The sequence below is a fragment of the Helicobacter aurati genome, assembly GCF_003364265.1.
Classification (GTDB): Bacteria; Campylobacterota; Campylobacteria; order Campylobacterales; family Helicobacteraceae; genus Helicobacter_A; species Helicobacter_A aurati.
In genome coordinates this window covers 173014-230684 of sequence record NZ_NXLW01000001.1, presented here as the reverse complement: position 1 = coordinate 230684, position 57671 = coordinate 173014, and the positions used below count along the sequence as shown (strand labels likewise).

General features: G+C 35.0%; 51 protein-coding genes (2 of these 51 only partly in view). 27 read left to right on the top strand and 24 right to left on the bottom strand.

Annotated elements, in window-relative coordinates:
• Positions 1-901: the 3' portion of a 2-isopropylmalate synthase gene (locus CQA66_RS00965; protein ID WP_104762621.1), read on the top strand. The gene continues 680 nt to the left of window position 1, outside the view; the window shows 901 of its 1581 coding nt (coding positions 681-1581); its start codon lies beyond the left edge, outside the window; it ends in the stop codon at positions 899-901.
• A 309-nt stretch (positions 902-1210) separates the two neighbouring features.
• Positions 1211-2602 (top strand): class II fumarate hydratase, encoded by a 1392-nt coding sequence (gene fumC / locus CQA66_RS00960; protein WP_104762620.1) that lies wholly within the window; start codon positions 1211-1213, stop codon positions 2600-2602.
• Positions 2603-2709: 107 nt separating this feature from the next.
• On the opposite strand, the gene CQA66_RS00955 is transcribed toward fumC, so the two are convergent.
• The 7 genes from CQA66_RS00955 to CQA66_RS00925 all read right to left on the bottom strand — a co-directional run bounded on the left by CQA66_RS00955 (position 2710) and on the right by CQA66_RS00925 (position 9042).
• Positions 2710-3219: a methylated-DNA--[protein]-cysteine S-methyltransferase gene (locus tag CQA66_RS00955; protein ID WP_104762619.1), complete on the bottom strand. Its 510-nt coding sequence runs from the start codon at positions 3217-3219 to the stop codon at positions 2710-2712.
• 54 nt (positions 3220-3273) lie between these two features.
• Positions 3274-4155 (bottom strand): cysteine ABC transporter substrate-binding protein, encoded by an 882-nt coding sequence (locus tag CQA66_RS00950; RefSeq protein ID WP_104762618.1) that lies wholly within the window; start codon positions 4153-4155, stop codon positions 3274-3276.
• Between the two features lie 103 nt (positions 4156-4258).
• Positions 4259-5050: a purine nucleoside phosphorylase YfiH/LACC1 family protein gene (locus CQA66_RS00945; RefSeq protein WP_104762617.1), complete on the bottom strand. Its 792-nt coding sequence runs from the start codon at positions 5048-5050 to the stop codon at positions 4259-4261.
• Positions 5051-5291: 241 nt separating this feature from the next.
• Positions 5292-6059: an SDR family NAD(P)-dependent oxidoreductase gene (locus CQA66_RS00940; protein ID WP_104762616.1), complete on the bottom strand. Its 768-nt coding sequence runs from the start codon at positions 6057-6059 to the stop codon at positions 5292-5294.
• A gap of 15 nt (positions 6060-6074) precedes the next feature.
• Entirely contained in the window at positions 6075-6500 is a 426-nt protein-coding gene (locus tag CQA66_RS00935; RefSeq protein ID WP_104762615.1) for a universal stress protein, read from the bottom strand.
• A gap of 43 nt (positions 6501-6543) precedes the next feature.
• Entirely contained in the window at positions 6544-7158 is a 615-nt protein-coding gene (locus CQA66_RS00930) for an NYN domain-containing protein (protein ID WP_104762614.1), read from the bottom strand.
• 12 nt (positions 7159-7170) lie between these two features.
• Entirely contained in the window at positions 7171-9042 is a 1872-nt protein-coding gene (locus tag CQA66_RS00925) for an ATP-binding cassette domain-containing protein (RefSeq protein ID WP_104762613.1), read from the bottom strand.
• Between the two features lie 213 nt (positions 9043-9255).
• Between CQA66_RS00925 and ribD the strand changes: the two genes are divergently transcribed.
• The 4 genes from ribD to CQA66_RS00905 all read left to right on the top strand — a co-directional run bounded on the left by ribD (position 9256) and on the right by CQA66_RS00905 (position 13739).
• A complete protein-coding gene (gene ribD, locus CQA66_RS00920; protein ID WP_115582522.1) occupies positions 9256-10485 on the top strand; it encodes a bifunctional diaminohydroxyphosphoribosylaminopyrimidine deaminase/5-amino-6-(5-phosphoribosylamino)uracil reductase RibD in 1230 nt (409 codons plus the stop codon).
• On the top strand, positions 10479-11327 hold the full coding sequence (locus CQA66_RS00915) for a tRNA1(Val) (adenine(37)-N6)-methyltransferase (protein ID WP_104762611.1): 849 nt from the start codon (positions 10479-10481) through the stop codon (positions 11325-11327). Before ribD ends, CQA66_RS00915 begins: the two co-directional genes overlap by 7 nt.
• A gap of 282 nt (positions 11328-11609) precedes the next feature.
• The gene (locus tag CQA66_RS00910) at positions 11610-11948 is read left to right on the top strand and encodes a DUF485 domain-containing protein (protein WP_104762610.1); all 339 of its coding nucleotides are present in this window, start codon (positions 11610-11612) and stop codon (positions 11946-11948) included.
• Positions 11949-12110: 162 nt separating this feature from the next.
• Entirely contained in the window at positions 12111-13739 is a 1629-nt protein-coding gene (locus CQA66_RS00905) for a cation acetate symporter (protein ID WP_411698552.1), read from the top strand.
• A gap of 138 nt (positions 13740-13877) precedes the next feature.
• On the opposite strand, the gene CQA66_RS00900 is transcribed toward CQA66_RS00905, so the two are convergent.
• Both CQA66_RS00900 and pgp3 read right to left on the bottom strand, forming a co-directional pair.
• Positions 13878-15152 carry an NTP/NDP exchange transporter gene (locus CQA66_RS00900; protein ID WP_104762608.1) on the bottom strand — a complete coding sequence of 425 codons (1275 nt, stop codon included), beginning with the start codon at positions 15150-15152 and terminating at the stop codon, positions 13878-13880.
• 163 nt (positions 15153-15315) lie between these two features.
• Positions 15316-16314: a peptidoglycan metallopeptidase Pgp3 gene (gene pgp3 / locus CQA66_RS00895; protein ID WP_104762607.1), complete on the bottom strand. Its 999-nt coding sequence runs from the start codon at positions 16312-16314 to the stop codon at positions 15316-15318.
• Between the two features lie 216 nt (positions 16315-16530).
• Here pgp3 and CQA66_RS00890 point away from each other — a divergent pair, with 216 nt between their 5' ends.
• The 4 genes from CQA66_RS00890 to CQA66_RS00875 all read left to right on the top strand — a co-directional run bounded on the left by CQA66_RS00890 (position 16531) and on the right by CQA66_RS00875 (position 23015).
• Positions 16531-17886: a DUF3373 family protein gene (locus CQA66_RS00890; protein WP_104762606.1), complete on the top strand. Its 1356-nt coding sequence runs from the start codon at positions 16531-16533 to the stop codon at positions 17884-17886.
• Between the two features lie 9 nt (positions 17887-17895).
• Complete coding sequence (locus tag CQA66_RS00885; protein ID WP_104762605.1) at positions 17896-18129, top strand: hypothetical protein; 234 nt, start codon at positions 17896-17898, stop codon at positions 18127-18129.
• A gap of 96 nt (positions 18130-18225) precedes the next feature.
• Positions 18226-20025, top strand: a complete 1800-nt coding sequence (locus CQA66_RS00880; protein ID WP_104762604.1) for a methyl-accepting chemotaxis protein — start codon at positions 18226-18228, stop codon at positions 20023-20025.
• A 524-nt stretch (positions 20026-20549) separates the two neighbouring features.
• The gene (locus CQA66_RS00875; RefSeq protein ID WP_104762603.1) at positions 20550-23015 is read left to right on the top strand and encodes a TonB-dependent receptor domain-containing protein; all 2466 of its coding nucleotides are present in this window, start codon (positions 20550-20552) and stop codon (positions 23013-23015) included.
• A gap of 153 nt (positions 23016-23168) precedes the next feature.
• Here the strand turns inward: CQA66_RS00875 and rlmN are convergent, their stop codons facing one another.
• Positions 23169-24341: a dual-specificity RNA methyltransferase RlmN gene (gene rlmN, locus CQA66_RS00870; protein WP_104762602.1), complete on the bottom strand. Its 1173-nt coding sequence runs from the start codon at positions 24339-24341 to the stop codon at positions 23169-23171.
• A 46-nt stretch (positions 24342-24387) separates the two neighbouring features.
• Positions 24388-25479: an Mrp/NBP35 family ATP-binding protein gene (locus CQA66_RS00865; protein WP_104762601.1), complete on the bottom strand. Its 1092-nt coding sequence runs from the start codon at positions 25477-25479 to the stop codon at positions 24388-24390.
• Positions 25480-25594: 115 nt separating this feature from the next.
• Here CQA66_RS00865 and CQA66_RS00860 point away from each other — a divergent pair, with 115 nt between their 5' ends.
• The 3 genes from CQA66_RS00860 (at position 25595) to CQA66_RS00850 (ending at position 27465) form a co-directional block, all read left to right on the top strand.
• Positions 25595-26359, top strand: a complete 765-nt coding sequence (locus tag CQA66_RS00860) for a uroporphyrinogen-III synthase (RefSeq protein WP_104762600.1) — start codon at positions 25595-25597, stop codon at positions 26357-26359.
• A gap of 26 nt (positions 26360-26385) precedes the next feature.
• The gene (locus CQA66_RS00855) at positions 26386-27024 is read left to right on the top strand and encodes an RDD family protein (protein ID WP_104762599.1); all 639 of its coding nucleotides are present in this window, start codon (positions 26386-26388) and stop codon (positions 27022-27024) included.
• A gap of 114 nt (positions 27025-27138) precedes the next feature.
• Complete coding sequence (locus tag CQA66_RS00850; RefSeq protein WP_104762598.1) at positions 27139-27465, top strand: hypothetical protein; 327 nt, start codon at positions 27139-27141, stop codon at positions 27463-27465.
• 37 nt (positions 27466-27502) lie between these two features.
• On the opposite strand, the gene CQA66_RS00845 is transcribed toward CQA66_RS00850, so the two are convergent.
• Positions 27503-29506, bottom strand: coding sequence for a tRNA uridine-5-carboxymethylaminomethyl modification enzyme MnmG/GidA (locus CQA66_RS00845; RefSeq protein ID WP_104762597.1), 2004 nt, complete (start codon positions 29504-29506; stop codon positions 27503-27505).
• A 67-nt stretch (positions 29507-29573) separates the two neighbouring features.
• Here CQA66_RS00845 and CQA66_RS00840 point away from each other — a divergent pair, with 67 nt between their 5' ends.
• From CQA66_RS00840 to CQA66_RS00820, 5 genes are all read left to right on the top strand, one after another.
• Positions 29574-30518 carry a phosphatidate cytidylyltransferase gene (locus CQA66_RS00840; RefSeq protein ID WP_233707682.1) on the top strand — a complete coding sequence of 315 codons (945 nt, stop codon included), beginning with the start codon at positions 29574-29576 and terminating at the stop codon, positions 30516-30518.
• A 138-nt stretch (positions 30519-30656) separates the two neighbouring features.
• On the top strand, positions 30657-31169 hold the full coding sequence (gene fabZ, locus CQA66_RS00835) for a 3-hydroxyacyl-ACP dehydratase FabZ (protein ID WP_104762596.1): 513 nt from the start codon (positions 30657-30659) through the stop codon (positions 31167-31169).
• 61 nt (positions 31170-31230) lie between these two features.
• Complete coding sequence (gene lpxA, locus CQA66_RS00830; protein ID WP_104762595.1) at positions 31231-32052, top strand: acyl-ACP--UDP-N-acetylglucosamine O-acyltransferase; 822 nt, start codon at positions 31231-31233, stop codon at positions 32050-32052.
• Positions 32045-33328 (top strand): ATP-dependent protease ATP-binding subunit ClpX, encoded by a 1284-nt coding sequence (clpX, locus tag CQA66_RS00825; RefSeq protein WP_104762594.1) that lies wholly within the window; start codon positions 32045-32047, stop codon positions 33326-33328. Before lpxA ends, clpX begins: the two co-directional genes overlap by 8 nt.
• Positions 33329-33348: 20 nt before the next feature.
• Positions 33349-34386 carry a rod shape-determining protein gene (locus CQA66_RS00820; RefSeq protein ID WP_104762593.1) on the top strand — a complete coding sequence of 346 codons (1038 nt, stop codon included), beginning with the start codon at positions 33349-33351 and terminating at the stop codon, positions 34384-34386.
• 575 nt (positions 34387-34961) lie between these two features.
• Here the strand turns inward: CQA66_RS00820 and asnB are convergent.
• From asnB to CQA66_RS00800, 4 genes are all read right to left on the bottom strand, one after another.
• Complete coding sequence (asnB, locus tag CQA66_RS00815; RefSeq protein WP_115582521.1) at positions 34962-37001, bottom strand: asparagine synthase (glutamine-hydrolyzing); 2040 nt, start codon at positions 36999-37001, stop codon at positions 34962-34964.
• 213 nt (positions 37002-37214) lie between these two features.
• Positions 37215-37589, bottom strand: coding sequence for a 50S ribosomal protein L19 (gene rplS / locus CQA66_RS00810; RefSeq protein ID WP_104762590.1), 375 nt, complete (start codon positions 37587-37589; stop codon positions 37215-37217).
• A gap of 92 nt (positions 37590-37681) precedes the next feature.
• Positions 37682-38473 (bottom strand): MBL fold metallo-hydrolase, encoded by a 792-nt coding sequence (locus CQA66_RS00805; RefSeq protein WP_104762589.1) that lies wholly within the window; start codon positions 38471-38473, stop codon positions 37682-37684.
• A complete protein-coding gene (locus tag CQA66_RS00800) occupies positions 38470-38976 on the bottom strand; it encodes an NAD(P)H-dependent oxidoreductase (protein WP_104762588.1) in 507 nt (168 codons plus the stop codon). Before CQA66_RS00800 ends, CQA66_RS00805 begins: the two co-directional genes overlap by 4 nt.
• A gap of 113 nt (positions 38977-39089) precedes the next feature.
• Between CQA66_RS00800 and CQA66_RS00795 the strand changes: the two genes are divergently transcribed.
• Both CQA66_RS00795 and CQA66_RS00790 read left to right on the top strand, forming a co-directional pair.
• On the top strand, positions 39090-40124 hold the full coding sequence (locus CQA66_RS00795; RefSeq protein ID WP_104762587.1) for an aldo/keto reductase: 1035 nt from the start codon (positions 39090-39092) through the stop codon (positions 40122-40124).
• A 360-nt stretch (positions 40125-40484) separates the two neighbouring features.
• Complete coding sequence (locus CQA66_RS00790; protein ID WP_104762586.1) at positions 40485-41366, top strand: FkbM family methyltransferase; 882 nt, start codon at positions 40485-40487, stop codon at positions 41364-41366.
• A gap of 49 nt (positions 41367-41415) precedes the next feature.
• Here CQA66_RS00790 and CQA66_RS00785 read toward each other — a convergent pair whose 3' ends face one another.
• On the bottom strand, positions 41416-42258 hold the full coding sequence (locus CQA66_RS00785; RefSeq protein WP_115582520.1) for a hypothetical protein: 843 nt from the start codon (positions 42256-42258) through the stop codon (positions 41416-41418).
• Between the two features lie 129 nt (positions 42259-42387).
• Here CQA66_RS00785 and rimO point away from each other — a divergent pair, with 129 nt between their 5' ends.
• The 4 genes from rimO (at position 42388) to CQA66_RS00765 (ending at position 46697) form a co-directional block, all read left to right on the top strand.
• The gene (rimO, locus tag CQA66_RS00780; RefSeq protein WP_104762584.1) at positions 42388-43683 is read left to right on the top strand and encodes a 30S ribosomal protein S12 methylthiotransferase RimO; all 1296 of its coding nucleotides are present in this window, start codon (positions 42388-42390) and stop codon (positions 43681-43683) included.
• Positions 43684-43928: 245 nt separating this feature from the next.
• Positions 43929-44348 (top strand): FixH family protein, encoded by a 420-nt coding sequence (locus CQA66_RS00775; RefSeq protein ID WP_104762583.1) that lies wholly within the window; start codon positions 43929-43931, stop codon positions 44346-44348.
• Between the two features lie 19 nt (positions 44349-44367).
• Positions 44368-45591, top strand: a complete 1224-nt coding sequence (locus tag CQA66_RS00770) for a TolC family protein (RefSeq protein WP_104762582.1) — start codon at positions 44368-44370, stop codon at positions 45589-45591.
• Positions 45588-46697: an efflux RND transporter periplasmic adaptor subunit gene (locus CQA66_RS00765; protein ID WP_104762581.1), complete on the top strand. Its 1110-nt coding sequence runs from the start codon at positions 45588-45590 to the stop codon at positions 46695-46697. Before CQA66_RS00770 ends, CQA66_RS00765 begins: the two co-directional genes overlap by 4 nt.
• Before the next feature lie 28 nt (positions 46698-46725).
• Here the strand turns inward: CQA66_RS00765 and CQA66_RS00760 are convergent, their stop codons facing one another.
• From CQA66_RS00760 to CQA66_RS00745, 4 genes are all read right to left on the bottom strand, one after another.
• Entirely contained in the window at positions 46726-47532 is an 807-nt protein-coding gene (locus CQA66_RS00760; protein WP_104762580.1) for an RluA family pseudouridine synthase, read from the bottom strand.
• Positions 47533-47636: 104 nt separating this feature from the next.
• Positions 47637-48206, bottom strand: a complete 570-nt coding sequence (locus CQA66_RS00755; RefSeq protein WP_104762579.1) for a YceI family protein — start codon at positions 48204-48206, stop codon at positions 47637-47639.
• Between the two features lie 127 nt (positions 48207-48333).
• Positions 48334-49785: a M23 family metallopeptidase gene (locus CQA66_RS00750; RefSeq protein ID WP_104762578.1), complete on the bottom strand. Its 1452-nt coding sequence runs from the start codon at positions 49783-49785 to the stop codon at positions 48334-48336.
• Positions 49786-49796: 11 nt separating this feature from the next.
• On the bottom strand, positions 49797-50591 hold the full coding sequence (locus CQA66_RS00745) for a sulfite exporter TauE/SafE family protein (protein WP_104762577.1): 795 nt from the start codon (positions 50589-50591) through the stop codon (positions 49797-49799).
• A gap of 186 nt (positions 50592-50777) precedes the next feature.
• Between CQA66_RS00745 and CQA66_RS00740 the strand changes: the two genes are divergently transcribed.
• Positions 50778-53648: a TonB-dependent receptor gene (locus CQA66_RS00740; protein WP_104762576.1), complete on the top strand. Its 2871-nt coding sequence runs from the start codon at positions 50778-50780 to the stop codon at positions 53646-53648.
• Positions 53649-53757: 109 nt separating this feature from the next.
• Here CQA66_RS00740 and CQA66_RS00735 read toward each other — a convergent pair whose 3' ends face one another.
• Both CQA66_RS00735 and CQA66_RS00730 read right to left on the bottom strand, forming a co-directional pair.
• Positions 53758-54825, bottom strand: a complete 1068-nt coding sequence (locus CQA66_RS00735) for a 7-cyano-7-deazaguanine synthase (protein ID WP_115582519.1) — start codon at positions 54823-54825, stop codon at positions 53758-53760.
• Between the two features lie 55 nt (positions 54826-54880).
• Positions 54881-55789: a hypothetical protein gene (locus tag CQA66_RS00730; protein ID WP_104762574.1), complete on the bottom strand. Its 909-nt coding sequence runs from the start codon at positions 55787-55789 to the stop codon at positions 54881-54883.
• 165 nt (positions 55790-55954) lie between these two features.
• On the opposite strand from CQA66_RS00730, the gene CQA66_RS09205 reads away from it, so the two are divergent.
• Positions 55955-56098: a hypothetical protein gene (locus CQA66_RS09205; protein ID WP_158657000.1), complete on the top strand. Its 144-nt coding sequence runs from the start codon at positions 55955-55957 to the stop codon at positions 56096-56098.
• A 245-nt stretch (positions 56099-56343) separates the two neighbouring features.
• On the top strand, positions 56344-57402 hold the full coding sequence (locus tag CQA66_RS00725; RefSeq protein WP_104762573.1) for a glycosyltransferase family 9 protein: 1059 nt from the start codon (positions 56344-56346) through the stop codon (positions 57400-57402).
• Here the strand turns inward: CQA66_RS00725 and CQA66_RS00720 are convergent.
• A protein-coding gene (locus CQA66_RS00720) for a CapA family protein (protein ID WP_233707681.1) crosses the window boundary here: on the bottom strand, positions 57392-57671 show its end. It continues 965 nt past the right edge of the window; only the last 280 of its 1245 coding nucleotides appear in the window; its start codon lies off the right edge, out of view — the gene reads right to left on this strand; the stop codon is at positions 57392-57394. The genes CQA66_RS00725 and CQA66_RS00720 overlap by 11 nt on opposite strands.

Below are 57671 nucleotides of genomic sequence, written 5' to 3'. Positions count from 1 at the left end.
AGAATGTACAATTAATGGATTGGGTGAGCGGGCAGGAAATTGTGCGCTTGAGGAAGTTGTTATGATTCTTAAAACTCGTAAGGATATTTTTAAACAATATGGGGGATTAGACACAAGAATTAATACAAAAGAAATTTATAAAACAAGTAAGCTGATTGCCGAAATTACAGGAATAAGGCCACAGCCCAATAAGGCAATTGTTGGAAAAAATGCCTTCAGCCATGAAAGTGGTATTCATCAGGATGGAATCTTAAAGCACAGAGAGACTTATGAAATTATGAAGCCTAGTGACATTGGTATTTATGACAATGAAAATTTGGTTTTAGGTAAGCATAGCGGACGAGCTGCATTTAAAGATAAAATTATGCAGCTAGGATTCACTCTTAATGACGAAGAACTTCATGTAGCATTTAATCGATTTAAGAACATTTGCGATCAAAAAAAGATAGTTTATGATGAAGATATTTCTGCAATTGTAAGCGAAGAAATCACCCATATTCCTCAAATTTATGTTTTAGAATCTCTTCAGTGTAGCACAGCTAGTAATGGGGCGCATCTTGCTGCATTGAGTGTACGGAAAAACAATGGAGAAGTTATACGCGATTGTGCTTTAGGTAATGGTGCGGTGGATAGTATATTGCGTGCTATTGAGAGAGTATGTCAAGTGTCTGGCAAGTTACTTGATTATAAAGTAGAATCTATTACAAGTGGGAAAGATGCAATGGCAGATGTTATGATAAAGGTTGTTTTTGAAGGTACAAACAATCCTGTTATTGGGCATGGTAAAGACCTCGATACGCTTTATGCAACAGCAAAAGCCTATATTCAAGCACTCAATAGTTTTGAACGTATGAAAGAATTATTGCAAGATAAGAAAGATTTGCGTTATGGTGGCGTGTGATTTTACTTCTAATAACTTTGTTAGAATCGATTCGGGATTATAAGTTTAATTAATAAAGAATGTTGTATTTTTAGTTATTTTAATGTGGCAGTGTTATCGAGATTGTTTAAATAAATTGAATGATGACCTGTATGAAATGGGAATATTTGCATTGCATCTTTTGTTTGGGAATGGATTCTGCTGCCAAGTAATGGTGAGTTTAATATAAACTTTATCCTATGTTAATGGGGATATTCACCTTAACCAACAAGAGCTATAGTCATTTTATGTTAAAATATCATTATACATATTTTAACATAAAGGATAGTTATGGATTACAGAGTTGAACATGATACGATGGGTGAGATAAAAGTTCCTAATGAAAAGTATTGGGGAGCACAAACGCAAAGAAGTTTTGAAAATTTTAAAATTGGCATTGAGAAAATGCCAAAAGTCTTGATTTACTCTTTTGCAAACCTCAAAAAAGCTTTGGCTATTACAAACCATAAATTGGGCAAACTTGATGATGCAAAAAAGAATGCTATTACACAAGCATGCGATGAGATTATGGCTGGGAAGTTTGATGATAATTTCCCTCTTGCGATTTGGCAAACGGGTTCAGGTACCCAAAGCAATATGAACATGAACGAAGTAATAGCGAACCGTGCTACGGAAATTATGGGTGGAGATTTTAGAAAAGAGAAGTTAGTACATCCAAACGATCACGTGAATATGAGTCAAAGTTCCAACGACACTTTTCCTACGGCGATGAGTATCGTTTCTGTTCTGCAAGTAGAGAAGAAACTTATCCCTGCTTTAGATGAGTTAATTAAGACTTTTGAATCAAAAGTGCAAGCATTTGATTCTATTATCAAGATTGGAAGAACCCATTTGCAAGATGCTACACCGCTTACTTTGGGGCAGGAATTTAGTGGATATCTTTCCATGTTACAACACTCTAAAGACCAAATCTTAGCGAGCTTACCTACTTTAAGAGAATTAGCAATAGGTGGTACTGCGGTAGGGACTGGGCTTAATGCACATCCACAATTAAGTGAAAAGGTAAGCGAAGAGTTAAGCAATCTTACAGGGACAAAGTTTGTCTCAAGCCCTAACAAGTTTCATGCGCTGACAAGTCATGATGCGATTAATTTCACACATGGTGCAATGAAAGGATTGGCGGCAAATTTGATGAAAATAGCAAATGATATCCGCTGGCTTGCAAGTGGCCCTAGATGTGGTTTGGGTGAGATTCTTATTCCAGAGAATGAACCTGGCAGTTCTATCATGCCAGGTAAAGTCAATCCTACACAATGCGAATCGCTTACTATGGTTGCTGTGCAAGTTATGGGCAATGATGCAGCGATTGGCTTTGCGGCTTCACAAGGAAACTTCGAACTCAATGTCTATAAACCTATGATTATCTATAATTTTTTACAAAGTCTTGATTTATTGGCAGACGGTATGCATTCGTTTAATATTCATTGTGCGCAAGGTATTGAAGCAAATAGAGAGAAAATTGACTATAATTTGCACAATTCGCTTATGCTTGTTACAGCACTTAATCCACATATTGGCTACGAAAAGGCTGCCAAAGTTGCAAAAAATGCACACAAAAAAGGTATTTCTCTTAAAGAGTCTTGTCTTGAATTAGGGTTTTTAAGTGCAGAGGATTTTGATAAGTTCGTTGTGCCTGCAAATATGATTAAACCGAAAGCATGATTTCAATACAGTTGATTCAATCAATATGATACATTGTTGATTGAATCTGATTGTGTATCGCATTATAAATTGATTGTTGATAATTTCATTTGCAGCAATCAATTTATTTAAGGATTTTTTAAAATAGAAATATCCAGCCCCTCCAATTCTAAAAGCTTCTTTTTTATAGTGATTCCGCCTGCATATCCTACGAGATTATTATTTGCACCAATTACACGATGACAAGGGATAATAATAGCAATAGGATTTGCCCCTACTGCACCGCCTACTGCTTGTGCAGACATTTTTGCCAAACCTTTTTCTTTGGTGATGATCTTTGCGATTTGTTTATAGGTAGTAGTTTCTCCTTTAGGAATTGTTTGCAATATTTGCCATACATGCAATCTAAAATTTGTAGAATCTAATTGTAATGGAGGCATAAAAGAGGGCGTCTTGCCCGAGAAATATAAATCTAGCCATTGTATTGTTTGTGTGAATATTGGTAATTCTTTTTTGCTATGCTGGCTTTGTAGTTTGTGGAAATCTTGTTGTGTTTGAAAATATAAACCAATAAGATTCTTTGTGTTGCCCAACATAAGTATCATACCCAAAGGAGATTGATAGGTCTGATAAAACATTATTGGCTGAATGTCATTCTGGCTGATTTGTTTTAGCTGCTTTACGTGAGTGTGCTAATCAGTAAAAATTACCATATCAGACGTAATATCACTACCAAAAGCTGGAGCTAGGGTCAGTGTATAGGCTTGCTCAAAGAATCTTTCATGTTGTAACTTTGTTATTTCATTATTGAGCCATTCCAAAAGATCCTTATTTTCTTTTTTGACTGCAGGAGCAATTTGATCCTTATCCCCTAATTCTGTTATGCCTACTTTGTAATCTGGATTTTCTTTTACCCATGCAAACAATAACGTGGAATCATGTGATAATGCATCTGCTTTGCCCTGCAAAAAACTTTGAAATGTTTCAGTGTTTTGATCGAATTTTAGAAGCTCTTCTAAGCCAATAGCGGTATTTTTTGTAAAATACATATCTGCTGTTGTACCTTTATTAACGATAAGTTTTTTTCCTCTGAGTTGCTCTACATCAGTAATAGCACCATTTTTGCTCACAACACCTAAGGACACTTTCATATAGGGTTTGGCAAAAAGTACTTGCCTTTCTCTTTCTTTGGTTTGAGTGAAGTTTGCCATGATAATATCTACTTTGTTTGCTTGCAGGGCAGGTATTCTTGCGGCTGCTTCCACAGGTATAAATTCTATTTTACTTTCATCTCCCAATAAATCTTTCGCTATACGTTTCGCGATAAAAACATCAAATCCATCATATTCTCCTTGTGCATTAATATAGCCAAATGGAGGTTTATCACTAAATACTCCAACTCTTAACACACCTCTTTGCTTTATTGTTTCAATTGCGCTAACTGTTTGTGCGGCGTCTTTGTTATTTTGTGAAGAGTTTTCACAGGCAACAAAGAAACTTACAACGCACAATAAAAAGCTGTATACAAAAAAAGCGTGTAGTTTTTTTGCGAAAATTACAATCAAGGCTTGCATTTGTGCTCCTAATTTTATAATATTAAGAAAAACATTGTATCATAGTTAATAAAACATTATTTTAGAAATTTTATAAAAAATTATGTTCATTATATTAGAATAATTACTGCTTAATGCAGGCAAATAATCCAAAGCGACCAGTTACACCATCTCTGCGATATGAAAAATATCGTTTATCGCAACAAGAACAAGATGAAAGAATCTCTATGTGTTCAGTTAAAATGCCGCAAGCAAGCATTTCATCATAGAGCATCGCAATCATATCTAATCGAATAGAGTTTTTAGAAGACATATCGTAGTGTAAATATTTGTTACCAAAATTCAACCTAATATATTCTGCTATATCCAAGCCTATTTCATAACAGCATGCTCGTATGGAAGCACCGATAAAGATTTTTATATTGCTTGCAATGACGTTGTATTGTTGTTGAAGCTTTGTTACGCCGTTTGTTACGATTCCCATTGTTGTGCCTAGTCTTCCTGCATGCAAGAGCGCAAAAACTCGTTGTGTTGGACAATACATCAAAATAGGGTTACAATCTGCAGTCATAATAAGGCAAACGTAGTCTTGAGAATCACAAATGATTCCGTCTCCGTTACCTAATAAGATTTCATCTAGGGACGTTGTGAGATTTGTATGTTGAATATCAATAATGTCTGCAGAATGGATTTGATTAAGATAGAGCAATGTTTTGTTGGGGTAATATGTTTGCATAATTGCTTGCCTATTGCTCTGTACGTTTTCGCGTGTATCGCCCACATGATAAGCGAGATTAAGGCTGTTGTAGGGTGATTTGCTCGTATTGTATGAATTGGATACTTTGTTTGTCAAGATAAAATGAACAGAATCTTTATTAAATAATGGACTTTGAGTGCTGGAATAAAATGTATTCATGTATTTCCTTGTTGATTGTGTAGAGTTTACGCAAAATCAGAATCTATTTTAATAAAGGAGCAATATATTTCAAATAATTGTATTTTGAAAAAGTTCATGAAGGATTTTCTATTGAAGTTGATTCTGTTTATTAAAAAGATATTTACACAATTTTATACATTTGCCTGATTATATTATGGTTTTAATGGAATCAGAAGATTTTGTTTCAGTAAAGAAGATGTTTGTCTTATTCTCAATAAATTTATTTATTATTGTGGACTGACAAGCCAGCACTTGCTTGTGTGGTTGGCATAATTTCTATATGGTTGATATTAACATGTTGTGGTTGGTTAGTTGCCCAAAATATAGTCTCTGCTATATCTTTAGCATGCAGCGGTGTTGTTTTTGCATAGATTGAATCCGCCTTATTTTTGTCGCCATGAAATCGCGTAAGAGAAAAATCGCTGCCATCACATAGCCCAGGTTCAATATTGGTTACTCGTATGTTTTTATCATAAAGCTCTGCACGCAAATTACGACTAAATTGCCTTACAAAAGCTTTACTTGCACCATAGACGCTAGCACCATAGTAGGGGTAAGTTCCAGCTATTGAGCCTATATTAACAATATGTCCACTGCCTTGCTTTAACATGCTAGGTAAGATGCAATGCGTCAGAAAACTTAATGCTGTGATATTTACTGCAATCATTTCTTCCCAATCTTCAAATGGTATTTTATCTGCGCTCTCTACCCCACGAGCTAGACCCGCATTATTGACAAGAATATCAACATGAAGCGATTTAGTAAATTGATACAAAAATTTTTTATCACATACATTACCTACACCCAAATGCACTTGAATATTCTTTGTATGTTGTGTTGCGTATTGTTTTATGTGATTTTGCAATTCCTCTAATTTTTCTTTTCGTCTTGCAATCAAATATAAGGAAAGATTATCCCATTCACGTGCGTATTTTATTGCCAATTCTTTGCCGAATCCAGAACTAGCACCAGTTATCAAAATGTTCATAAATGTCTCTCAATATTACTTAGCGACTAAGACTGGAATAGGTGAGGAATTAATAAAGCTATTTTGATGTGAATTAAAGATTCTAAGCAGCAAAGAAGATTCGCTTGCTCCAATTACCAATAAGTCAAATTCATTTGCAATTTCAAGTACAACATCAATGGGATTTCCATTGCGAAGGATTTTCTTACATATTATGCCTTCATTATTAAAAATGCTCGCAAATTTATTGAGAATCTCATTTGATTCTTCTTGTTTTAAATGCTCCAATGAAGCATAATCCACAATGCCGCTTTCTGCTAGCACAATTGTTTCGGGTATGACATGCAAAAGTGTTAGTTCGATTTCGCTGCGTCTCGCAAAAAGCTTGATGATTGTAGGAATAGCTTTTCTACATTCTTCCGTGTCGCTTACACCAAATAAGATTTTTATTGCATCTGCCATGTTTCCTCCTTATGTTTGAATACATACAATTTTGTGAAATAGACTAAGACGATTGTTTTTTGCGCGTGCTAGTGGCTGTTTCTTGGTTGGAACGAGGTTTTCTTTTTTTTTCTTTTTGCTGTTTTGTAGCTGTATCATTGGTTAGTCTTTGCTCTAAAAGGTTGGAGTCCAAGCCTTCAATTGCCATTTCAAGGGCTGCAAATATATCTTCAGAATCTTCGACAACCTCAAAGCCCTCTCTCTCTTTATTGGGTTCAAGATTGTAGATTGTATTATATGCACGTTTAAGCACAGGCTCATTGCCCTTAGAGTATTGATAGAAGCAAAGAGATTCTAACCCCATTGATTGAATCTCGCTTGCTAAAATAATAAACTCACGATAGTTTGACGCAATAGCTACGCTATCATATTTGCCCGCGTAGATTGCTTTTGCAACATCTATGGCTAATTTCATGTCGCTATTGGACTGATTACTACCAAGCACTACCCGAAAGCAATGCTTCTCAAGCTGGTTGTACCACGAGTCCAATGTATTTTTTGTGATATAGGCTCTCTTGACACAAACGTTGTATCCATTATTATGAAAGTAATCAAAAATAACAGTCATAAAGGCTACCTCAAGCCTATCGCAATCTATAAATAATGCCACATTTTTCATTGTTTATCTCCTTTAATAAAATTTATTCGAACTTTGATGCATTGCAACCAATTGTTGTGTGTATTCATGTTTAGGATAATGTAAGAGAGTATATACGTCGCAAGATTCAATCACTTTTCCTTGGTGGAGAACTAACACATCATCGCATATATGCGCCAAAACATCTAAATCATGGGTGATAAAAACATAACTCAAAGAAAATATTTTTTGCATATCTTGTAAAAGATTCAGTGTTTTTTTCTGGACAAATTTATCAAGTGCACTTGTTGGTTCGTCTAAAATCAGAATCTTGGGTTTTAAAACCATCGCTCTAGCAATAGCAACTCTCTGCCTTTGCCCGCCGCTCAATTCCTTAGGATAACGTGAAAGTAGATGTTTTTCAAGTTGCAAAAATGTAAAAATTTCTTCAATAGTTTTTGCAATTTGAGGCTTTGGAATGCCGCGTAATGTCAAACCTTCGCTTACTAATTCTTGAACACGAAATCTTGGATTGAGAGAACTTGTAGAATCTTGAAAGACAATTTGCACAATATCGCGAAATTTCTTAAGGTTTTGTTTGTCTAATATGCCGTTAGATGAAAGCTGTTTGCCAAAGTAGCTATCTTGTCCTTGTGTGTGCATTAAGTGAACAATACCTTGTGCAAGTGTGCTCTTCCCGCTGCCACTTTGCCCTATCACTCCGAGCGTTTTCCCTTCTTGCAAACTAAAAGAGATATTTTTTGTTATCGCTTGAAAATATTTATTGAAAAAACGATGCTTATAGATTCCAACACTGAAATCTTCTAGTTGCATAGCTTTTTTTTTGTTTAAAGAATCTGTTATAGCTTCTTTATTTAAGGTAGATTCAAGCAAAAATTTTGGTGTAAGGAAATTTGCTTCAAAAAGATTATTTGTATAATTACACGTGAAGTTATAAGAGTTTTTGGAATACTTTATCATATCGTCTTTGAGGTTGTGAATTGTTTCGATAATTGCTCCATTTTGCATAATCATTATTTTTTTGCAAAAATGAGTAAGCAACCCTAAGTCGTGTGTAACAAATAGCATACCAATGCGATAGGTTCTCGAGATAGATTTGAGTAGTTGTATAGTTTGCAGGGTAAGATTCGCGTCAAGCGCAGTTGTAGGTTCATCACAAATAATAAGCTTGGGCTTGCTAGCAAGTGCCATGCAAATGATAACTCTTTGTCTTTGTCCTCCGCTTAATTCATGAGGGAATCTCTTCAAAATGGAAGATTCTAAACCCAATTCTTGACAAAGATCAAGAATGTATTGCTTGCGTATTTGCTTAGGAGATAATCCTTGTTGCGAAGTTTTGTAATGCAAGGTGTCTTTATGTAAAATGAGTATTTCTTCAATTTGTTTAAATACCGTATGCGTTGGATTGAGTGCGTTTAGAGTGTCTTGTGGGATGTAGGCTATATCCTTTCCCAGCAAAGCCCGCATCTTCTTGCTTGTACCGAAACCTTGTTTTTTATAACGTATTGTAGATGTCTGATTTGTTTTTGTCGGTTGTGTTTTCCATTCTTGCAGTGCAAGTATGTCTATGTTTTCAAAGAATATTTGACCAGTCTGTAAATGAATATGATGTTCTAATCCCATAATCACGCGCATTAAAAGGCTTTTCCCACTGCCACTTTCTCCCACTATGCCTATTCTTTCTCCATGTCCGAGCGTAAAGGAAATATCTTTTAATCCAAATGCGGAGGAATCTTTAGAATCTGTATCATGAAAAAACGACACATTGAGGTTGTTTACTTGAAGTAATGGCAAAGTAGAATAATTTCTTTCATGTTGTAGATAGTGTTGCAAAGACTTTTTACTACGAAAAAAAGAGAGAATTTGCTTGGTATCGTCAAACTTTATACTCGCTACCTTATCCATGATTCTTATAAGTTTCCTTGATTTAAACAGAAATTACTGCTTATTATACAAAAAAACGGATAATTTCCAAAAATTTAATTAGTAAACTCTCATTTGTCAAGTAGATAGTTTTGTATGATTCTTCTAGGCATTGAGAGTATTCTTGATAAAGTCGGGTAATTTGGTTACAATCCTAAGTTCGTTCTATTTGTTTATTTATCGTTAAGGTTGTTTATGGATTCTCATTTTATGCGGCTTGCTATTGATTACGCATGGCAATTTCAGACATTAACGCTTCCCAATCCTGCAGTAGGTGCACTTATTGTTGCCAATAATGAAATTATTGCTCTCCAAGCGCATTATAAAGTCGGAATGCCACATGCAGAAGTATTAGCCTGTCAAGAAGCATTATTGTATTTCTTTGCAAGTGATATAAGAAAACGTGAAATTCTTAGCCAAGCTTTTGTCGCACAAAAAGAGTATTTTACGTGCAGCATACCGCAGAATGTACCCGCAGATTCTTTTGTGCAATCCGTGATTGAATCTTTCCAAACAGAAACATGTTCTGAAAAAATTTATGATTTTCTTATGCGATTTCATTGTGGAATATTTTATGAATGCGATTTGTTTATAACGCTTGAGCCGTGCAATCATCACGGTAAAACGCCACCTTGCGCAAAACTTATAGCGGCAATACAGCCCAATAGAATTTTTGTTGGATGTAGTGAGCCTACATCAAAAGCTAGCGGAGGATTTCAAACGTTGCGTAATATTCCAATTACACAAAACGTTCTTTTCTCGGAAGCTAGCAAGTTACTTTATCCTTTTTTAGTATGGCAAGAGAAATCTCACTTTACTCTTTTTAAAATAGCACAGAGATTAGATGGTACTTATCACAATGGTGTGATTAGTAATATGGATTCTCGAATCTTTACGCATAATATGCGATGTGTCGCAGATTATATTGTTATTTCTGGTGAAACATTGCGACATGATAATCCTTTGCTTGATAATCGCTTTAGCATTGCTCCCTATACAGATTCTAAATTACCTACAATTTTTGTTCTTAGTAAAACATTAGATTCTAAAGATTTACAAAAATTTCGTATCGGCAATAGAAATGTACATATTGCGCGTAATGTGCAAGAATTACCAACTAGCGGTTTCATTGTGATTGAGGGCGGATTTGCTTTTCTTATATCATTGCTTGAAGAATGTGGTGTGCAAGAGCAACGCACTCCTTTTATTGTTGATTCTATTTTGGGATACATTGCTCCAACACTTTCTACATTTTCCAATGCTTTATGCAATGAAGAGATTCCAATAGATGTGTTGCAACGGCATGGCTTTTCATTATCACACACTTATAGTTTATTGGATTTTTGGCAAAAGAAAGCTGGTAGAAAGATTGAGGATTTGCAACGGAATATTGTTTATTGGCTTATCAGGGATAGAGATTGTTGAAAAAATTGCGAATCTATCAAATTACAGAGGGTTATTGCTATAACAGCGATACTCTTTTTCTATGGGATTTTTTGCGACCCTATTTGCGGGCTAATGCGAAAGTCTTAGATATTGGCAGTGGCAGTGGGATTTTAGGGTTACTTTGCGCACGAGATTGCAATATAAAGTTATTTGGAATCGAAAGACAAAGAGAATATGTTTTACTTAGTGTCAAAAATGCTTTGAGCAACGACATTAGTGCTTGTTTTTTGGCTGGATCATGCGAGCTTTTTCTTGATAAAACGAGCATAGAATCTTTTTGTATAGATTACAACACAGAGAGAACAAAATTATATTCTCTAAAGGGCAGCCTAGCTACGCAATCCCTTTGGCAGAGTTTTGATATGGTGGTGTCCAATCCACCGTTTTATGATTCTTCATTGCATTCACAGAATCGATTAAAAGCAGAGGCTAGGCAAAGCAGCTTTCTCCCTTTGGAAAATTTGTTAGAATCTACAAGAAAGATATTAAAGCCAAATGGTAAAATGTTCTTTTGTTACCCATCTTCTAATCTTGCTACATTAATGCTACTATTAATGCAATACGGTTTGAGTGTTGATTCTGTGCGCTTTGTGTATCCTAGATTGGATAAGGAAGCAACATTAGCCTTGATTTATGCAAAGAAAAATAGCAATAGTAAAAAGTGCAATACGCAAATACATGTTTTACCTCCGCTTATTACGCATATTGGACACAATCAGAAAGACAATTCACAAGAAGTTCAAAATATCTACTCACGTGCTTCAACATGCAGTATAAAAGTCAATTGGAGCGATATTATCTGGGAGAAATTATTAGATTGAAGAGCTAGGAATATATAAATTGAAACAATATAATATTAGGATTATTTTTATTTCATAATAATTTCTTCACAAATGTTCTAAGAATCTGCATTTTAATGTTTACTATCTTATCTAGTTGTGAAGTAAATACTCGCATATTCTTTATTATGTTACTTTAATGGAACAAGCCATTAAAAAATGAAATGTCCAATAGAGTATTTTTTGATTTATTTTCTTTTTTTGTTACATTATTAACTAGCTTTTAAATGAATTAAAGTGTCAACGTTAAGATAAGGAATTGTCATGAGTAAACCATTAGCCTCAAAAGAAGAAGTAAAAAAAAGATTTGAAAAATTCGTCTTTTTTAGAAATAAATTTTCTGTGTATTTGTCCCTAGTGATTTTTGTTTGCTATTATGTATTTATTGCAAGTGTTGGATTCTTCCCTGAAGTTTTGGGTTATCGTTTAGGACCTAGCTCAATAAGTTTAGGCATTATAGTCGGCGTATTTATTATTGTCTTATCCATTATAAGTACAGGAGTTTATACGTTGTTTGCCAATAAGTACTTTGATAAAGAGCAAGCAGAAGTGATAGAGGAAATGGAGAGGACGGGATTAATTCAAGAAATGAAAGAACAGTAAGAACAACAATGCCAAACGAATCGCATTTGTCTCTGACTATTCTTTGGAATACGTAAAACCTTTATCCAATGAAAGAATATTTACTATTGCAATCATAGGGTAATAAAATTTATAGATTATTTAAGGATAAATATGAAAAAAGTAAGTGTAATTTTATTGTTTATGTTTGTTGCAACAATACAGGGTTTTGCAGCAAGCATTGATGTAAGCGGCGCAGAAAAAGCACCGATTAATTATATTGCAATTAGCATGTTTGTAGTTTTTGTATTAGCCACTTTGGGTATTACTTATTATTCGAGTAAAAAATCACAGTCTGCTTCTGGATTTTATACCGCAGGAGGAAATATTACAGGAGTTCAAAATGGCATTGCTATTGCTGGAGATTATATGAGTGCAGCAAGTTTCTTAGGGATTGTTGGACTTGTTTTTGTCAATGGATTCGATGGATTGATTTATTCGATTGGATTCTTAGTTGGATGGCCTATCGTATTGTTTCTGATTGCTGAAAAATTTCGGAATCTCGGTAAATATACTTTTGCAGACATTGTTGCCTATCGCTTAGAATCAAAAAAGGTACGTACCATTTCTGCTATTAGCGGTCTTAGCGTAGTAGTGTTTTACTTGATTGCCCAAATGGTTGGGGCTGGTGGGCTTATTCAAGTGCTTTTTGGATTACCATATAGTACTGCTGTAATACTTGTAGGAATCTTAATGATTTGTTATGTTGCTTTTGGCGGAATGCACGCAACGACATGGGTACAAATCATTAAAGCCTGTCTTTTGCTTGGCGGAGCAAGTTTTATGGCGATTATGGTGCTTTATCTTACAGATTTCAATTTGCAATATTATTTTGAAACAGCCATTCGGAATCACGAAAAGGGTGCGGCTATTATGGCTCCGGGTACATTTCTGCCTGATCCTGTATCCGCGCTATCTTTAGGGCTTGCATTGATGTTTGGCACGGCTGGATTACCCCATATTTTAATGCGATTTTTTACAGTAAAAGATGCCAAAGAAGCGAGAAAATCTGTATTTTTTGCAACAGGCTTGATTGGTTATTTTTACATACTAACTTTTATTATTGGTTTTGGGGCGATTGCATTCCTGCTTGGCAACCCTGAATTTATTGATTCAAATGGGAAATTCACTGTAGCTCCAAACATGGAGGCGGTAGTACTCTCAAAAGTATTGGGTGGCAATGTTTTATACGGCTTTATTTCGGCTGTGGCGTTCGCGACTATTTTAGCCGTTGTGGCGGGACTTGCAATTTCTGGGGCAAGTGCGATTAGTCATGATTTATTTGTCAATGTGATTAAAAACGGTAAATGTGATCCCAAGCTTGAAATGCGAGTTACTAAAGCTTCAACGATTATGTTAGGGATCTTAGCTATTTTCTTAGGTATCGCATTTAAGAATCAAAATGTTGCTTTCACGGTGGGATTAGCGTTTGCGATTGCAGCTAGTGTGAATTTCCCTATCATTTTATTGTGTATTTATTGGAAGAATCTTACAACAAATGGCGTCTTGTATGGTGGGTTAATTGGGCTTTTAACTGTGTTATTGTTGGTTATTCTAAGTCCAAGTGTATGGGTGGATGTACTACATTTTGAGCATGCAATTTTTCCTTATAAACACCCCGCGCTTTTTAGTATGCCCATTTCTTTTATAGCAATCTATGTAATTTCTAAAATTGACAATAGCAAACGTGCAAGCATTGATAAATCTGGTTTTAAAGCACAAGATTTTAGGGCGCAGACAGGAATAGGTATTAGCGAGGCTGTGGCGCATTAAGTTGCATGGATTCGATATTGAGTCATTGAATTATTTTGATTGAGATCTCAATATTGAATCGAAATATAGAGTAATTTAAGACTAAGAATACTGTGCAATTAGCGCAAAATATAGTTATTTGTTATTATTGTTTTGTTTTTACTTAAACTGCTTGTGTTGATATTTTTCCCCAAGAATCCAACCACATATTCCCCATGAGCATGCGCATATAGCCCCGCTCAATAAAGCCACTTGAATACTTTGATTCGCTAGTAGCCCTTCAAGCTGTGCGCTTAGGGCATCGCCTGCTCTATAAACTACAGTGTCTAGGAAATTTTTAACTTTATATTTGGAATCCCCGTCTAATGGAACAAAGAGCATTTCACGAGCAGGCTTAATCAGCGCGTACTCTCCGACATTACGCAATGTAAGAATAATAACAAACGGCAAGAAAGCAGGGTGCGTAAAACACAATACAATGAAGCCTATTCCTAGTAAAAATGGAATAACACACAACAAGAATCGTATCCCTAAGCTTTTTGCAATACTTCCAGTCAAAAATAGCTGCCCAATCAGCGAGAGAGTTTGCACAATAAGCGTGATATTAGCGAATGCTGCTGTACGTTCTTCCTTTGTGCTAAAGTGTAATTCTACGAGGCGAGCTTGTTCAAGATAAAGAAATGTTGTTGTAGAAGAGAGTAAGATAATAAATAGCCCGAATAACAGCAAATATTTTGAAGATAAGAGAATCTTAAAACCTATAAAAGGATTTTTAGCATTGAGCGGTTCGTCAAATCGTGCAGAAAAAGTATCGCTATTACGTATTTGATAGAGCAATATATTTTTTATCAATGCAGCTATAAATAGAAGTAAGGCTGAACACAAGATTAGAGAATCTATTCCTGCTTTCTTAACAAGTAAGCTTACGATACTAGAGCCTATTATTCCGCCTAAGCTTACCCCAGCTGCGATGATTCCAAAGAGTCTATGGCTTTGTTCTTTATTAAAAATATCGCTCATAAGACTCCATGCCGTGCTCAAGACAAACATCACAAAAAGAGATGTCCAAACAAAAAATATGCGCGCTAACCATGTAAATTCATTGCTATCATGTGGGAAAAATGAAAAACAAGCATAGAAAATCAGGAGATTGCTGATAAAAAACCCAAAAACGGCATTGATGTAGTTTTTACGTTTGCACATTGAGCTAATCCACATGGCAATCACGGAACCCAACAATGTTACGATGAAAGTCGCACCAAAGAGCCATTTTAAATCTCTAGTCCCCCCAGCAATACCCATGCTATCGCGTAATGGACGAAGTAGCGAATAGGAAGTAAAGAGCAGAAACATAAAAAGAAAGGCGAAAAGCAGCAGCTTTAATTCGTCATCACGAATATGGAATATTCTATACAAAAAGTTTTTCAAAAACATGCGAATCCTTGTTTTATAATAAAATTAATACAGGTTAGTGTAGTAGCTTTTAGTCAAAGCAATGCTTGGAGAGGAGAGTTTGCAGTCAGGAAAGATTGTTGAGTTTAGAACATCGTAACTTTGCAATGTTCTAAATAATATGAATCTTATAGAGTCGCCAAATCTATTCAAACAAAGTATTGATTGTGTCAATAAAGTGTAGAGGATCGATTTGTATGCCATTGATAATAAAACCAAAATGAAGGTGAGGCGCGCTCACTCTGCCCGTGTTCCCGCTCAATGCAATCACTTGCCCCTTTTTAACTTGTTGCCCGACTTTTACTTTAATCTCACTGCAATGATAATATTGACTAAAGATTCCCTCACCGTGACTAATAACGACTGATTTACCAGCTAAAAATCTTTCTTTTGCAATCACGACTATTCCATCATTGCTTGCTTGGATTGGTGTGCCTTGTTTTGCGCGAAAATCTGTTCCACCATGATAACTTTTTACTTCATTATTAAATACTCGAGCAGAACCAAAAGGGCTAGTGATTTTACTTTGCATGGGATAGATAAAAGGGGTATTCCAATAACGTGTTGTCGTGTAAGTTTTATAAATAATGTTTGCCTCTGCAAGTTCTCTTTGTATACGTTCCTTAGCGGATTGATTAGGTGCTACCTTGCTAGAATCTGTAATAGTGATTCTCTCTTGTCTGTAATTACCGCGTTGTATTTTAAGTGTTTGCCCATTGTTGAGCGTAAAGCTGCCTTCTTTTTCATAGTAATGAATAGGAATAATAGCGATATATTTTGTTGAATCTTTGGGATGTTTTATCCATTGTAATGTTTTCTTCCCTATTTTTAGGGGTTGAGGATTTTTGTTGGTAGTTGTAACAATAGCGGTTTTGCCATTTTCGACAATGACAATAGATTGTTCCGTAGCCGCATGTTTAACGTTTGTTGGTTGAGAATCTTTGTGCGCTTGAGCTATTGTAAGTTGATTCTTATGATGTTTTGTTATAGATTCTGATTCTGTAATGCCATAAGGAGCAGATTCTTCTTTATGCTTTGAATCTCCTTGTGCATGCACTTGAGAATCCGGGAAAGAATAAGTTAGAATAGAGTCTGCGAGCGCGCATGAGCAAAGGAGTATTAATGCCAATAAAGCTTTATACATTAATTATAACCGTTCCATTTATTGCGTTGTAACATAGAATTTTGCTATGAGATTCTAGAATAGAGGAACTTAGAATCCACTTAATCATTGGCTGTCTTGATTTTGCATAAAAAGTTAGAATATAGTATTTTTCATTGATATTTATTAGCAATTTGTAATTTTTTGGGTAGAATTTCGGCTTTTATTTTAAATTATTGTGTGGATTAAGGAGAATATATGAATATCAAATTGTCATTTGTTTCTGCATTGGGTGCTCTATGGGGAGGAATGTTACTCTCCAATATCGTTGGAAATGCTAAAACTTTAGAAGAGCGCGTCATGCAGTTAGAAAAAGATATGCAGGAAGTTAATGAAAGAGTTGATGATAATGAAGTTGCCGCTTCTCTTTCTAAAGTACGTTTCTCTTTAGAATTTAATACGACAATGTCCAATTTTTTTATTAATAATCATGGTTTAGGTACAAATACTCAAGCAAACAAATGGATGATGGGATTGTATCTAAATATGCTTGCTAACATTAACCGCTATACGAAATTCACTGGCAGACTTTCCATGACGAAAGGATTTGGTGATATTGTTTTTGGTTCTAACTCTATTGGTCTTCCTGCGCTTGATGCTGGAAGGGCTGTAGGCGGTGGTCCTATACTTTATGTAGAAAGAGCTTATGTGGATATTTATGGTGGCAAATATTTTGCTTTCACGCTTGGTAGATTGCCAGGGACTGATGGACCGGGCTCTAACTTGCGTAACAATTCAGCGCGAATGTCTACCTATCCTGCATTGGTTGTCAATGCTCTAGGAGACGGTGTGGTAGCAACTTATAAACCTTATACAAATGCAGCATTGAGACTTGGCTATTCTAAGATTTATCAGCCATTATCAAGAGAAGAGGCAGGTAGTAATATCTTTTTTGGTTCAAGTAAAAGCAATACAGCAGATGCAGATTTAATATTCACTGCTTTTGAGACCACTTGGTTGCCCAAGAATGCCGGCGAGAATCTTTTTATGATTACTTTGATTGATTTATTGAACTATGCCGTGCCTTATGAGATTCCAGCTGGCACTCCTGATATTTCAGCAAATACTTCTAATTCAAAAACATTTGGAGACTTGGCTTATTTGAATCTTCACTTAGAGAGTACAAGAATGTTTGGTTCAGGATTTAGCTTTTTTGCTTCGGCTTCTCTATATAAGGGATTCAATAAGAAGAATCTTTTTTTTAATGATGGATTTGCTTTTGCTGCACATGTAGGTATGCGTTATGATATTACCGATTCATTGAAAATAGGTGCAGAATATTTTTATGGTTCAAAAAATTGGTATGCGTTCTCACGTGTAAGCATTAACGATCCGCTTAATTTCAGGGCGACAAAAGGACATGTTTTTGACTTTTATACTCTGTATCAAATTGATATTTATCAGTTTATCCGCTTTGCTTATACATTGCAAAAACACAATTATGTGCCGCTTTTAGCTGCTCCAGTCAATGTGATACAAACGGGCATTACTCCAGCGAATGCAAGGGCAAATCTCGTACAAAATGTCTCTCTTTCATATATTTTAAGATTCTAAGGAAAAACTATGAAAAAATTATTTGTACTCTTTATTTTTAACGTATTGTCAGCATTTGTATTAGCGGATTGCACATCTTTAATGAATAAGTACCAAGCTCCAGACCCTGCTTCTAAGACAATGATGCAAATTACTCGGTGGTTAAAGAAAGTTGAAGATTCTAATGATGCAAAAATATTAGAAAAATGTATGATAGCTAAGGCAGCGGATAACCCCAATAAATCCCAAGTTGCAGGAAAATGATTAAGTCGGAAGTAATCAATGTGAAAAGCGGGAATGATTAATTAATTATTGCTGTGCACAAGTCTCATATTCTCTCATCACATAAAGGAGTAATCAATGAGCAATATTTATAAAAATAATGGAGTTAGTAGGCATGGAATCTTAGGATATTTCACTGATTCTACTCTTTCAAAGAAACTTAACTTTAGTCTTAGTATTCTTTCTGGGCTTATTATTATTGTTGCGTTGTTGTTTTTTCTCTTTAAATATTCTTTTTGGAATTTTATTGCAATCGAAGAAGCTACTTTCCATAAGATACATAATAGCTTTACTGATTTAGAGAATCTAGCGGCAAATGCAAGCTCTCAAATTAACTTAATGCGCGAATACGTTAAAGAGACAAAAGCTTCCATGAATGATACCGAGTCGCTTATTGAACAATTTGAATTTATTGGGGCAATCAATGCGAGATTAATTCAACTCGTGCTGAATCCAGCAGATATGCAGAATCGCAATCTCATTTTACAAATGACAAGAAGTTGGAATGATAGCTTTATTAAAAACAATCCTGATTTGCATGAGTTTTATCCAAAGATAGCAGAAGTACTTACATCTGGTGATACACGCGTTATTTCTTTGAAGTTACAGGGCTATTTTCAGGATATTTATAATATCCTTATTGAACATATTTCTGATGCTTCTGATAAAACCAATAAGAATCTTGCTACTTCCGCTGAGAATCTTGAAAAGATTAGCGCAGCCATAGAGGCAAACTCTCATTCTCTTGCTAATGTACTCAAAGATTTGTCGGCTATACAGACTATTCGAGATACAGCAGTATGGCAGTCAAATGTTGTTATGGCTATTCTTATTGTTATTTTGATTACTACTGTGTTAGCAGTAAGTATTGTCTTTAAAGTATTAGCAAATTTCACTCGGGATTCTGAAAAAGTTGTTGATTATTTGCAAGATGTCTCTAAGGGCGGTGAAAAGCTGATTGTGGGAGGGACACTGCAGCTTAACCGCAGTAAAAATGATGAATTGTACATTATTAGCCTCTTTATCAATTCTTTTATTGATAAGATGAAACAAACTATTGAAATTGCCGGTGAAACAAGTAAAGAGATTGTGAATCTGCATTCTTCTATTGCCAATTTAAAAGATAATGTTTGGACTGTGAGCGGTAAAACACAAGAGAGTGTGAGCCAAAGTGGGGATATTGTACATGGTTTGGATAGAAACATAGAATCTTCACAGCAATCACAAAATAAAATTAATGCAAGTAAACAAATCTTGGATAGCACAAGCAGTAGTGTAAATAGATTGTTAGAGCAGCTACAAAAGAGTCTCTCTTCACAAGTACAGCTTAATGGACGATTAGACGAATTAGCAGGAAGTGTTTTGCAAATTCGCTCTGTATTATCGCTTATTTATGACGTATCTAAACAAACCAATCTCTTAGCATTAAATGCAGCCATAGAAGCAGCAAGAGCTGGAGAGCATGGTAGGGGTTTTGCAGTTGTGGCAGATGAAGTGCGAAAACTTGCTGAAGGAACGCAGAAGAATTTAGGTGATATTGAAACCACTATATCCCTTGTCAATGATAATTTAGACAATATTTCTCATGCAGTCAAAAATAGTGTAGATATTTTTAATGAATTATCAGAAGAAAGCGAGAGATCTAAGCAAAGTATTTTAGAGATTCAAGATTGCATGAATGAAGTTGTAACGGATATTGTTGCGCAGAGTTCTGGGAGCATATCTCTTGCAAACCAAACAAAACAGATAATTGGTAGTATGAATATGATTAATAATTTGTTAAGTGAATCTTCTAAAGTCATAGAGAATGTTTTACAGAGATCATTGCAATTAAAAGAGAATGATGAAGTATTAAGTAAAGTAATAAAAGGCTTTTAATTTTATAAAAGGAATTTTTCTCTATTTCTCTATTTCTATTCTACCTCCCATTTTCTTTCTTAGAATGCAGCATTTTATTATAGGATTGCTATGTTACACGCAAGGGAATGTAACAAATATTTATTGTATTAAGAGCTATTTTTATTTAATTCAACTAATTGATAATAGTCAGATTAATGAATAAATTATCTGTATTAGATACTAGATTGTTCCCGTATGATAGAGATATGACGCATTTATTGGTTGGATGGGAGATAAAAATATTTAAAAAGTATTGTGATTATTCTATGCGAAATTAACGTTATATCTTTGTTAAAAGCGATTCAATATTGAGAAGCGATAATTTGCAATTATTCTATGCTTAATTTCTTGATTTAATAACTATAAAAATGTTTTTTAGTTTTATGTACTATTTATTACATAATAACAAATAGTAAAGTATTGTAATAATAAATTTTAAGTTATTATTAATTAATAAATGAATATAATTACTATTTTATTATTTATATTACTTAGGAGGTTTTATGTTACAGTTATTTGTTAATCTAATCCATAAAGCTATATATCAATTAGCGCAAATAATGCGTTATTCTGATAAAAATGTCAAATATATTTTTATTGTTTTGTGTGCCTTGTTGTCTGTTTCTGCTCCTCTATTTGCAAATACACACAATCCCCCTAATTCGCCAGATTCTTATCAAGATTCAGAATCACTCTCCCAAAAGCTGCATAATCCTTCTAATACTACAAATAGCTACAAACTTGATTCTGTTGTTACGACAGCCGGTGGTTTTGCGCAAAGTCTTCTCTTAGCACCTGCAAGCATTAGTGTTGTAAAACCAGAGGAAATTCTTACTCGCCCAGTGCGAGATATTGCGGAGGCGATTTCTTTAGTTCCGGGTGTGGATATTGACAATGGCGTAGGAAAAACAGGCGGCTATGGAATCTCCATTCGTGGTATGGGGCAGGCTTATACGCTTATCCTTATTGATGGCAAAAGAGTCGATGGAAGTGCACAGGGCGCAATTTTCCCTAATGGATTTGGAGAATCACTTACAAGCTTTATGCCTCCTATTGCTGCTATCGAGCGGATTGAAGTGATACGTGGTCCTGCCTCTACTCTGTATGGGAGTGATGCTATTGGTGGAGTAGTAAATATTATTACTAAAAAGAACTTCAATAAATGGGGAGCTACCGTTACCTATGATTATACGTTGCAAGAATTAAAGCAATTCGGTAATTCACAATCAGCCTCTTTTTATGTCGCAGGTCCTCTTACACAATCTAAGAATTGGGGAATCATTCTAAGAGGTAGGCAATACACTAGGGATTATGTTCCTACGATTAATTTAGAGCTTTTTAGGACGGCTTCAGGCACAGCACAAAATGCAGTCCGAAACACAATTGTAGGATTGGCTTATGGGAAAATTTATAATATCGGTACTAGATTGCTTTGGAGCGATGGCAAAGATTCTAAAGAAGCTACGTGGGATAATTCCAAGCATAGTGCCTATATAGACTTGGATTTTGGACAACAAATTTATGATAATTCGCAAGGATTACTTGGTACTTATAATAAAAATGGTAGCATTCAGCCGCCAGAAGCACAATCAGGCTATACTGATGTTTATAATGTATATCGTGGGAATATAATCGCTAATCATGATGGAATCTTTTTGGAGAAAGAAGATGGTGTTTTACGAAAATTGAGTGTGAATAATTCTATTCAATATAATATTACAGCAAATCCCAATCGCTATATCACGAATGATTCTATTCCCGCAGCTAATCGAGTAACGGGAATTAATGGATTTAAGCCTGGGGATAGCAGAGAGATTACTAATCATGATTTTATTGCCGATCATAAAACAAATATCTTTTTTGGTTTTGGTGAAAGATTCGGAGCAAAAACTTCTTTTGGTGCAAGGTATTGGTTGAATATTTTTAAGGATAATATCATTCAAGCAAGTGGCGGGGAAGCACAACTTTACCAACATATTGGCGCGCTTTTTGGAGAATCTGAATTTGCATTATGGGATAGTCTTTTTATCACTGTAGGTGCGAGAGGCAATTTTAATTCTATTTTTGGTGCTAATATTTCGCCTCGTCTTTATTTGTCATATAATGCAATTGATGAGTGGCTTACTCTTAAAGGCGGTGTTTCAACAGGTTATAAAACGCCAGCTTTGAGCAATCTTGTAAGCGGAATTACCGGACTTACAAGACAAGGGCAAGTGCCTATTTATGGCAATCCTAATCTCAAACCAGAATCAAGTATTAATTATGAATTTTCAATACTTAGTGATAATGATTATATTAATACTTCCATTACAGGATTCTTCACAGATTTTAATGACAAGATAATAAGCACAGGTAATATTAGTAAAGGTCAGGTTATCCCAGAGATAAATATTGTATGCGCTGATAGTTTTATGTTTGGTTGTCAATCCAATATTAACGCGCAAAGAGCTATTAGTTATGGTGTCGAGGTTTATGGAGCATTAAAGCCCATAAATGTCGGATATGGAGACATTACTTTTAATGTTTCTTATACCCTCAATCAAACAAAAATTATAGAGGGGAGGACAGGTCGAGGTCAACAATTAACCGACGTGCCTTTGCATAATTTGAATGCAGCATTCTTTTATAACACGAAATATTTTGGTGTATTTTTGCGAGGAGAGTTTAAAGCTGGACATCATAGAGGCTTGTATAGAACAGCAAGTGGCACTGCGGACGTGGATAAACAAATCGCAACGTTAGGCGAATTTTTTAAGCCTTATTATTTAGTGCATTTGGGCTTTAATGCCAATATTATTAAAGGTTTGCGCGCAAACTTTGGAATCTACAATCTATTGAACTTTAATTTTATAGATTATGTTGCTGTTTCTGGGCTTGGCAATAATAATGCAACAACTACTTTTTATAATAATTACAATTATATAAGGGAAGGGAGACGATACTACCTCTCATTAAGTTATGAGTTTTAGAATTTTTTACTATAAGTATTCTTATTAGATTAAACATTATCGCATCTAAATTATCTAAGTGAAGATATAAATAACGTTTTTTGTCTTTAAGAATAGAGCATGAATAGCGCAATATTTTTAAGAGATAGCTCGAACGTGCTAAAGCTTTAGTTGTTATTTTATTGTTATCGCGGAATGTGAAGTTGCTTTATGAAGAGTTTTATTGATAAACGCTTCTTTGTTGAGGACTTTTTGCCTTAATTGTCCGCAAGCTGCACTTATATCTAAGCCTTTGGATTCTCTAATAGTTGCCACAATGCCTCTTGCATGGAGATAATCAGCAAAAAGCTGTAGCCGCTCTTTATCTGGACGTTCAAATTCACTTTCGTTATGTGGATTAAAAGCTATAAGATTCACTTTAGCACGGAATCCGTGCAAGAGCTTGACGAGTTTTTTTGCATGTTCAAGACTATCATTAACGTGGCGAAGCACTAGATATTCAAAGAGGATTCTCTTTCGTGTCTGGAGAGGGAATTTCCTTAATGATTCTAAAACCCGCGAAATATTGAATGTTTTATTGATAGGGATAAGTTTATTGCGTAATTCATCATCGACAGCATGTAATGAGAGTGCGATTTGTACACCTAAGTTCATTTCGCCTAGTTTGGTGATTTGTGGCGCAATGCCGCTTGTTGAAATCGTTTGCCTTCTTGTTGCGATGTTGAGCCCATCTTTGTGGCTAATAATTTTGATTGCTTTTGCTACATTGTTTAAGTTATCTAACGGCTCTCCCATGCCCATAAAGACAATATTTACGCTTTTATTAGAATCTAAATGATTATCGCGTTTTAAAAATACGACTTGTTCGACAATTTCTCCTGTACTTAAATTGCGCACAAAACCACCTTTGGCAGTGGAACAAAAGGCACAACCAATTTTGCATCCTATTTGACTAGAAAGGCAAAAAGTGTATTTTTCACTTTTTATGATTTTCCCATTTGCATCGAGAGTTTTCCCTTTCATGATAATAAAAACAGATTCAAAGAGAAAATTATCATTGGTTTGGAAGAGGTATTTTTTTGTGCCGTCCTTGCTCGTTTCAATACATTGAGCGTGCAAATGAGAGATCGCAAAGAGAGAATCTAATTTTTCTCTTTGTGTTTTAGCAATATTGCTCATAGAGAAAAAATCGCATACATATTTACTATAAAGCCAACTATATATTTGTTTCACACGAAATGATTGCTGTTTATGAGAATCTTGAAATGCTTCTGTATGCAGCAATTCTTCTGGAAGGAATGAATAGATGTTGTGTTTTGTGGATTCTGTATGGACGTTATTTTTCATCAAACTAGGTCTGCTTTCTTGCGAATCGTTATGATTTATTGGGTGTTTAATGTATGGGCTGGATATTTTTATTGTCTGCTTTTGTTATTTCTAAAAAATCAATGAGTCTTGCCGCGCATTGCATATAGGCTTGACTAGCAAGGCTATCTGGTGCATAGAAGCTAATAGGCTTGCCTGTATCGCTAGATTCTACAATTTGAGGTTCAAGAGGGATTTTAGCCACTACATCTGTACCAAATTGGCTTGCAAGATTGTCTGCATTCCCGTTACCAAAAATATTATACGTTTTATTGCAATCTGGACAAATGAATCCACTCATGTTTTCAATGATTCCAAAGATTGGGATTTGACATTTTGTAAACATATCAAGAGCGCGAATCCCATCATCTATCGCTACCATTTGTGGCGTTGTTACATTAATTCCAGCTCCCACAGGCACACTTTGCGCTATTGTAAGTTGCGCATCACCAGTTCCTGGCGGCATATCAATTATCATAATATCAAGAGTTCCCCAATCTACATCTTGAAGAAGTTGCGTGATTGCTCTCATGACAAGCGGACCACGCCAAATTAAGCTTTCCCCCTTTTCATAGAGTACGCCCATACTTATCATTTTGATTCCGAATTTTTCTAATGGGATAAGTTTTTTGCCGTTACTGCTTACTTCTGGTCGACTCTCGTCTAACCCTAGCATACGAGGGATATTTGGACCATAGATGTCAGCATCAAGCAAACCTACATTCCTTCCGCTTTTAGCCAAAGAAATAGCGAGATTTACGCTTGAAGTGGATTTCCCTACCCCACCTTTACCGCTACTTACCATGACAAAATGTTTAATATTAGGGGCAATATTTTTTGTTTCTTGTGTTTGTTTTGCTGTCTTTTTTTGCGTGTTAGGGGTATAGGTTTCTATATCGAGGTTTGCAAATCCTAATGATTTTGTTTCTTCTAATACTCTTTTTTTTACTTCAGCGATAACTTCTTCATTCCCAGATGGAATCATAATCTTTATATAACATACGTTGTTATTGATTTGAATCTCACTTACAAAGCCAAAATGCACAATGTCTTTTTCAAAATTGGGATAAATAACTTTTCTTAATGCCTCTAAGACTTGTTCTTTCGTAGCAGTCTGCATTATTTTTCCTTTACACATGATAGATAATTTAGAAATGTTTTCTAATTTTACCGTAAATTTGGAACTCATTATGCTTTTGATATGCTATAAAAGTTTATTGTGAGGTTTATACTCTATGATTTACATTCTCAAATCTGATAAAGACCCTATTACTAATCAAGATGATTTATTGCATAATGTGCGTTTACTTTCGTTGTTGCAGATTCAATTTCATGATTTTACTTTGGATTTGAATGATATTGAACAAGTAGATTATCTTCTTTTTACTTCTAAAAATGCCCTTAAAGCTGTCATCAATCATAGGTGTTTTGATTTATTGAAAGCAAAACAAGCTTTATTTCTTGGAGAGAAAAGCAAGAATATCTGGCTGCAAAAAGGCGGTAAATATGCTATATCTCCTAAGGATTTGCAAACAATAGAATATGCGAGTGGAGAGCAGTTTGCGAGGCTTATTGCGCCGCTTGTAGCAGACAAGCATGTACTTTATTTATGTGGCAAAGATAAGGCAACTGATTTTAAAAGTCTCCTTCATCATTCCTTTGTAAAAGAGATTATTGTTTATTCGAGCTTAGAATCCGCCCATTCTCATTCGCCTTTTGTGTGTTCTAATGATTCTGTATTTTCCTATAAAAATCCTTTTGAAGACGAGAGTATTTTTATATTTGGTTCTCCTAAACATTATAGGATTTTTTGTAAGTATTATGGTTGGAATCCCTCATGGCTTGCTATTTCGTTGGGCGATACAACTTTCCAATCTTTTGGCGAAAATGTACGTAAGCTAAATGCGAAGGGTAACTTTCAAAAAGCGTTAAAAGTAGCGCAAGCTCTTTGTGATACTACGCCTTTACAGCATAATATTCCTGTTGATCATGTGTCGTGATTTATTGAGGATTCTAAGATAGCTTTATGAAAAAAAGGACTAATCTTGATTCAAATGATAATCCTAAAAAATTTCGCACTAAAGCCAATAAAGCCATAACGAATAAATTTCTTGATGGTCGTTCTGCGAAAGAATCAGGTTTTTACTATTGTCATACACAATCTTTCAGTAATGGTTTTTTGATTCCGAGATTAAAGGCTTTTATTACGGATATGTTTTTAATTAATATGCCTTTACTCTATATCACAACCTATCTTATTTTAGATGGCAAGCAGGATTTTTTGGGCAATCAAATAGCTATTATGCTCTGTGTGTTGTGTTATTGCGCCATACTTTTTTTCTTTCTATGGAAAGCCAATCAAACGCCGGGTTTTCGTTATGCGGAAATTATGTTGGTAGGTATAGATTCTAATACTTGTAGAGAATCCGCTCAAAGGACGGAAGTGCATTCTAAGCGATACGGCACGATTAGTCATAGAGAGTCTTTTGTATTTTATAAACCAAAAGCATGGCAGTGTTGTGTATTCCTCATTGTATGGCTTATTGAATTAAGCTTTTTTTTATGGATAATTTATTTTTTACGTAAAGATAAAAGGAGTTTACATGAAGTTGTTTCGGGCACAAAGATTATTTATAAAGAAAACCCAGCTCGTAAGAGGCAGTAGGATTTCTCCATTTATGATTAGTTAATTGTTTCTGATATAGAATTTATATCTGTAACATAGTGAATGTAAGGAACTTATTTTGCTTACTTATATAAAATACAAAAGGAGTTGTTTATGAAAATAGATTCTACTAACGCAATGACTTCTCTAGCACATGCAAAGGAAAGCAGTTTAGTACAAGAGCTTAAGAATAAAGCCAATAAGAACGATGACAGCGATGCGGCATTAAAAGAGCAGACAGACAAGTTTGAAGCACTTTTTATCAAAACATTGCTTGATACTTCATTGAATATGGATAATCCCCTATATCCTAAGCAACCTGGCAGCGATATTTATAATGCAATGTATAAAGAGCAGTTAGCGGAGAGTTTAAGCGGTAATTTTGGATATAGTGAATTGCTGTTTCAATATCTCAAAGATCAACAAAAGCTCAAAAGTTAGAATGAAATAAAAGTATCGCTTTCACAACACAATGTTTTCATAGAGAGATAGTATGGTTATTGCTTGATTTTTTATACATCATTATATGAAGCTCCAATACCTCTAAACTAGCGGGCGTTATTCCGCTGATATTTGCGGCTTCTTGCAGACTCTTCGGCTTGTAAAGGCTAAGTTTCTCAATGACTTCAAGGCTTAAGCCAGAAATCCCTTGATAGATGAAGTTCTTTGGAATCTCTAAGCTTAAAGCGCGTTTGCTGCGAATGATTTGTTCTTCTTGTTTGCGTATATATTCTTGATATTTTGCTGTAATACGTAATTGCTCTAGTGCTCTATCGCTAAGTGTTGCTAGGCTTTTATGGAGTTTACGCATTTTGCTAGCATTCATACTCTCACGTCCTAGAATAAGTGCAAGGCTGCATGGATTACTAAATGGCATTTCGTCCACCTGCGTTAATATTTCTAAGTTTTGTTTATTGGGTGTGAAGCGAGATTCCAATAGAGCAAGATTAGATTCTATATCGTTTTTATCTTCTTGCAAATTTTTTATGATATGAGAATCTAAAAGCCCGAGCTCTTTAATATAAGGCAATAATCGAAAGCATGCATTATCTTCGCGTAGCAATAAACGATATTCGGCACGACTTGTGAAAACTCGATAGGGTTCATTAGTTCCTTTTGTAACTAAGTCATCAATCATTACTGCGATATAACTTTCATCTCTTTGTAGTATTAAAGATTCTCTTTGGCTTTGTCCTCTCTGATAGAGAAGGCTAAGGCTTGCGTTAATGCCAGCGATAATCCCTTGTGCTGCAGCTTCTTCATAACCCGTTGTACCGTTAATTTGTCCAGCTAAATAGAGATTCTTCACGATCTTGGATTCTAGAGTATGATAAAGGTTTGTAGGTTGACTATAGTCGTATTCAATCGCATAGCCATAACGGGTGATAACCGCATTTTCTAGCCCTGTAATTGAATGGATAATTTCTTCTTGGACTTGATAGGGTAGGCTTGTCGTTAACCCGTTGATATAGTATTCAGATGCACCATAGGTTTGTGGTTCAAGAAAGAGTTGATGTCTTGTTTTGTCCTTAAAGCGATTCACTTTGTCTTCGATGCTTGGACAATAACGTGGTCCTACTCCTTGTATTTGTCCTGTAAAAAGTGGCGCACGGTAGAAATTTTCTTTGATAATTTGATGTGTATTTTCATTGGTATAAGTTACAAAACATGGTAGTTCTTTAGGGAGAAAATAGCCATTATGCAATCTGTCTTTAAGAAATTCTGAAATATTATTTTCTCTTTTATGATGGAGATAATCATAAGTGAGGAGACTGAAGTAGGGGGCTTGTAACTGCTCTTTGGTTTCTTGCGATTCTATATGCGCATCTCCATAGTGTTTTTGTAGATTTGTAGAATCTATGCTAGTGCCTAAGATTCTCGGGCATGTTCCTGTTTTTAATCTCGCAAGGGGAATACCTAGCGACTGCAAACTACGACTTAATTCATTGCTAGCAATTTCACCTGCTCTGCCATTTTGACTTTTATTCTCACCAATGTGAATTAGCCCGCTTAGAAAAGTACCTGCTGTGATAATGATTTTTTCTGCAAAAAATTGTTTTTTAATAGCTATTTCTACGCCTATTGCTGTGTTATTTGTACTTAGAATATTCGTAACGTTTGCTTGAAGGATAGCAAGATTTTTAGTTTTTAAGAGCAAATCTCTTGCATACTTTTTATATAAGTCCATATCTATTTGCGCGCGAGTTCCGCGCACAGCAGGACCCTTAGAAGCATTAAGTACCCTGTACTGTATCCCGCTAATATCTGTAATTGCACCCATAAGCCCACCTAAGCTATCAACTTCCTTTGTTAAATGTCCTTTCCCTAAACCACCTATTGCAGGATTACAGCTAGCTAAGGCAATGTTGTCAATAAGATGAGTAATAAGCAATGTACGCAAACCCATTTTTGCACAAATATGGCTCGCTTCAACCCCCGCATGTCCGCCACCAACAATGATTATGTCATATTTATTTTGCATTTTTCTGCCCAATTATTAATTTTTAAAGTAAAATTATAATCATTTAGTTAAGTAGAAAGGAGTAAGAATGCAAAAAGATTCACAAGAATGCGTGAAACATACAGAGAATACAACACCGTTACAGACAACGCAAGAGGATTCTCATAATATTTCCCCAGATTCCGATCATACTCCCCATAATACAAATTATAACACTCATAGCACGCAGTCAAATAATGTAAAAAAGGCAACATTTAAATCATTTATTATGCAAGATTCTTCGAGAATATGGAGTGCTTTGAGCATGTTGATTGCGGTAATTATTGTATTAAGTGTGGATAATACAATCCTTACATGGCTTATTATGGGCATTATTTATTTGCTTGCGATGAGAGAAGGGGCTAGTCTCTATAAAATTTCGTTAGACGTTTTTAGTTATTGTATGGCAATTATTTTATGGATAGGATTGTATTTTAGCGTTAATTCTTTTGCTGTGGTTACTTGTGCGCTTTGTGTTATGTCATTGTACTGCGTTATCAATAATTCAGATTCTCAGATGAGGCATTTATTTCCTTTTATCTATCCCAGTTTGCCTTTTGTGGCAATTTATGTTATTTATAGTGAGTACGGAGTGGGCTTTTTGGCTTGGCTTATTGCTACTATTTGTGTAGCGGATATTTTTGCATTCTATGGCGGTAAAAAGTTAGGAAAAACAAAGCTTTGTTTTGCTTCTCCCAATAAAACAGTGGAAGGAGCAGCATGCGGAATTGTGTTTGGTGTGTTAATTGGTTCTATTTTTGGTATTGGTATTTTTGGAGGCTTTTCTGCTGCTATACTAGCAAGTTTATTTATTGTTGCTCTATCAATTATAGGAGATTTATTGGAGAGTGCTCTGAAACGTAGAGCAGAACTTAAGGATTCAGGTACTCTTTTGCCCGGGCATGGTGGGGTGCTTGATAGAATAGATGCAATGATGTTTGGTGCTGTGGGTATGCTATTGATTTTATCCTTTTTACCCATGTATCAACTTTAGATTCTAATCTCTTTATTAAGTATGGATTTTAGTCCTTACATAGAGCCTTTGTTAGTTTTATTATAAATATTGTATTTTATAGATTTATTATTTATTGTGTTATAATTAGGGAGTCACTTCGTAAAGTTAAGGTATATAATGAGCAATACACAGCAAACTTCAAATAGCACGACGTCTCATCAAGCTGCAAAATATGTAAATCTCAATATTGATAAAATTATGAGCATACTTCCCCATCGTTATCCTATGTTGTTGGTTGATAAAGTTGAGGAAATTGCTTCATACCAACATATAATTGCCTATAAAAACATAACTATCAATGAGCAAGTTTTTCTTGGGCATTTTCCTAAAGAGCCTATTTATCCCGGCGTGATGATTATTGAGGGCATGGCTCAAGCTGGTGGGATTCTTGCTTTTGTTAGTGAATGGGGGTTAGATTTTGCAGCAAGCCAAAGCAAGGTTGTCTATTTTATGACGATAGATAAAGTAAAATTTCGTGTGCCTGTTCGTCCGGGAGATACTTTATTCTATAAAATGCAGGTTATGAAACATCGCAGCAATGTATGGCAACTTGAGGGCAAGGCTTTTGTAGGTGATACATTGGTAAGTGAAGCAGAATTGAAAGCCATGGTGGCAGATGTTCGTAAATAAACAATTGCGATATAGACACAATATTTGTTGAGAATTATGATAAATCAAATAAGGATTATGAATGAATATTTCTTCAACAGCTAGAATAGCTAAGACCGCCATCATTGAAGGAGAAGTAACTATTGGAGAGAATGTAGTAATCGAAGATTATGCTGTGCTCAAAGGCAATATTACCATACAAGATAATAGCTATATTTATAACCATGTCACCATTCGTGGTCATACGTCTATTGGTAAGAATACTACTGTTTTCCCGAATGCTGTATTAGGTACGATTCCTCAAGATTTGAAGTATAAAGGAGAAACAACTTTCTTAGAAATTGGCAATAATAATATTATTCGTGAATCTTGTATGTTTAATCCGGGCACAGAAGGTGGAGGCGGAGTAACGCGGATAGGCGATAATAATCTTTTTATGGCGTATGTTCATGTTGCTCATGATTGTGTCGTTGGTAGTAATAATATCTTTGCTAATAATGCTACATTAGGTGGACATATACATATTGCGAATTTTGTGAATATCGGAGGAATGACGCCAGTGCATCAATTTGTCAAGATTGGTGAAGGTGCAATGATTGCTGGAGCTTCAGCACTATCCCAGGACATTCCCCCTTATTGTATGGCAGAGGGCAACCGAGCTAAAATTGTAGGGCTTAATAGATTCCGTATGCGAAAAATCATGAATAGGGAAATAATAGATAAGATTGATGCACTCTACAAAAGATTATTTTCTGGTGTGCAGAGTCTTAGAGAGTTGGCTTTATTAGAGCTTAAAGTCGCGCAAAATAGCGTTAATGACGAAAGTGAAATTATTGGAATTTGTGAGTTTATTTTACAATCAGAAAGGGGAATCCCCCATAAAAGAGGTATTGTCAATGATTGAAACTTGTAGTTTTTGTGGTAAAGCAGAATCTAAGGTAAATCCTATTGTCTCAAGTAATGAAAAAATTACAGGTACAAAAGCTTACATTTGCAAAATGTGTACATTATTTATTTATGAACGTTTTCATGTGAAAAATAATGTGGATTCTGCAATTTGCTCGGTGGATTCTATTCCTTCGCCAAGGGAATTAAAAGAACATTTAGATGATTATGTGATAGGACAAGAGCAAGCGAAAAAAGTCTTTAGTGTAGCTGTTTATAATCACTATAAGAGGCTTTTGTATCAACAAAAACTAATCTCTAAAGATGAATCTGACAAGACAGATTTAACGGAGAATGTTGAACTTTCAAAATCAAATATTCTTTTAATTGGTCCAACAGGTAGCGGGAAAACACTTATGGCGCAAACATTGGCTCGTTTTCTTGATATTCCCATAGCTATTTCAGATGCTACTTCTCTAACAGAGGCAGGTTATGTGGGAGAGGATGTTGAAAATATTCTTACAAGATTATTACAAGCTGCAAATGGAGACTTGCAACGCGCACAAATGGGGATAGTTTTTATTGATGAGATCGATAAAATATCAAGATTGTCAGAGAATCGTTCTATTACTAGAGATGTGTCTGGGGAGGGTGTGCAGCAGGCTTTATTAAAGATTATTGAGGGCAGTATTGTTAATATCCCTCCAAAAGGTGGCAGAAAGCATCCAAATCAAGAATTTGTTAAAATGGACACTAGCAATATTTTGTTTATTTGTGGCGGTGCCTTTGATGGAATTGAAGATATTATTAAGCGCAAATTAGGTAAAAATGTTTTAGGGTTTGATTCCCATAGAGAATCTGATAAAAAGCTCGTGCAAGATTCTGATAACATTATTCACCAAATTGAAACAGATGATTTAGTGAGCTTTGGATTGATTCCAGAGTTAATCGGGAGATTGCATGTTATTGCAATATTAGATTCTATTAGTAAACAAGCAATGATTGCTATTTTGACGAAACCAAAAAACGCGCTTATTAAGCAATATCAGAAACTTTTTGAACTAGATGGAGCGAAACTTTCTTTTGAAGATGATGCAATAGAACGTATTGCAGAACTTGCAATGGAGAGAAAAACTGGTGCTAGAGGGTTGAGAGCTATTGTTGAAAATTTTAGCTTAGATATTATGTTTGATTTACCCAATTTAAATGGATATGAAATTGTGATTACGCGAAAATGTGTAGATAAAATAGATAAGCCTATTCTTATTAAAAAGAAAACAGTTAAAGTAGTTTAGAGAAATAAGGAGATTTTCCAGTGTTTTTAAATAAATTTGTGGGTTGGTTTTCACATGATATAGCAATTGATTTGGGTACAGCTAATACTATTGTCATGATAAAAGGACACGAGATTCTTATTAATGAGCCTTCTATTGTAGCAGTTAAAGTTGAACAGTATCGAGATGGAGAAATATTAGCGGTTGGTAAAGAAGCAAAAGAAATGATAGGTAAAACGCCTGATAACATACGTGCAATTAGACCACTTCGCGACGGTGTAATTGCGGATTTTGAAATCACAGAAAAAATGATTCGCCATTTTATTGAAAGAGCGCATAAACGTAAATCTTTTATGCGTCCTAGAATTATGGTCTGTGTGCCTTATGGATTAACCTCTGTTGAGAGAAAAGCTGTTAAGGAATCTGCTATGAGTGCTGGTGCAAGAGAAGTGTTTTTGATTGAAGAGCCACTTGCAGCAGCTATTGGAGCAGGTTTACCTATTAAAGAGCCACAAGGTAGCCTTGTTGTCGATATAGGTGGAGGAACGACAGAAATCGGTGTTCTCTCATTGAGCGGACTTGTAATTTCAAAATCTATACGAGTTGCAGGTGATAAACTTGATGCAGCAATTATAGATTATGTAAGAAAAAAATTCAATCTTCTTATTGGGGATAGGACTGCTGAGGAGATAAAAATCGAGATTGGCTGTGCTGCTCCGTTAGAAAAAATTCTTGTGAAAACTATTAAGGGTCGAGACCAAGTGAGTGGGTTATTAAACTCCGTGGATCTTACCAGTGAAGATATTAGGGAGGCTATTAAAGACCAAATTAAAGAAATGGGGAATGCGTTACGTAGTGTTTTAGAGCAAGTTCCACCAGATTTAGCGGGAGACCTTGTAGAAAATGGGATTGTTCTTACTGGTGGAGGCGCATTAATACGTAATTTGGACAGATATTTCTCGGACATAGTGAAGTTGCCTGTGTATGTTGGTGAAGAGCCCTTGCTCTCTGTGGCAAAAGGTACGGGTATGGCAATGGAAGATGAGGAAATGTTAGAAAAGATTATTGCAAGAAGCTAAATAGCAACAAAGTATGCTTCTTTATCTTGGGTGAAGTGATACTAGAATCTATTATGTATTTTAGATTCTTTGAAGAATTTGAGGATGTTCTCTATGTTTCTTTACTGGAAAATTACTGGATTTCTTTCTTCTTTTTGTTTGAAGAGTCTTTGATAATAGTAAGAATATTAGAGTATGATAAATAAGATTCTTTGTTGTTGCTTTTTTGCTTTTAGTTTTAGTGAAGTTACCTGTGTATATTGGTGAAGAATTTTCCCTTTATTTGTGGGCAAAGTAAAATATAGTAGAGATACGATATTTATTTAATTGTAATAAAGAGATTCTAGAACAGAAATATTTTGTATTTCACATTCATAAAAATATATTGCGACATGATTAATAAGTCTGTGAGTTGCAACTTCGAATCCATAATAAAAGATTCGATAGTACCATTGTACTAGCAAGTGCTTTTATTGCTTTTTAAATATAAGTTATATTTTATTTAATCATTGTATTGCAAGCTATATCAAATTAACTTAGGATATTTGATTTAGGATTCCCATAACAAAGGGACTGTTTGAGATGATATGAAGGAGTTAGCCATTGTGCAATGCGAATTTTAGTGATTTTTGCCATAAGTAGGGACTAATTCCACACCACACTATTTCTCCTGCATTGAAACTAGATTCTTGTTTGTTGCAGATTCTAAGGATGAGATCTTGTAGTTTTTTTGAGTCCCTTATTAGAGGGCATTCTAAAAAATCCCTTGAATGCGCTATATCCAAAAACCATTCTTGCAATCCATTGTTTGCTTTATTACGTTGCATCCATTGAATAATGGGCGAATTAAATCCAATTTTATTTTTGCGCCAGATTACAGATTCAGGCATAAAATCATGCAAGCTATCGCGAATCAAGCTTTTTGTGTAACCATTACGTATTTTGTAGGAATAAGGCAGGCTAAAAACAAGCTCTACTAAACGATGATCTAAGAATGGCATGCGAATTTCTACGCCATTAATCATAGAATATCTATCATAGTTGCGAAGTAAAGTAGGAAGTATTGTTTTATCAAAAATTTCATAAAGCCATTTTGAAAAGTAATCCAACAAGCCAAAATTCGAATGAGAATCCATTGGCATAGGAAATTTATGCCGAATCTTGCGACTAAGCGATTTGCAAAGAAATTGCATTCCTTCTTTATACATTCCAAAAGGAGATTTAGGATTCTCTCTTGTATCATTAAGCGTATGCAATATGTTTTTGATACTTTTAGGGCGATATTTCGCATCCCATAGAGCTTGTATAATATGTCCGTATCCGCTAAAAAGTTCATCAGCACCATGCCCATCAAGAGTTACTGTCACGCCTTTTTCTTTAATAGCACGATACGTAGCAATCATTGGAATAGGGCTAGTAATATAAATATCTTCAAAAAGATAAAAGTATTCTTCTATTTTTTCCCAATGGTTTAACGGATTAATTTCTATAAATTCTCCTTTAATGTTAATGTAATCACATACCATACGTGCGTATTTGCTCTCATCTAATGGAGTATCTTTGAAGCATGCAACGCAAGCATGTTGCCAGTCCTTATGTAGATTTCTGATTGAAGGTAGTTGCTTTTTACTAAGATATGACATGGCACATATTGTTGCGCTAGAATCTACTCCGCCGCTAAGAGCTGTGCCTATTCGTACATCAGAGCGCATACGAATAGCGACGGAATCTAAAAAGAGATTCCGAAATTCTTGCACTATTTCGGTATAAGGCTTTGGATTGTGTGGATTATATGGCAAATGTTCAAGGATGTGATAATAGCGTGTGGTTTGTAATTGTTGTTTTGAGAGACAATCAGCATTTACAAAAGCATAATGGGCATGTGGGAATCGCTGTATTCCCTGAATAAGCGTATTTTGCGTGTGTTCATAATTGAAAATGTTACCAATGTGTGTGAGATTCTTAAAATTGTTTGCTGGTCTCACTTCGGACAAAAAGGGATAAATAGCTTTCATTTCAGAGGCAAAGATAAATTGTTCTTTCCCTGTGTTATTTTTAATAAAGGCGTAAAATAATGGTTTTTTGCCAAACCTGTCACGAGAGAGAAATAATTCTTGATTTTTATGATTGAAAATTGCCAAAGCCCACATACCGTTGAATCGATGAAGGCATTTTTCGCCCCATGCATCGAAACTCGCTAATATAACTTCGCTATCTGAATGTGTATGGAAGATATAGCCTTTAGCAATGAGCTCTTGTTGTAATTCTAGGAAGTTATAGATTTCCCCATTAAAGACTAAAGTGTATCGTAGTGAATCTCTCGTTTTGTTTGTGATTTCAAGGGAATTCTTTTTATGTGCTTGTCTTGCCCCCCCCCCCCCCGTAGTTTTATCTTGCGCACTAAAAGTATTGTCGCTATGAACACGTAGGTTATCTTTTATTGAAAGTACAGGGAAGTGCATAGGCTGCGAAGCATCACTGCTTAAATCCAAAATACTCAAACGTGTATGTCCAAGACTAATAGAATTGTCGTGAAATACTCCTTGATTGTCTGGTCCTCTATGGGATAATGTATTTAACGCTTGAGCGAATTTAGTTGGTTCACTCGATGGCAATGTGCCTAAGATTCCACACATGTTTGCTCCTTGTACTGATGTAATAAGTTGTATAAATTAGCAAAATAACTTCAATTTATCGATAGGCTTTCTTACTTCTTGATTAAGAAAGGTTATGCTATGTCATTGAATGGGATTGTATTTGGAATTTACATTCAGAAATTGAATGGTCTAAACTATGAAGAAATAAGATTCTATATAATGTATTTAGAAAAAAGAGTTGTGTTTTTACGGTTAGGCATTGGTACGCTTCTCTTTGATTCTGGCGTTTTTACCCTTTCTTTGTCGTAAATAGTAAAGTTTCGCACGTCGTACTCGTCCTATTCGTAAGACTTCAATCTTTTCAAGACTGCTGCAATAAAGAGGAAATATTTTCTCTACACCAATATTATTTGCGCCTATTTTACGTACGGTGAAAGTTCTATCTACTCCGTTGCCGCGAATAGCTATGCAAACACCTTCGAAATTTTGAATCCTACTTTTATCACCTTCTGTGATTTTTATCCCTAATCGCAATGTATCGCCAGCCTTAAAGTTCGGGATAGTTTTATTAGCCGTTTGTGTTTCTATCTGTGATTTTTCAAAATTTTCTATATATCTGTTTTTCATGTTTACTCCTTACGCTGAAGATAAATGTAATGAATTAAATCTAGTATTATAACCAAACTTCTCTTTAGAAATTCTAAACTTAGCTACAAATATTAATTTTTTGTATGTAATAGTCTAGGCTTGCTAAATGGAGTATGTACCCCGACTATTTCAACGTTTTGTAATTCCTTAAAAAGTCGCAATCTTGTGCGAACTGCCTCTTGTTTATCTATATCATATTCTATTGCAATACGTGGGTTTGTGATTTGTGCTTCATACACATGTACTAGATCGCCAATAAAAACTATTTTACGTTGAGAATCTTCAAAGGAGAATAAAGTATGTCCAGGTGTGTGCCCGTAGGCAGAAAGAGGTTTAATTATCAGTTCAGAGTCAAAAATTGGCATGTGAGATTCTACAAATTGCGTATTTTTCCCAAAAGATTCCAGAGTTTGTTTAGCGAAAATATCTTGTGAGTGAATCCAAAAATCATATTCACGTTTGTCAATGACAAGTGTCGCGTAAGGAAAATTGCTTTTACCGTTTTTATCAAGGATTCCACCTAGGTGATCTTTATGCCCATGCGTTAAAAGTATATGAGTTATGTCGGTAAACTCTACGGCTTGTTCCTTGAGTTTTGAACGTAGAATTTCAGTAGTGTGTGGGAATCCGGTATCCACAAGAGCAATGAAATTTGCTTGTTTAATAAGCATAATATTATGTTCATTTTCTAAATAAGTTTTATTCTTAATTGCTTTTTCTTTAGTGATAAGTTTTTGCGTTGGAGGGGCAGATTTCTGCAAAGAAATAATAAAAACTTCAGCATCTCCAACACGCGTTTGATAGAATCCATTAGCAACCATATAATGTATAAAACACAACATAAGGAGGAATATTTTTCTCATATTGTTCTCCCGCGTTGGATACAAGAGAGGTAGTATTCTACTTCCAGATTCTCTACACTCGCTTCATACATACAACAAGGTAATAAAATTTCGCATCCCATGTAGCTAAAAGTATTATGTATTGGGGCTAAGAGCGCATTGATTGTATAGCCGTGATGCCCATCGTAGCTTGATTCTTTTGCGCCTGTCGTTGTGATAACTTGGAATTTTTTACCTTTTAGTAAGCGAGGCGTATTTCCATCTAGGATACTAATAAGTACTCTGTCTTCCCATTCTTTCATAAGACTAGGCGTGCTATACCAAAAAAGAGGGAATTGAAAGATAATTTTCTCGGGTTTTTGTAGTAATTCGATTTCTTTTTGTATGTCAATGTTGCCTTGTGGATAAGTAGTAGTTAGATTGTGAATAGTGATAGTGGGGATATTTTCTACTTCCTTAAGTAAGGCTTTATTGACTTTGGAATCTGCCCAAAAAGTATGTGCAAAAATAATAAGCGTTTGCATAAATGTTCCTTATAGTTATTTGAAATTATGGAAACTATTGTAAAAGGAAAAAGTTAAGTATTCATCAATTATCCTGTACAATAACGGACTATATTTGATACTTAAGGAACATTATGCAATATCGATACTTGGGCAATACAGGGAAAGTTATTCCAGCCATGATGCTAGGAACAGCTACTTTTGCAGGTAGCACAGAGCTATTTAAAAAATGGGGAAACACACAGCTAAAAGAAGCCAAAGAACTTATCAAAATGTGTATGGACAAAGGTTGCAATGCCTTTGATACTGCTGATTGCTATTCTTTAGGAGATTCAGAGAAAATCCTTGGAGAAGCATTAAAAGACTATAAAAGAGAAGAGGTATTTCTCTCTACAAAAACGGGTATGCCTATGAGCGAAGACCCAAATGACGTAGGCACTTCACGTGCGAAAATACTAAAAAGTGTGGAGGCAAGTTTAAAGCGATTGCAAACAGATTATATTGATTTATATCATTTGCATTGCTATGACGCTAAGACTCCGCATTTAGAATCTTTACAAACCCTTAATGATTTGATAAAAGCAGGCAAGATTCGTTATTTTGGTGTCAGTAATTATTCTGCTTGGCATTTAATGAAAATGTTAAACGTAGCGGATAACTATCATTTATTGCGCCCTAGCGTACATCAAGCCTATTATTCGCTTGCTGCAAGAGAATTTGAAAATGAACTCATGCCCTTAGCAATCGAGGAGGGAGTGGGGAGCTTAGTATGGAGTCCTTTAAGCGGCTCTATGTTATCTGGCAAAATACAAAGAGGAAAAGAAAATATAAAAGACTCGAGACTTAGCACCGATGGAGCTTGGGATGTAGAAAGAGAACATCTCTATACTATCACTGATGCGCTAGAGGTAGTCCATAAGGATACAGGATATTCTTATGCGCAAATCTCTCTTGCATGGGTACTTGCTCGTCCTAGTGTCTCTAGTCTTGTTATTGGGGCAAGAAATACTGCGCAATTAGAAGACAATCTTCAAGCAAATGAAATAACATTAGATTCTCATCATATCAAACTCTTGGATATTGCAAGTCAGACAAAACTCCCTTATCCATATTGGCATCAGAGATTCACTGTCAATGAAAGGGACCCTTATAGTGTCAAACGTTACTAAAGACACTTTTATGTTGGATTAACGTTGATAGAATGTTTTTGATTGCTCTAAATTATTGTGGTTTATTAATGTGGAATTAATTGCTTTTGTTTCTATAAGATTCTATTATGATACTGAATCTACCGCTTTAGAGAGTATTCCTCAATCTTATAAGCTTTTTGTGGACTTTAATTTGTAAATTTTGATTCTAAAATATCAAAAGAGAATCTTTCTATCGCCATATTCATTGCTTTCTTTCGTCTTTGGTTTTCTCTCATCTTTGAAAGGAAACCGAAATTATTTGCACAATAGCTTCTATTTCCCGTTATCCCTTGCAAAGTTTTTTTGTATATTAGCCAGACAACGAACTGAAGGAATAATATGCAAATCCTCTCCAAAGAAACACATAATATTTATAGGGTTACAAAACTGCTAGGAATCCCTTTTGTTACGCGTATAAAAAATGTTATGCCTTTAGGAAAAACCGAATATATCTACAAAGTATTCGGCTTGCCTGTGTATAGACGAGTAACGCCTAGCATTGCGACAAATCTCTCCACTATACAATTCAAGCTTCAAAAGATAGAATCTCTACTAAACATGCTATGGTTATCTAAAATGCAAAATCAAATTTTTAGCGGACAATTAGGACAAGATGCGGTAGCATATTCGATTCTGCGCGATAAAAAGGAAGGATTCTTTGTAGATATTGGCGCACACGATGGAATAAGTATTAATAACACTTATCTTTTTGAGAGACTTGGATGGAAAGGGTTTTGTGTTGAGGCTAATCCACATACTTTTGAGATATTACGACAGAATCGACAATGTGATGTCTATAACTTTGCAGTATTTTCCAAAAATATTGGTATGACTAATCTTGTAGTGTCAAATTCAGATTGTTCGGTTCTTGATACTTTAGAGATTAATCTTACGCAAGAACATCAAAAGAGAATGCAAGGCTATGGTACGTTAGAATCCATTAGCGTCTCTAGTATAACCCTTAATGAGATAATGCAAAATTATCCAGACATTTCTCATATTGATTTTCTTTCATTGGATGTTGAGGGAGGTGAACTTGATGTCTTATACGGCATAGACTTTAGCAAATATTCTTTTGGTGTCATGACGATTGAACATAACTATACAGAATCTCAAGAAAAAATCATACAATTTTTACGTGAAAACGGCTATCGCGTACTTATGCAAAATGGCTTTGATATGGTGTTTGTCAGGGATTTACAAATTCAGTTTGGTTATTGAGAATCTTAAAATCAAAATACAATATTCATCGTATTGCTTCTCTATCAAGCTAATCTCGCCCTTGAGAAAGCAAGCATTCTTTTAGAAGATTACAATTCAGTAAGGTTTCACGTTTCAGGGCTGGATTAGCAATCATTTCCGCTATATCGCGCACACACACGGCTTGCACAATATGATTTGTGGCGGTACGGGATTGGAGGATTTTGCCTTTTGTTTCATGAATATCTGCTTGGAAAAAATCTTGGCATAGTCGTTTGCCAAAAAACACGACATAATCTACAAATTGCAGTTGAAAAGTTAAATAATCTTTGCATATTGCACGTTCAAGCGATAAACCCTCTTTTTGAATCCGCAATGAAAGTTTTGCATTATCTTGCATTGCCGCACATTTGAATAAAGGAAAGATAAAAACGGATTCTAATTCGAGACACATGACTTTGCTAATAATATTTTGTAACATTGTATTGGATTTGCTCTGTTCGAGACACTGCAAAGAATTTCCTAGATGTTGCAAACGTAGAGATTCTACGACAAATGCGATTTTTGGGAACTTGGCAGGAGATTGAGCAGTCTTACTCAAATGTTTATTTGGCAAAACACCACAAAATCTCGCCTTTTCATGTGTCATGTTTGCAAGACTACAAAGCTTGCAATGCGATACTTGTTTTTCTAAATCATGAAACGTTTGCAATGCAGATAATGTTTGCATTTTTGGTTGCTGTTCCATATCTAAAGTGGTATTGTGTCGCTGTGCGGTTGTATGTGGAGCAAATGAAGAATGTGTCTTGGAAGAATCTGACTGCAAGAAATCTACAAAACAATCGCCTAGTAATTCTTGTCTATAAAGCAAAGCGCGTAGATACGTTAGTCGCAAAATTTCCTTTGGAGGCATAATAATATTCCTTTATCTCATATTCTTTTGTGTTATGATTTTGCCTGATTTTGAGTGGTAAATCTTGGAATGATTCTAATATAAAACTTTAGGTATGATGTTACTAGCGCGAAAGTATAAGGATTATTAATGATGCAGGAACAAAAAAAACTACATGTCATTTCTCTTGGTTGCTCTAAAAATCTTGTAGATTCTGAAGTGATGCTAGGAAGGTTACAAGACTATATGCTGACTGATGAAATTGGTGAAGCTGATGTCATTATTATCAATACCTGCGGTTTTATTGAAGCAGCTAAAAAAGAGAGTTTAGGACATATTTTTGAAGCATTACATAAGCGTAAAAAAGGGGCACTTTTGGTTGCTAGCGGCTGCTTAGTGGCACGCTATGCCAAAGAAATTAAAGAAATGATTCCAGAGATTGATATTCTTACAGGAGTAAGTGATTATCACAAAATAGATTCTATGATTGCAGAAAGAAAGGGCATTGTTCGAGAAAACGTCTTTCTTTATAATCAAGAGAAACGTATTATCACAGGCTCAAATATTCATGCTTTTGTGAAAATTAGTGAAGGTTGCAATCAAAAATGTTCGTTTTGTTCCATTCCTAGCTTTAAAGGAAAACTACAAAGTAGGGCATTGGATTCTATTTTACATGAAGTTGATTTACTTGCCAAGAATGGCTATTATGATATTAGTTTCATTGCTCAAGATTCTAGTTCTTATCTTAGAGACAAAGGGGAAGAGAATGGATTATTGAAGCTTATTCAGGCTATTGATGCGCAAGGGGCTATTAAGAGTGCTAGAATCCTCTATCTTTATCCTAGTTCAACTGATTTTGCGCTAGTTGATGCGATTGCGATGTCAGATATTTTTCAAAATTATTATGATATGCCAATTCAACATATCAGTCCTAGAATTTTACAAGATATGCAAAGAAGTCATAAAGATGTGCAGAAATTGCTAGCCTACATGAAAAGCATTCCTCAAAGCTTTGTGCGTAGCAGCGTCATTGTGGGTTATCCAAATGAAGAAGAATATGATTTTGTATTGTTGTGTGAATTTATTGAATCTTTTGGTTTTGATAGGATAAATATTTTTGAATATTCCAAAGAAGAGGGCACGAAAGCTGGCACATTAGAGGAATTGCCAAAAAAAATTCGCACAAAACGTATTAACACTCTTAAAAAAATTGTAGCCAAGCAACAAAACAAGCTGCTGCATGAGATGATAGGCAAGGAAATTGATGTGATTATCGAAGGCAAAAGCGAAATCAGTGAATATTTTTATAGTGCTAGGGATAAAAGATGGGCAAAAGAAATTGATGGTGAAATATTAATTAACGATGGGATATTTCATGGTGCAGGGTATTACCGTGCGAGGATTACGGAATGCAAAGACAATATTCTTATTGGAGAAATTTTGTAATCTTTTGCAATCTTTACTATCGCTGCTAGGCTTGTTCATCTGGAGTATTGCAGCGATTGTATTTGTGTCGCTATTTGTAAGGTGTAGGATTATTGGTTATAGAATCATGTCGAGCGAATGTTTAGAATGTGATTGTATTCTTGGCTAGTGTTGCTAATGGTTATTCAAAATTTCCTACAATTATACTAATCATAATGAACAATAAACGGTAATATTTGTTATTCCGTAGTATTTAAGGAGGCTACATGATGACAACTTCTTTGCCCTGTGCTACTCTAAAGAAATTACATTCTATCGGTGTTATTGTAGCGATTATTGCGGTTTTTCTGTTGAGCAATAAGGCATTGGCGTTTGAAAAGCAAATCCCTCATAAAGATTTTATAATTTTGCTTTCTAGTCCTAAGAATTTTGTATCAGGTAAAAATGAGTTTGAATTAACCATTAAACAAGGGCAAAAGTTTATCGCAGATTCTGCTCTTAAGCTAAGTTTTACGATGCCAGAAATGCCCGGTATGCCTAAAATGACAGAGGTTGCTACCATTTCTTTGCGGGGTAATAGTTACAAGGGTGTTGTTGTTTTTCCTCATGGCGGCACTTGGCAGATTAGAATTCAATTTAGTGTGGATAACAAAAAATATCAAGCAAAAAGCAGTATAGATTTCTGAATGCAGAAAGATTCTCTGTATGCGAATTTTTATCCTATTTGGTTGCTTTATTTCTACTCTTTATAGTGATTCCTTTGGGGATTTGTTGCAAAAAAGTCTTGAAAATAATGAAAAAATAAGGCAGATTCAATACCAAATTCAAATACTTGAATCCCAAGCGCAATCGCAAGCAAAGTGGGATAATCCCAATATTAGTCTTTCATATAGCAATGCAGAAGTTCCTCAACCCTTTAATCTTAGTGCTAATGAAATGCAAAATATTGGCATTGGTATCACGCAGAATATTGATATGAATGGCAAGAGGAAATTACGTTCCAATCTCATCAAGCAGCAAGTACAAATCAAGATTCTCGAGCTCAAAAACCTTAAGAATCAATACACTTTTTCACTCATGCAAAATATTGTAAATGCAAGCAGGGATAAACATATTCTTAAGTTTACAGAAGATTCTCTTAGCAATATCAGTACTTTATTAAGGGGGTTGCAAGCTTCTAATAATTTTAATCCGATGCAAATCCAAAAATTGATTTTGCTAAAAGCTCGTTTAGAAATCAAAAAGAATGAATTAGAAAATGCACTCGCAAATTCTCATATCGCTATAAGTGAAATTAGCTTTGAGAATCTTCCGCAGTCCTTTTATGGGAAGTTATGGGATATTATGGACATAAAAACTGCTTTGCAGAATTTCACTCAAATGCAAGAAATGGATTTTGTTAATGAAATTATGCAGAGTAATTATGAGATTGCTATAACTCAATTGCAAAACGCAATAAGTAGAGATTCTATAAGAAATGCTAAGAAAGGGTTTATTCCTGATTTGGGGGTAAATTTCGCTTATATGTTTCGAATTGATAGAGCAGATATGTTTACGTTAGGAATCTCAATGCCGATACCAATTTGGGGCAAAGAATCTGAGCAAGTTAGAGAGGCGCATTATCAGAATCTTCTACAAGAAAGTCAAGTCTTAGAGGTTAGCAATAAAGTGAAGCATTCTGCCAAAACGCTTTTTAATAAAATCAAGACATTGCAAAATAATCTAGCGATTATTGATTCCTTGTTGATACCAGCTAATCAAAAGATTATTGATTTGTATCAACATCATGTTACGAGTCAGAGTGGAGCATTTTTAGAGTTTTATACCGCGCTTAATGAGCAAATAGAAGCTGAAATTCTGCGATTGCAAATATTATCAGATATTGTTATAGCTTATTATGATTTGCAAAGTCTTAAAGGAGAGTTATGAGGCAATATTTTCATTTGTGCCGCTCATTTATTTTTTGTAGTATGCTTGGTTATTCTTTGCATGCCGTAAGCTATGTTGCTTATGCCGAGGCAGATTCTTTACATGACGTACAAAATGCAAATACTAAACTTCACCAATTAGACTCTATTCAAGCTCAAGATTCTAAAAAATATTCTGTTAAAATCCAAAAGAAAGAAAAGAAACAAGACATATTTTCCTTTCCCACTATCAAAGTTAGTAGGCTTACGATAGCGGATTCAAGACGGTATTACGGAACGATTCAAGAAGATGAAAGCAGAGTGTACAGCCTTAGTGTTCGCGCAGACGGTTTTATTGAAAAGCTTTTTGTTTCGCAGATTTATGCACCAGTGAAAGCGCAACAGCCTTTGTTTTCTTTTTATGCGCCAGAGATTGTTGATGCGCAAAGCGAATTTCTTGCAACATTGCCCCATTCGCACTTGGCACAGCAAAAACTTTTACTTCTAGGTGTAGATTCTAAGGAAATTGCTAGGCTTAGGAGCAGCCGTAAAATTAATAATGCTGTTACGTTTTATGCACCTTTTGATGGGGTGGTTTTTGCAAAAAATGTTAATCGTGGTAGCGGTGTAAAAAAAGGAGATGAGGTTTTCCGAATCATAGATATTAGCACCCTTTGGGTAATAGCCTCTATTAATCAAGAGGATTTGCCGTTTATTCGTCAGAATGATAATAGAACGTATGTCCAAATTGAAGGCTATCAAGGTAAAGTAGCCGTAACGCTTGATAGAATTTATCCTAATATAGTGGATAATTTTGTTCGAGTACGTTTTGTGCTTCCTAACAATGATTTTACTTTTTTCCCTAATGCTTTTGCGCAAGTTACCATTGAATCTTCTCCTAAAGAAAGGCTTATTCTGCCTAAAAATGCTGTGCTTTTTAAAAACAACAAATATTTTGTGTTCCTTAATGATGATGGAGAATTTATCCCTCAAGAAATACAAGCTAGAAGAATTTTAGGGACAAGATTTTATGAAATTATAGACGGGTTAGAAGAAGGTCAAAGTGTCATAAAAGACGCTTTATTTATTGTGGATTCTGATGCGCAAAATAACGGTTGGTTTGAATAAATGCGTAAGACTAAATCTCAATGTCTATTTATGGCTGAATACCAAATTCTTGATAAATGTCTATTGAGCTTGTAAATTCTTTATCGAACAGTGTTGTTTTATGACAATGCAACATGAGTCTTTTGGCATGCTTAGATGACTTTTTATTATAAATAATATCGCCTATAATTGGATGTTGGATAGAGGCTAGATGGATTCTGATTTGATGTGTTCTGCCCGTTAGAATGCAAATTTCAAGCAATGTTTGCTTGCCTATTAACGCGACTGGTGTAATAATTGTGTGCGCTTTCATTCCTTGTTTGGATACAAATGCCCGTTTTTTTGTTTGTTGTGATTGAACAAGAATATTTTCTGAAATTTCCATTTCTTCGCTGATTTTGCCTTCTACTAAGGCGAAATAAACCTTTTTTACTTTTTGCGCCTTAAATTCTTGGATAGCCTTTTGTCTGATTGTTTCATTTTTTGCTATGAGAATTACTCCTGATGTATCTCTATCGAGTCGATTAATTAGTTTATAAGGAGAATATTGTTTTTCTAACGCGTAGCATTCGATTCCATAGCTTTTATCAAGTATAAGTAGATTGGAATCTTCAAAGATAGTATGGTGCTTTGGTTTTATAAGTACGAACTTTGTGTCATAAGGCAGTGCCAATCTCGCAATTTCTAATCTTTTCCCATTAACCTGCACAACACCATTATCAATGAGTTGCTTTGCTTTATTAGTAGAAATCCCTTCTTGTAATGAGAGAAGTTTATAGGCTTTTATATTGGATTGATTAGATTGTGCAGTTTTTTTGCAAATCTTAGAAGTCTTTGGGGTGCGGTTGTGTTTCATAGTCAAGTAACTTAAGTTTGATAATATTTGACGTCAAAGCAAGCATACAAGCCATATTGCTAAATATGGCTTGTGGCAGCATGGATTCAAAAAAGTTATTAAGCTTATTGTGCGTGTAGCTCTAAGCTAATGGAAATTGCGACTTCCTCTCCCATTGTAACACCTGAAGTATCTTTTGCAATATTAAAATCTTTACGGTTGATTGTACCCTCCAAATTTAATCCCCAAGTTTCTTTCTTTGTCATAGGATTTTGGATAGGACCTTTAAGCTGTCCTGTGAAAATGACTTTTTTTGTAACACCCCTTAATGTTAATTCAGCTTCAACTTTTATTCCCTTTTTGTCTTTTGTAATTTTAGTTGCTTTTAGTGTACCTTTAGGGAAGTTACTTGCGTCAAAATACTCTACACCAAGCAAATGCGAATCTCTCTTTGTGTTACGCGTATTGATTTTATCGATTTGAATCTCACCTTCTAGTTTTGTAAGGTTTTTGGTTTTTGGATCAATTTCAACAATACCGTTAAATTCTGGAAAATTACCATCTACTTTTGAAACAGTCATGTGTGAAACATGAAAATTCACACTAGAATGGGTTGCATCAATTTGATAAGCCGCTCCAAATAACCAATTAACACTTAATGCCCCAGCTACAACTACACTTAGCAATTTACTCATAATAATCCTTTTTACATTATAAAGTCGCTCAGCTTACTTAAAGCTAAGTTTTAGGATAATAACCCGTTAAAGTAAATCTTATAGAATCGCACCGCAATTTTACGGTCAAACACCGAATCAATCATGATTAATTCGGGATTGTTTTGCCAAAATTATCTGCCATATTCAATACTTGATTAATATTAGTGTCTACCCATTTTTTATTAACCCATTCTTTAGGGTCAACGAAATGCCCTTGAATGAGTAGCATAAAATGCACCCCATTGACAAAATTCAGCCCACTGTTTCCTGTTTTGCCAAGAATTGAATATTTGTGAACTATGGTATCTAGTTGTGATATTTCTTGCAAATGAGCATAAACAGAGCTTAGTCCAAAAGCATGATGTAAGATAATTGAATTACCGTATGAACTAAATCTCCCTGCAAAAGCAAGCTTGCCCTCATTGCTAGCGATTACATTGTTTCCTGCCACATCCAATAAGTCAATGCCCAGTCTTGTGGAAGAACCAATGTTCTCTTTGTGATAATTAAAAGTGCGTATGTTACCAAAATGACCAGAACTATCACTAAAATGAATAGGCATAAAGTTAGTAAATTCCGTTGGCTGTATTTGTTGTTGCTTGTCTATGAGAAAGTTGACAGGAGTGATTTTGGAGAAATTGATAATATTTCTATTATCTTCGTGCCTTAAAGATTCAGTCAGGAATTGGAATTTCTCAATGTTCGAGGTAATATTATCAGGAAACGCAATAGTAGAATCCAATGCGGCAATCATTGTATTAAGATATTTATCGCTAATGTAGGTTGTAATGTTGATTTTCTTTCGGACACTATTGATATTTGCGTATAAGGGAATTTTCATCACTTGTTCATTCATTGCTTTATCAATAACGTGAATTTCTCCATCAAAGAAATTGCTATCAAGTGTCCATGGGACCAGACAGAGATAAATAACTTTGCCATGTTTGTTAGTATAGGGATAGACGGCGAAGTCATATTTACCATTACGCAAAAAGACTTTGTAGATACCAGATTGTTTAATCTTATTGTAAATTGCCAATTCCTCAATATAAAATGCAATAAGCGCGCTACCGCCGTGTACTATCCTTTCTGAAGTAGCAACTATTTGTATTTTAGGTGGTTGCGTATTAATAATTAGCTTTTTGGTGATGGTGGTTTTATTTCCTCGAAAAAAATGAGCATTGCTCCAATCACGTACGCTTACTGTATAGATAATCTCATCACCATCTTGTAGATTATAGTCTGATAGTTGTGGGAGCATAACGTCAATTGATTCTTGCTTCTTTGTCAGGATTTCATGTTTATCTAATAACACTGTCCCGTCATTCTTTGCTATATGTACCGTATAGCTTAATAATCCGCTAGAGTCAAAAGCCTGCAGTTTAATGCTATTTGCAGGATTAAAGAATGGAGTGTTAAGGCTGTAAATATTTTTTCTATCTTTGACAACAAAAAGTTCTACATTGGGGGCTATACGTTCAAAACTTGTTGCATTAAGAGAGAAATAATAAAGCCAAATCATTGTGGCACAAATGATAGTTAAAACAACTCTTTGCATAGTGGTCTCGCTTACAAACCGTGATAGGATAATACTTTGTGTAAAGTGGCTAGAATGGATACCAAGTAAAGACAAATTAAGATTTGTCTATGCAATTTTAGAGAAATAGATTCAATGAGTTTAGAACCAATTAACACCCCTATTAGCGAAAATGCGCCTAAAACAATTCCAGCTTTATAAACAGATTCTGTCATAATGCCGTGAGAAAGAAATGATAAACTCCCAGTACAAGACGCGCAAGCAATAAAGAATAATGAGAGTGCTACAATTTTTTTTGTGGCAAATTTTAAGTAATAGGCAAGTAAAGGTGTCATTATTACACCTCCACCGATACCTAATGAAATCGCGAATACGCCTGTCAAAGCACCAATGATAACTAAGATAATATATTTCTTTTGTGTGGATATTGAAGCATCGTGATATTTTGGTTTGGGTCGTGCGAGAAATTTATAAAATGTGTAGCAGCTTACTAACAAAAAGATTGTCATTAGATTCTTAGAGGAAATAACAGCGAGGATAAAACCACTAAAAGAAGCACCAATACTACCCCCTAATCCTAAGAATAGAGCTTCTTTTAAGTCAATATTCTTCTTCTTGAAAACATTCAGAAAGCTGCCAAAAAATGAAGAAAAAACCATTTGCATCACAGAAATTCCCACAGCAGCATGACTAGAAAAATCCAAACTTGGAACTAGATAATGGATATATAGCATACACGGCACAATAATCATACCGCCGCCAATACCAAATAGAGCCGAAATAGCACCTGTGATAATGCCTAATATAGCCAAAGAAATATATTCCATAACAAAATGTCTTTTTCGATAATTTACAAAATTATAACAAATAATGAAGTTTAAAATTAATTCAATACATTGCCTTTTGATAAAATTATAAATCTAGGGCAAAGTCATTGTTATGAACTATAAAGATACTGTATAAATATAAATTATGATAATATTTATTATTTATTTTTAAACTAGGTATTACTTATGATAAGATATATTTTATTTATTGCATTATTTTGGTATGAATTACGCGCTGTAATACAGGAAAACACAACACAACCAGACACTTCTGAAGTTAATAAAACAACACAATCATTTCATGAAGATCAACTTAGACAAGCTAATGATGAACCGAAATCTTATATGCTTAATGCCGTTACTGCTACTACAAATAGTGATACTCTCAAGTCTAAAGAAATTTATCAGAGCGGTAATAGTATCAATTCGCAAATATTGGAATCGAATCCTAGTGGAAATGGCGACATTGGTTCTATACTTAGAATCCTACCTAATGTACAATACGATAACGCACAGCTTAGAAGTACTACACCTGGTGAAATTGACCCAGCTAAGATTTCTATTAGCGGAGGATTGCATTATCAAAATCTTTTTACTCTCGATGGACGTGGTATGAATAATGATTTGAATCCAGCACAAAATGGTTCTACTTGGACTAGCACGGCGCCTAGTCGTTCTCAGGGATTGGCTATTGATACAAGTCTTTTAGAATCTATCAATGTGCAAGATTCTAATATTGGGGCTGCTTATGGCGGATTTACAGGGGGTATTGTGGAAGCCATTACGCGCAAGGCAAAAAGGAAGTTTGGAGCGAATATTAGCTATCAAATGACGCAAGGCAATGCTGCCCCAAAGAAGTTTTCAATGACGAATTATCATATCTACGGTGATAATGCTGCTTTAGATAACTTTGTTAATGCTTATTCTAATTCGGAAGGCACAACAAATTCACCTGTGTTTATTAAGCATCTCGTTCGTGCAAGTATCGAATCTAAATTCAGCGATAATTTTGGTTTTATCGCTTCTTTTGCTACAACACAGAGTTTTATCCCTCTTCGTAGAGTGGATAATGATTATCTTAATACCACGCGTTATCCTATCCCTGCAGGTATTGTGCAAGATGAAAATGGACAAGCGAAACAAACGCAAGCACGCAAGATTTATAATTATTTTATGAAAGTACATTATGACTATTCCGAGAATCTAGGCTTTGAATTGAGTTATACCTATGCGCCAGACTATAATAATCGCTTTCTCTTGGGTGGGAAACCGGGACAAAGTTATGATTGGATAAATGGCGGACATGATATAGGATTCAAAACTATTTGGACGAATGCTTTAGGCAAAATGACGAATATATTGAGTTATTCCTATTTGGAGAGCTCCACGGTTATACATAATTTTGAGCACACGAAGTATTGGCGGATTTCAGATTCTAAAAATTGGGCAAATTGGGCTGGACAGGCAAGAGAAGGCGGATATGCTCCTAGTGAATCTATGCAACATACATTAAGTAATAAATGTATTCAAGATTTTAAGCCATTTAATGTTTTAGGCACTTTACATAAAATGCAATTAGGTTTGGAATTAGGCTATCAGCATGCGAACTTTGCTTATACTGCGGAATATATACGAGCGCAAAACACGATAAAGATTCAAGATTCCGATGTGGGTAAATGCAACAATGAATGGTGTGATAGCTCTAAGACTTATTATGTTAAACAAAATGGTACAAGACCGAATTATTACTACACTCTTGAGACTTGGAACAATGGGCAGTATTTCCATATGGCAAATTTTTACAGCGGTGCTACAATGATTGATAATACAATCCTTGCGACATTTGCCGAAGATGATATTGCTATTCCTATTGCGCAGGCGATGCTTAATATAAGGCAAGGTATTCGTATTGATACGGATTCTTACATGGGTAAGGTTACTTTTGCTCCTCGATTCAGCATAAGTCTTGAAGCACCATGGAATCTTTCTAGTGATTTTGGTACGACATTTATTGGTGGAGCAAATCGTTATTATGGTCGCAATATTTTTAGTTATAGATTACGAGCTGATTTAAACTCCATGCTCACTACTATCTATCGTATGAGTCCAGATATAGATTTTTATGATGTACTAGCGAGCGGGAAAATGTGCAGTGGTAGTATGATTACAGATTCTGATACGGGCATAAGAAGATACAATGATAATTGTCTAGTTACCAATCAAAACTCTGTGAAATTTTCACAGCTTAAAGTACCTTATGTTGATGAGTTTGTGATAGGTTTTGTGCAAAAATTTTGGGATTGGAGTTTGGCAGCAAAGTATATTTATCGTGAGGGTAAAGATGATATTCGCTATACGCGTAGAGATTATGCGGGTTTGCCGGCAGATTCTAGTTATACAACCAACTATTATTTCTTTACTAATGAGGGTAAATCTTGGACAAATGTTCTTACTATTACCTTTAGTAATGACGAAGCTTTAGAGTTCTGCGGTATTAGTAATTTTGTGTTTTTTGCATTTGATTGGACTAATATTAAGCGAAATTTCAATGATTATGCTAGTGCGGCAAGCGCAGGGGAATTAGAAGATGATTGGATTTTATGGGATGACGGCAAAAGCGCGCAAATTATTCGTTGGAGTCAAAGACCGCCTGATAACTTTGTACGACCTTGGACATTGCGACTCACCACTATACATAGCTTCCATATAGGAAAAATTAAATGTTTGTGGAATAATTTTTTTCGTTACCGTGCGGGATACTATGCTATTGCTAGTTCTGGCAATAATAATATTCCTAATATCTTAGCACCTGATGGTACGCCTATTGTTCAGGCTTTTAGAGCTATGAAGTTGCCTGGTAGTTTTACGTGGGATATGCGGATAGGTTTTGAAGTTATTGTTTACAAAAGCAATACTTTTTTTATGAATCTGGATATTTTTAATGTTCTTGATACAAAAAATGTAGCTCTAGCTACAACAAATTTTACTACGGCAGCACTTACACCTACCTATGAAGTTGGACGTCAATTTTGGTTACAAGTGGGATATAAATATTAGATTCTCAATAAATTGCTTTTAGTTTGAGTTTTATCTTCCTAGAGAAACTTGTCTCTTAATAACAAAGAATTAGTGAAATGGGGCGAATAGTTTGAATAATAAAAGAATCTTATGAATGCAGCAAAAGGTATTTGCTTGATTCTTCTTTGGAATAAGGAATCAAATCAAAATGGCTCTCCCCAACTTGTACATTATATGATTGATTAGAGTCTGTTTTGCAGTATCCAAGCACGATACGTCCAGCAAGCATTTTTTCAGAATCTGTGGCGGTTTTATTAAGTAAAGCCAACGGTCCTTTAGCATCCTTTGCGATAATTTTGTCCATCTTATCATGGGTAATATCAAGTTTCTTATTTTCTTCCTCATTACGTGCAACAATTAATCTTGCACCATTGTCTAGTACCATGTAGCGACCTGTTTTAAAGATTGCCAAGTCCTCAAAGACAACTTGTCTATGCGATACCATATCTTTAATTTTTAGTGCCACTGAGGTATCCGTAAGCAAACATCCTCCGCCTGGCTTTTCATGATATTTCCAGCCGTATTTTTTTAATAGTGCAAGCTGTGTTTGCCTGCTTCTACCGCTTACGTCTAGAAGTTTTTCTCTTTGTATCCACCCCATTTTTTCAGGGAAAGTTTCAGGCAGAAGTCTTGCGCTCATAGGTCGCACAATAAGTTCATCTAATGTTTTTGGTTTTGTAGTATCGCTGCCATCACGGCTAAGAATAGAATCATAGAGAGGATTTTCACCTATCTTTCGTACTAGCTGCCGAACTTGATCTAAAGCCTCTCGCCTCTGACTTTTGGGTCTTTGTCCTAACACTTCACCGCTAATAGCAAAGTTTGCCTTGAGTTCTAGCATTTTGGCGAAAGCATGCGAAAACATATTTGCATGGCAATCAATACAAGGATTAAAAAATCTACCATAACCAAATTTTGGTTTAAAAAGAATGTTATCAAAGAATTGTTTAGCAATATCAATTTGGATAAGCTCTGCGCCTACTTGCTTTGCTGCATTGTAAAAATATTCGCTTTTATCTTTGTTGCTACCAAAACCAATATTGAAATTAAGGGCATAGACTTTGATGCCTTGTTCAGCTAAAAGCTGCATGGAAATCATAGAATCTAAACCACCGCTAAAAAGGGCTACGGCACTTATTGGTTGTGTGTTTTTCATTAGAATCTCCCCAATTTATATAATGTTAATGTAGAATTGAAAATGTCGCTGGTTATTATCTGCGAGGAATGACAGGTGAGCCTAGCTCATCTTTTGGGATTTGAGGTGATTTATGGCTTTCTATACAAGCGGATTCTAAGCCCAATTTACATGCTTTTTGGTAGAAACTCTTGGCATGTGCTTGGTCATTTTCATATTTGTCCAACCAATATCCTACATATCTACAAGACAGAGCTTCATTAAGTTGGCATGATTCCTTAAAGTATCCAATAGTTTGTGGCGATTGTAATGGCAATTGTACAAAAGGTGCTAGCGCGTAACCTAATTTTAAGCCCTTATCAATGTAATATTCTACATCTGCATAGTTATCAATAACCCTTAGAACTCGTGCATGATAAAAACAAGAAGTACCGTCATCATCTTCACATTCTTTTTGTGTGAGATTCAACGTTTTATCGGCTATATGTTCGTCATTGATTTTTTCTAGTACAGGAAAAATAGTATTTGTGAGAAATTCTTCATTATCGTCAAGTGCCTCAAAGGCAAAGAATGTATTCACACAACCAAGGCTAATATCATTTTTACATGCTTTAAGGTTTTGTTGAATACTTTTTGCAAGTTGCCTTGCAAATATTTGGCTATTGTATTCTGCAAGTGCTCGTTCTTCACCTATATAATAAGCATTCAAACAATCTATTGTCGAGCCTTTGGCGCATTCTTGGTAGTAAAGCTTGTAGGCTTTATCATATTCGTCATTGGCTAATGCAATACTTGCGAAATAGCTAGTAGTTAATCCATGTTTTTCATTCATGGTTTGGTGTAGTGCGACAATTTCGTCAGTACTTATATTCGGATCATCATATTGAGCTGCATCTTGTTTTGCACAAGAAGCGGTGAAACACATAATAAATATTCCTAGTAGAGATTGAGAAATATATTTCTGTAACGTTTTTGTTGCTTTCATACAATGCCTTCTTAAGAAAGTTGTAAAAATATTTTAGTATAGCTTAAATTCTTTTATTTGTCATTTATAAACTAGGATTCTAAGAAGAAAATTAAGAAATACAAAAACCCCCTTTGAGCTTTTTAACTCAAAGAGACTAAATCTTAAATAAAACAAAGGAGTAAAATGAAAATAAAAAGCTCCCAAAAACCTAAGGAGCATATAAAAGGAGTGGAGAGTAACAAAATCTTTACATGTGGGGTAGGCAAAGATTTTGAAAAAAGGCTTTTATCTTTAAGGAATTGGAGGGGTAACCTTAAGAATAAATAACCTACGTTTTAAAAACGCAAGAAAATTATAAAACATTTTGTTGTTATCTGTCAAGAAAAATGTAAAGAAAAAGTTTACATTTTGCTGTTTTTTAGGTAATAGGTAATAAATTTTATTATTTATTACCTATTAATGACTTGCGCCATTGATTAAAGATGATTGAAAGAAGCAAAATTGATGTTTGAGATTTTCATGTTATGCTTTTGCAAATTGAGTCGGGAGACAAAATATTCAAGGAGAAACGAATGGTTGTAGGTTTTATCCATCATTATGGATTAGGCGATAATATATTGAGCTTTCAAGCTATGTATGAATGTAAGAGATTCTATAACTGTAAGTTAATTGTCTTCGGTAATGCGCTCATGCAACGTTTATTGCAATATTGCTCTTTTGTCGATGAGGTGGTAAATATTCATGTCTTGACTAAAGAATCCGCATTGCGTATCAAAGAATATCGATGCAACTATATTCTTTTGACTAATCCAAAAAGTGGTTATATTAGGGATTTGGCTGTGTGTGATACGCAGGTTATTACTGGAACCAAGTTTTCTTCGTTATTTTCTCGTTATTGTAAGACCGTTCCTTTGTCGTTATTGCCTACATATCGTAGAATGGGCGGTGCAGAAAAATTGTGTAGCTTGGTTAGAAAAATTAATCCTTTTGTTTATGAATTTCATAAGCAGCTTGCCTGTATGACTATGCAGTCCTTATTGGATTTATGTAAAATACAAACCAGCCTAGAACATAAAGTATTCATTACTTCTTTCTTGCAACGAGCTTTTGCTAGCAAGACCTGTTCTTACCTTATTGCTGTAAACCCCTTTGCGATTACTAGTCAACATACATTGCCTTTGCTAGCTTGGTTGAAATTAATGTATGCTATTTCGCAGATTGCTTCTTGCAAAGTATTAGTTATTACTTATCCCGCAGTGCATGACGACTTTATAAAGCAGGTACAAAAATTCGGTAATGATTTGGATTCTGAATTGATTGTTTTCCAAAATACTGATGATGTTCTTAATCTTGTTGAAATTCTTTCACGTGTGAGTCTAGTTATTTCTCCTAGCACAGGTACTATCCATGTTGCTTCTAATTTAGGCATTCCTACACTTGGACTTTATTCTCAAAAAGACACAATTAAATGGGGAACTCGCGACAAACGTTATGTAATTATAGACAAAACAAAAGACACTTTGGATTTGCAACATTCTGATAGTATTATTCAGCAAGTTTTGCAGAATTTAGAATCTTTACTTGAGAATAAGGCTATTCGCACCATTAAACAATATGAGATTAATGATTGATACCTATTGTAATGTCCGTTTGTCTATCTAATCCTATAGTCTTAAGATATTTATTTTTAATCTCGTTAGCTTTGGGCAGTGTAATCTCGTCTAACTTGCTAAATGGGATAATTTTGAAGTTTCTTTTTTTCTTGTCGTGATAAGTATAAATGAGTTCTACTTTTATATCTTGTAATGTAATGTTTTTCGCGAATGCAGATTCTCTATGTGAATTTTCTGCTTTGTTTTTCACAATATGCACGCTAACCAACATACCAATTTTGCGTTCA

Coding starts and splice junctions, on each gene's coding strand:
- fumC (WP_104762620.1), top strand. CDS start 1,211: ATGGATTACAGAGTTGAACATGATACGATGGGTGAGATAAAAGTTCCT.
- CQA66_RS00955 (WP_104762619.1), bottom strand. CDS start 3,219: ATGTTTTATCAGACCTATCAATCTCCTTTGGGTATGATACTTATGTTG.
- CQA66_RS00950 (WP_104762618.1), bottom strand. CDS start 4,155: ATGCAAGCCTTGATTGTAATTTTCGCAAAAAAACTACACGCTTTTTTT.
- CQA66_RS00945 (WP_104762617.1), bottom strand. CDS start 5,050: ATGAATACATTTTATTCCAGCACTCAAAGTCCATTATTTAATAAAGAT.
- CQA66_RS00940 (WP_104762616.1), bottom strand. CDS start 6,059: ATGAACATTTTGATAACTGGTGCTAGTTCTGGATTCGGCAAAGAATTG.
- CQA66_RS00935 (WP_104762615.1), bottom strand. CDS start 6,500: ATGGCAGATGCAATAAAAATCTTATTTGGTGTAAGCGACACGGAAGAA.
- CQA66_RS00930 (WP_104762614.1), bottom strand. CDS start 7,158: ATGAAAAATGTGGCATTATTTATAGATTGCGATAGGCTTGAGGTAGCC.
- CQA66_RS00925 (WP_104762613.1), bottom strand. CDS start 9,042: ATGGATAAGGTAGCGAGTATAAAGTTTGACGATACCAAGCAAATTCTC.
- ribD (WP_115582522.1), top strand. CDS start 9,256: ATGGATTCTCATTTTATGCGGCTTGCTATTGATTACGCATGGCAATTT.
- CQA66_RS00910 (WP_104762610.1), top strand. CDS start 11,610: ATGAGTAAACCATTAGCCTCAAAAGAAGAAGTAAAAAAAAGATTTGAA.
- CQA66_RS00905 (WP_411698552.1), top strand. CDS start 12,111: ATGTTTGTTGCAACAATACAGGGTTTTGCAGCAAGCATTGATGTAAGC.
- CQA66_RS00900 (WP_104762608.1), bottom strand. CDS start 15,152: ATGTTTTTGAAAAACTTTTTGTATAGAATATTCCATATTCGTGATGAC.
- pgp3 (WP_104762607.1), bottom strand. CDS start 16,314: ATGTATAAAGCTTTATTGGCATTAATACTCCTTTGCTCATGCGCGCTC.
- CQA66_RS00890 (WP_104762606.1), top strand. CDS start 16,531: ATGAATATCAAATTGTCATTTGTTTCTGCATTGGGTGCTCTATGGGGA.
- CQA66_RS00885 (WP_104762605.1), top strand. CDS start 17,896: ATGAAAAAATTATTTGTACTCTTTATTTTTAACGTATTGTCAGCATTT.
- CQA66_RS00880 (WP_104762604.1), top strand. CDS start 18,226: ATGAGCAATATTTATAAAAATAATGGAGTTAGTAGGCATGGAATCTTA.
- CQA66_RS00875 (WP_104762603.1), top strand. CDS start 20,550: ATGTTACAGTTATTTGTTAATCTAATCCATAAAGCTATATATCAATTA.
- rlmN (WP_104762602.1), bottom strand. CDS start 24,341: ATGAAAAATAACGTCCATACAGAATCCACAAAACACAACATCTATTCA.
- CQA66_RS00865 (WP_104762601.1), bottom strand. CDS start 25,479: ATGCAGACTGCTACGAAAGAACAAGTCTTAGAGGCATTAAGAAAAGTT.
- CQA66_RS00860 (WP_104762600.1), top strand. CDS start 25,595: ATGATTTACATTCTCAAATCTGATAAAGACCCTATTACTAATCAAGAT.
- CQA66_RS00855 (WP_104762599.1), top strand. CDS start 26,386: ATGAAAAAAAGGACTAATCTTGATTCAAATGATAATCCTAAAAAATTT.
- CQA66_RS00850 (WP_104762598.1), top strand. CDS start 27,139: ATGAAAATAGATTCTACTAACGCAATGACTTCTCTAGCACATGCAAAG.
- CQA66_RS00845 (WP_104762597.1), bottom strand. CDS start 29,506: ATGCAAAATAAATATGACATAATCATTGTTGGTGGCGGACATGCGGGG.
- CQA66_RS00840 (WP_233707682.1), top strand. CDS start 29,574: ATGCAAAAAGATTCACAAGAATGCGTGAAACATACAGAGAATACAACA.
- fabZ (WP_104762596.1), top strand. CDS start 30,657: ATGAGCAATACACAGCAAACTTCAAATAGCACGACGTCTCATCAAGCT.
- lpxA (WP_104762595.1), top strand. CDS start 31,231: ATGAATATTTCTTCAACAGCTAGAATAGCTAAGACCGCCATCATTGAA.
- clpX (WP_104762594.1), top strand. CDS start 32,045: ATGATTGAAACTTGTAGTTTTTGTGGTAAAGCAGAATCTAAGGTAAAT.
- asnB (WP_115582521.1), bottom strand. CDS start 37,001: ATGTGTGGAATCTTAGGCACATTGCCATCGAGTGAACCAACTAAATTC.
- rplS (WP_104762590.1), bottom strand. CDS start 37,589: ATGAAAAACAGATATATAGAAAATTTTGAAAAATCACAGATAGAAACA.
- CQA66_RS00805 (WP_104762589.1), bottom strand. CDS start 38,473: ATGAGAAAAATATTCCTCCTTATGTTGTGTTTTATACATTATATGGTT.
- CQA66_RS00800 (WP_104762588.1), bottom strand. CDS start 38,976: ATGCAAACGCTTATTATTTTTGCACATACTTTTTGGGCAGATTCCAAA.
- CQA66_RS00795 (WP_104762587.1), top strand. CDS start 39,090: ATGCAATATCGATACTTGGGCAATACAGGGAAAGTTATTCCAGCCATG.
- CQA66_RS00790 (WP_104762586.1), top strand. CDS start 40,485: ATGCAAATCCTCTCCAAAGAAACACATAATATTTATAGGGTTACAAAA.
- CQA66_RS00785 (WP_115582520.1), bottom strand. CDS start 42,258: ATGCCTCCAAAGGAAATTTTGCGACTAACGTATCTACGCGCTTTGCTT.
- rimO (WP_104762584.1), top strand. CDS start 42,388: ATGATGCAGGAACAAAAAAAACTACATGTCATTTCTCTTGGTTGCTCT.
- CQA66_RS00775 (WP_104762583.1), top strand. CDS start 43,929: ATGATGACAACTTCTTTGCCCTGTGCTACTCTAAAGAAATTACATTCT.
- CQA66_RS00770 (WP_104762582.1), top strand. CDS start 44,368: ATGCGAATTTTTATCCTATTTGGTTGCTTTATTTCTACTCTTTATAGT.
- CQA66_RS00765 (WP_104762581.1), top strand. CDS start 45,588: ATGAGGCAATATTTTCATTTGTGCCGCTCATTTATTTTTTGTAGTATG.
- CQA66_RS00760 (WP_104762580.1), bottom strand. CDS start 47,532: ATGAAACACAACCGCACCCCAAAGACTTCTAAGATTTGCAAAAAAACT.
- CQA66_RS00755 (WP_104762579.1), bottom strand. CDS start 48,206: ATGAGTAAATTGCTAAGTGTAGTTGTAGCTGGGGCATTAAGTGTTAAT.
- CQA66_RS00750 (WP_104762578.1), bottom strand. CDS start 49,785: ATGCAAAGAGTTGTTTTAACTATCATTTGTGCCACAATGATTTGGCTT.
- CQA66_RS00745 (WP_104762577.1), bottom strand. CDS start 50,591: ATGGAATATATTTCTTTGGCTATATTAGGCATTATCACAGGTGCTATT.
- CQA66_RS00740 (WP_104762576.1), top strand. CDS start 50,778: ATGATAAGATATATTTTATTTATTGCATTATTTTGGTATGAATTACGC.
- CQA66_RS00735 (WP_115582519.1), bottom strand. CDS start 54,825: ATGAAAAACACACAACCAATAAGTGCCGTAGCCCTTTTTAGCGGTGGT.
- CQA66_RS00730 (WP_104762574.1), bottom strand. CDS start 55,789: ATGAAAGCAACAAAAACGTTACAGAAATATATTTCTCAATCTCTACTA.
- CQA66_RS09205 (WP_158657000.1), top strand. CDS start 55,955: ATGAAAATAAAAAGCTCCCAAAAACCTAAGGAGCATATAAAAGGAGTG.
- CQA66_RS00725 (WP_104762573.1), top strand. CDS start 56,344: ATGGTTGTAGGTTTTATCCATCATTATGGATTAGGCGATAATATATTG.